This is a genomic window from Arthrobacter sp. ZBG10 (assembly GCF_001238605.1).
GTDB lineage: Bacteria > Actinomycetota > Actinomycetes > Actinomycetales > Micrococcaceae > Arthrobacter.
The window spans coordinates 1-42,678 of the sequence record NZ_LFQH01000097.1 but is presented as its reverse complement, the minus strand read 5'-3'; the positions used below and the strand labels follow the sequence as shown (position 1 = coordinate 42,678).

Genomic DNA, 42,678 nt, shown 5'->3' with positions numbered 1-42,678 from the left:
AGAGACAGCCCATGGCCAGGACGTGCACCTGCCCAGCCACATCTCGGCGTCAACGCTGGTGGACCTCGGCGAGGACCCATCGGCAGTCCTGTCCCGGCTCCGCCGCCCTGTGCCCCGCGAACCGGGCATGTCGGCCCGCAAGGGCACGGCGTTCCACGCCTGGGTGGAGGACTACTTCGGCACCACCGGGATGCTGGACCTGGGGGAGGCCCCCGGCGCGGACGACCACATCGACGCCGCCTACGATCTCGACGCCATGGTGGCCACGTTCAAGGCTTCTCCTTGGGCGGAAAGGTCGCCGGCATTTGTGGAGGTGCCGGTGGAGACCCGGGTAGGGGACGTGGTGGTCCGTGGCCGGATTGATGCCGTCTTCCAGGACGCTGACGGGCGCTGGGACCTGGTGGACTGGAAAACCGGCAGGCGTCCATCAGGTGCCCACCTGCGGGCCAGGGCCGTGCAGCTGGCCGTCTACCGGCTGGCCTGGGCCCGATTGAAGGGTGTCCCGCTGGATGACGTGCGCGCGGCCTTCTTCTACGTGGCTGACAACAACGTGGTGCGGCCCCATGACCTGGCAACGGCAAGGGAACTCGAGGAACTGGTCCAGGCCGCCCTGGCCTAATCAGGGGTGCGCCCGGGGCCCGCTCAGCTGCCGGACTTGGCCGGGCCCTGCCCGGAGGGTTCCGGTTCAGCCTGCTTGGCCTCAACGATCGAGATGGCGGCGGTGGAGGTATCCTCCCCGGTTTCGCCGGGTGAAGTATCCGCTGCGGGCGCCGCGGAGTCCGCAGGAGCCGGGGCCGCCTCAACCGGAGTCTCAGGAACCGGAGTCACAGGAACCGGAGCCACCGGGATCGGCGCCACGTGGACGGCCGGCTGCACGGCTACCGGTACCGGTGTCACGGTAACGGCTTTCCCGGCCGCGGCATGGCCGCCGTCGTCCGTTGCCACGGCATTTCCAGCGACGGCGGCGGGCGGCTCCCCAGGTCCGGCCGGCGAAGCCCCGGCGTCCTGGGCGGCGCTGCCGGAGGCGGGCTGCGGCTCCACGCTGATGGGCTGCCCGCCGTATTCGGCGATATCGCTGGCCAGGGTCTCGAGCATGGATTCGGCCTCGGCCACCATGGCGGTGTCGCCCGCGGCGATGCCCTTGACCAGGTACTGGGCCAGGGCGAACTCGGCGGAAAGGGCCGCCCGGCGGAGCAGGTGCTGGTCAGGGGTGTCCCGCCGTCCGGCTGTGTAGCCGGCCAGGACCGCGGCCACGAAGTCCTGTTCGTTGGAGGCCACCAGCCAGGCAAAGTCGTCGGCAGGGTCGCCGATCCGGAGGTCGGTCCAACCGGTGACGGCGGTGACGCGGGGACCCTCCACCAGCAGGTTGTCCTCGTGCAGGTCACCATGGACCACGCAGGGGTTGAAACGCCACAGGGACACGTCCTCCATGGCGTGTTCCCAGCGGCGGAGCAATGCCGACGGGATCTTGCCCGTGGTGGCGGCCTGGTCCAGCTCGTTGAGCCGGCGCTGGCGGAACTCGTTGGGGGTGTAACTGGGCAGGTCGGCGTTGCTGACCAGCGCGCGGGGCAGGTCGTGGATGGCCGCGAGGGCGGCACCAACTTCCCGGGCCAGGCTGTCCGGCCCGGCGGTGAGGTCTTCAATGCTGCGGTTGTTGCCCGCCAGATGTGAGTAGACAAACGTGGTGAGCGTGCCAAGCCTGACGCTGCCGGCCACCGTGGGCATCAGGAATGGCAGCTCGGCGCGGATGCCGGGGGCGAAGGCGCGCAACACCAGGAACTCGGTTTCCAGCCGGGCGCTTGCTTCGGCATGCCGGGGTGACCGGACCCGCCAGCGCTTGCCCTCGGAATCCAGGAGGAGGGCCGAGTCGAAGTCCGCGGGATCGTCCGGGGCTGCGCTGACGGCCGTGGGGGTCAGCCCGGGGACTGCCGCGGTTGCAATGGCGGCCAGTTCAATCGGTTTTCTTCTCACCGTTCAACGGTAGATTGCCCGCCCGCCCGCGGGCCCATCCGGCGGCGGCGAGTCTTGAGATATGTGGAAATAGTGCGGTCCGCTGGTCCACAGCCGGGCCTCTGGAAATGTCAATTGTCAGTCCCAGTCAGTACGGTGGACCTATGAGCCACGCTGAGTCTGTAATGCCGCTCCACCGGGAGGTGCCGGCGCAGCTGCCGGCCAACCACCTGACGGACGCCCTTCTCCCGGTCCGGCCTGCCCTGGTGGACCGTGGCTCGGTGGGACGGGTCAGGCGCGGCATGGTGGCGGACCTGCTGGCAGGCTCCGGGACGATGGCTGTTGTCCTGTCCCGGCGGCAGGGCCTGATCCACGGCGACGGCCTGTACATGGCCGGGGCCAGGGAGCTCCACGAAGCCCTCGCAGCTGCCGGCCAGGGCCCGGAACTGGTGGTTTACCTGGGCGCTGCCCTTCCGGGCGGGGAGCTTGCCGAAGGCACCGAACTGCTGCTCTTTGTCCTGTCCGAACCTGCAGCGCCCGGCACGGCAGGGATCCCCGAGGACGCCGCCTGGGCCGGTTTCCGTGACGTCGCAGCGGGCCTGAGCAGCCTGCACACAGCCTTGTTTGTCGAAGCCAGCGCCATCACCAACTGGCACGCCCTGCACACGCACTGCCCGCGGTGCGGCACGCCCACAGAGGTCGAAGCCGGCGGCTGGGTCCGGCGGTGCCCTTCGGACCAATCCGAACACTATCCGCGGACGGACCCCGCCATCATCGTGACCGTGGTTGGCCCGGACGGCCGGGTGCTGCTGGGCGGCGGGGGTCCTGCGGAAGCCAAAAACTATTCCACCCTGGCCGGCTTTGTGGAGCCCGGCGAGTCCCTCGAGCAGGCAGTGGTCCGCGAGATCCACGAGGAAGTCGGCGTCCGGGTGGCAGCCTGCCAGTACCTCGGGTCGCAGTCGTGGCCGTTTCCTGCCTCCCTTATGCTTGGATTCACCGCCATCACTGAAGACACCGAGGCAACGCCCGACGGCGTTGAGGTCACCAGGGCGCGCTGGTTCAGCCGAGAAGAACTCCAGGCAGCCGTGCTCGCTGGTGAGATCACCATCTCCAGCAGGCTTTCCATCGCCAGGTCCCTGATCGAACACTGGTACGGCGGACGCATCCAGGACCTCACCGGTTCCTGAGGCCAACCATCCACCGGATTCATCCGGCAGTCGAGACTAAGAACAGCAGAAGTGACTACAGAGAATTTTGACGGCACAGCCTCCCTCGAGGACCGCATCCTTGGCGGCCTGGACGCCGAACAGCGTGAGGTGGCCAGTACCCTCAACGGTCCGCTGTGCGTGCTGGCCGGCGCCGGAACCGGAAAGACCCGCGCCATCACCCACCGCATCGCCTACGGCGTGCACTCAGGCGTCTACTCGCCGCAGCGGCTTCTGGCCGTCACCTTCACCGCGAGGGCTGCCGCGGAAATGCGCAGCCGGCTGCGGGACCTCGGCGCCGGCAATGTCCAGGCCCGCACTTTCCACGCAGCCGCGTTGCGCCAGCTCCAGTTCTTCTGGCCCCAGGCCGTGGGTGGCACCTTGCCCAACCTCCTGGACCATAAAGCCCAGATGCTCGCGGAGGCTGCACGGCGCCTTCGGCTGAGTACTGACAGGGCCTCCATCCGCGACCTTGCCTCGGAAATCGAATGGGCAAAAGTGTCAATGCTCACCCCGGCGAACTACCTGGAGAACGCCCAGGACCGTGGCGCGCCGGGTGGCTTCGACCTGACCGCCGTCGCCCGTGTTTTCCAGTCCTACGAGGACGTGAAAACGGACCGGAACGTCATCGACTTCGAGGATGTCCTGCTCATCACGGTGGGCATCCTGCAGGAGGACGAAAAGGTCGCCGCCACCGTCCGTGAGCAGTACCGGCACTTTGTGGTGGACGAATACCAGGACGTTTCCCCGCTCCAGCAGCGGCTCCTGGAGCTGTGGCTGGGCGGCCGGGACGAGCTTTGTGTGGTGGGTGACGCCAGCCAGACCATCTACTCCTTCACCGGCGCATCGCCGAAGCACCTGCTCGATTTCAAGGCGCGCTATCCGGAAGCCAACGTGGTCAAGCTCATCCGCGACTACCGTTCCACCCCGCAGGTGGTGAAGCTGGCCAACGACCTCCTGGCCGGACGGCGCAGCGGCGGTCCGGTCGCTGACGCCGCTTGGGCGTCGCCGCTGCAGCTTGTGGCGCAGCGGCCCGCGGGCCCGGTCCCCGAGTTCACCGAGTGCTCGGACGACGAAGCCGAGGCCGCCACCGTGGCCCGGAAGATCAAGGCACTGCTCGACGACGGCACCCAGGCCAGCCAGGTGGCTGTCCTTTTCCGAACCAACGGACAGTCCGAAGCCTACGAGCAGGCGCTGGCAGCGGCCGGAATCGGCTACCAGCTGCGCGGCGGCGAACGGTTTTTCGCGCGCAAGGAAGTCCGGGACGCCATCCTGCAGCTGCGGGCAGCCACGCGGGCCGTGGCCGAGGATGACTCGGCGGGCACGCTGGGCCAGGTGGTCCGCGATATCGTGGCCTCCCTCGGCTACACCGAATCAGCTCCCCACAGCGGCGGCGCCCTGCGGGAACGCTGGGAATCCCTGGCAGCGCTGGTGGCGCTGGCCGATGAGCTGCGCGAAGTCCGCGGGCCGGAGTTCAGCCTCGCTGATTTCGTCAACGAACTGCAGGAACGTTCACTTGCCCAGCACGCGCCCACCGTGCAGGGCGTTACCCTGGCCTCCCTGCACGCCGCCAAGGGTTTGGAATGGGACGCCGTCTTCCTGGTGGGGCTCAGTGAAGGCCTGATGCCCATCTCGTTCGCAGATTCACCCGAAGCAGTGGACGAGGAACGGCGCCTCCTCTACGTGGGCATCACGCGGGCCCGCGAGCACCTGTCCCTGTCCTGGTCAACGGCCAGGACACCGGGCGGGCGCGCCAACCGCAAACCGTCGCGGTTTATGGATGGGCTCCGGCCCAACTCGGTGGCCACCTCCAGCCTGCGGGGCAAAGGCCCGGCGCCACGCCGGAAGGCAGCGGCCCCGGCCATGTGCCGGGTTTGCGGCACCATGCTGGGCACCGGCGCGGAACGGAAAGTGGGGCGCTGCAATTCGTGCCCGCCCACCTACGAGGAACAGACCTTCGACGCCTTGCGGAATTGGCGCCGCGACGTGGCGCAGTCGGCGGACGTCCCGGCGTTTGTTGTCTTCACGGATGCAACGCTGACGGCCATCGCCGAGGCCCGGCCTGAATCGTTGGAGGAACTCGCGGAACTCGCCGGAGTGGGGCCCACCAAGCTGGAACGCTACGGCGAGGACGTCCTGCGGGTCCTCATCGAAAGTACCGAACTGTGACAGAGCCGGCAGTCGTTGCGGCGCCGGTCCTTGGCCGGCGGGCGGCAGCCCCGTTGACCACCGCTGATGGTGCCCCCGTGGAGATCCGGCGGTCGGCACGGCGCACCCGCACCGTGGCGGCGTTCTGGGAGAACGGCACGGCGGTAGTGGCCATCCCGGCCCGCTTCACCAAGGCCCAGGAAGCGGAGTGGGCCCACCGGATGCTGGCCAAGCTGCAGCGCCAGGGGGAGCGGCGGACGGCCGCCGGCAGGAAACGTCCCGCTTCCGACGCAGCCCTCGCGGCCCACGCGGCGCAGCTCTCCGGGCAGTACCTCGGCGGACGCGCAGTACCGACGTCGGTGCGCTGGGTCAGCAACCAGAACTCACGCTGGGGTTCGGCGACGCCTGCCCAGGGCTCCATCCGCCTGTCGGACAAGCTCCGGCCCATGCCGCAGTGGGTTATCGACTACGTCCTGCTGCATGAACTGGCCCACCTCCTGGTGGCCAGCCACAATGCCGCTTTCTGGCAACTGCTCACGGCATACCCGGAGACACAACGGGCCAAGGCGTTCCTCGAAGGCGTCTCGTTTGCCACCGGCCGGGGCCTGCCGGAGAGCGGATCCGAGGCCGGCGCGGAACCGCACGGGTGGCCGGCTGACGCCGACTGATTTTTCCGCCGCAACGCCTGATTGACGCGACGGATGCCGAAGGCCCGGCACTGGCGTGCCGGGCCTTCGCGGCGGTTACCCTTTCGGCTGGGGCTCCCCGCTGTCGTCGTCGTCGGTTTTCTCCGGGGCGTCATCGAAGCCACCGCTCAACAGCTTCTGCAGCGCGTCGTCCACTTCGCTGTCGCTGGCTTCCGCGAGTTTCCGGCGGGCGCTGAAGCCTTGAGGATCATCCAGGTCCTCTGACGTGGGCAGCAGGTCAGGGTGGTGCCAGATGGCGTCCCGGCCTTCGATGCCGCGTTCGTCCTTGAGGCTGGCCCACAGGGTGGCGGCGTCACGCAGGCGGCGCGGGCGCAGTTCAAGACCCACCAGCGAGGCGAAGGCATGCTCGGCGGGTCCGCCGGTGGCGCGGCGCCTGCGGACCGTTTCGCGGAGAGCACCCGCCGAGGGCAGGACCTTTTCCGTGGCGGCCGCGGTGAGCTCGTCCACCCACCCTTCCACCAGGGCCAGGGCCGTTTCGAGTTTTTCCAGGGCCTGGTCCTGGGCGGGAGTGCGCTGCGGCATAAACACGCCCTGGGACAGGGCTTCCTGGATGCCTTCGGGATTGCTCGGATCCAGGTCCCGTGCCAGTTCCTCGATGCGGGACGTGTCGATATGGATGCCCCTGGCGTACGCCTCGATGGCGCTGAGCAGATGGCCCCGCAGCCACGGCACCTGGACGAAGAGTCGTGCGTGCGCAGCTTCCCGGACGGCCAGGAACAGCCGGATATCGTTGGCCGGCAGGGAAAGGCCCTCGCCGAAAGCCGCCACATTCGCCGGCAGCAGGGCCATCTCCAGGTCGGCCAGCGGCACGCCGATGTCGGTGGAACTGACCACGTCCGCCGACAGGGCGCCGATGGCCTGCCCCAGCTGCATGCCGAAGATCGCTCCGCCCATGTTTTGCAGCATGGAGGACGCTCCGCCCATCATGGACTTCATCTCTTCGGGCATCTGCTCGGTCATGGCTGCGGACAGCGCGTTGGCAATGCTGTTCGCCACCGGTTCGGTGAGCCGTTTCCACGTTCCCAGGGTGGCCTCCACCCACTCCGCACGGGACCACGCACGGCCAATCAGGCCCGTGGCAGGAAGGTCGGTGACCGGGTCCAGCCAGAGCTCGGCCAGGCGCAGTGCCTCGTCCACTTCCTTCGACTGCTGGGAGGTGACGGACGGGTCTGCGCCGGTGGCGGCCACGCGTCGGGCGTTTTCGTGGGCCAGCTGCCAGTTGACGGGTCCCTCGGACGGTGCACTCATCATGGCCTGGACCTGGGAGAACATCTGGGCCAGGAGGTTGGGGTCGTCCGGCAGGCCGGCAGCTTTGGCCAGCTCGGCGGGGTCGAAGTTTTCCATCCCCTTGCCGCCCATCAGGTTCTGCAGCATTTCGGTCAACGGATCCTTCGGCGTCTCGTCGCCGTTGGAGGAGTTGAGTGGATTGGAGGTCATGATCCCGCCGATCGTCGGTGTGACTGTTGATCAACCTTCACGGTACCCCGGTGGTGCACGGCTGTCTGCCGCCCCGCGGCGCCGTTCGCTGTAGGCAAAGAGCTGTCAACGGCCAGCACCGCGTAATGTTGGTCCGGTGACTACGACCCGTGGCGGACTCCCGCCAGAGGACCATGCCTCCGGGCTGACCCCGCCGCCCGCCACGCCTGAGGCAGCCGGCGGCTGGCCTGCCGAAGGCTTCCCGCCGGATGCCCCTACCGGGCCTACGCCCCGGGACCATAAGGTCTCGGCCATGATGCTCGCCGGCGTGTCCGCGCTGGGACTGGGGATCGCCGTCGCCACCATTCCCGTTCCCTACGTGGTGGAATCACCCGGCCCCACCTACAACACCCTGGGACAGAGCCAGGGCCACCCCGTCATCAGTGTGACCGGCAGGGAAACATTCCCCGCGGCCGGAAACCTGGACCTGACCACCGTCTACGTGGACGGCGGCCCCAACGGGCCGGTCAGCATCCTGGGAGCCTTTTCCGCCTGGCTGGACCGCTCCAAAGCCGTCTACCCCCAGGAACTGCTGTACCCAACGGGTACCTCCAAGGAGGAAGCCCAGGAACAAAGCACTGTGGCAATGACCACCTCGCAGGAAAACGCCATCGCCTCAGCACTGACCGAACTGGGCATCCCCTACGGCCAGCAGCTCCAGGCCGTAGACCTCTCCACCGGGGCCGCCGCGGAAGGCAAGATCCAGCCCTCTGATGTCCTTGTCTCCATCAACGGCAAGGACATCACGTCCCTCGCCGTCATCCAGGAGGACCTCGCGGCAGGCAAGGGTGCCCCCGTGGACGTAGTGGTGGAACGCGACGGGCAGCAGGTCACCCAGACCATCACTCCCAAGGACAACGGCGAGGGCAGGTTCGTCCTGGGTGTGGTGCTCAAGGCACTCTTCACCTTTCCCTTCGACGTCCAGATCTCCCTGGACAAAGTGGGCGGCCCCAGTGCCGGAATGATGTTTGCCTTGGGAATCATCGATACCGTGACGCCCGGTGACCTCACCGGCGGCAAGCACGTGGCCGGAACCGGAACCATCTCACCGGACGGTGCAGTGGGACCCATCGGCGGCATCGGACAGAAACTCATCGGCGCACGGGCCGCCGGAGCCACTGTATTCCTCGCGCCCGCAGGCAACTGCGACGAAGTGGTGGGGCACATCCCCGACGGCCTGCAGGTGGTCCGGGTGGAGAATCTCGCCGGTGCGCGTGCCGCCGTCGAACTGGCCGGCAGCGGCCAGGACACGTCCGGCTTGCCAGCGTGCACAAACAACTAGACTGGGCGCATCTGTCCTCGACAGGAACTAAGCAATACCGCCACTCGTGGCAATTATGACGGACTGATCCAGCGGTTTGGCCGGGACCTGACGTCACTCGCACGCACGCTCGTAAATCTGACGACCAGCTATGAGGTACCAGTTTGTCCCGTCCTGCCAGCACCATGCCCACCGGTAGACCCCCTTCAAGACGCGGCGCACTGACGCCCACCCTGATCGTTGTTGCCCTGGTGGTTGTGGGCTTCATTTTCTTTGCCAATGTCTGGACTGACGTCCTTTGGTACCGCCAACTGGGGTTCTTGGAAGTCTTCCTCACCGAGAACCTGTCACGGATCGGCATCTTCCTGGCCGGCTTTGCACTGATGTTCGCCGGGGTTTTCTTCGCCATCCGCATCGCCTACCGGTCCCGGCCGGTGTACGCCCCGGACTCCGAAGTCAGGGACAACCTCAACAGGTACCAGGCCCAGCTGGAACCCGTCCGTCGCGTCGTCATGATCGGCCTGCCTGTCCTCTTCGCGCTTTTCGCCGGCAGTGCCGCAGCCAGCCAGTGGCAGAAAGTCCTGCTGTTCTTCAACCAGGAGCCGTTCGGCAAGACTGATCCCCAATTCGGCATGGACATCAGCTTCTACCTGATGGTCCTGCCGTTCCTGGGCTTCGTGGTGGGCTTCCTGATCAGTGTTGTGGTCATCGCCGGCATTGCGGGCATCCTGACCCACTACCTGTACGGCAGTATCCGCCTGATGGAACGCGGTGTGTTCACCAGCCGCGCAGCCCAGATCCACATCGCCGTCACCGGTGCCGCCTTCCTGGTCCTCCTGGGCGTCAACTTCTTCCTGGACCGGTTCTCCGCCGTGCAGAGCAACGGCGGACGCTGGGCCGGTGCGCTGTACACCGACGTCAACGCCGTCATCCCCACCAAGGCGATCCTCGCCGTCGCGGCCGTCCTGGTTGCCATCCTCTTTGTGGTGTCCGCGGTGATCGGCCGCTGGCGGCTGCCGGTGATCGGCACGGCCATGCTGGTCATCACATCCATCCTGGCCGGCGGCGTCTACCCGTGGGTCATCCAGCAGTTCCAGGTCCGCCCGTCCGAGGAGACCCTGGAAAAGCCGTACATCCAGCGGAACATCGACAACACCCGGGCCGCCTACGGCCTGGATGCGATCCAGGTGGACCGGTATGACGCCACGAACACGGCGAGCACCGGCGCCCTCGCCCCGGACGCCCAGACCACGGCAAACATCCGGTTGCTGGACCCGAACCTGATTTCGGACGCGTTCTCACAGCTGGAGCAGTACCGCCCGTACTACCAGTTCCCCGAGGCGCTGAACGTTGACCGGTACGAGGTTGACGGCAAGATCCAGGACACCGTGATCGCGGTGCGTGAACTGAACCCGTCGAACGTCGCCAACAATCAGCAGGGCTGGCTCAACCAGCACGTTGTGTACACGCACGGCTACGGCGTGGTTGCTGCCAAGGGCAACAAGTTCACGGTGGATGGCAAGCCCGAGTTCCTGCAGTCCGGAATCCCCTCCACGGGTGTGCTGGGCGATGACTCCACCTACGAGCCGCGCATCTACTTCGGCGAGTCCTCGCCGGACTACTCGATCGTGGGTGCCCCGGACGGAGCGCCGGCGCGTGAGCAGGACCGGCCCTCAGGCCGCGAAGGCGAAGGCGATGCGCAGTACACGTTCGAAGGCAACGGCGGTCCCAACGTGGGCAGCTTCTTCAACAAGATCCTGTACTCCATCAAGTTCCAGTCCTCCGACCTGCTTCTCTCCGACGGCGTGAACGAGGAATCACAGGTCCTTTACGACCGGAACCCCCGCGAACGCGTGGAGAAGGTCGCCCCGTACCTTACCGTCGATGGCAACGCCTACCCGGCAGTGGTGGACGGCAGGGTCAAATGGATCGTGGATGGCTACACCACCAGCCAGTACTACCCGTACTCGCAGCAGGAGCAGCTTTCCGATGCCACCACTGACACCCAGACCACGTCCGGACGCGCCGTGGCCCTGCCCAACAGCTCGGTGAACTACATCCGGAACTCGGTCAAGGCCACTGTTGACGCCTACGACGGCTCCGTCACGCTCTACGCCTGGGATGACCAGGACCCGCTGCTGAAGGCCTGGCAGAAAGTGTTCCCCACCTCGCTCAAGCCGTTCTCCGAAATGTCGGGCGATGTTATGAGCCACGTCCGCTACCCGGAGGACCTGTTCAAGGTCCAGCGCCAGCTCCTGGGCGAGTACCACGTGACGGACCCGTCCACCTTCTACCAGACCAAGGACGTCTGGAGCGTACCGGCGGACCCCACAGTGGATTCGACCAGCGGCGTCAAGCAGCCGCCGTTCTACATGTCACTGCAGATGCCTGACCAGAAGGAACCCGCGTTCCAGCTGACGTCCTCGTTCATACCGCAGATCGTCAACGGCAATGCCCGCAACGTGCTGTACGGCTTCCTTGCAGCGGATTCCGACGCTGGGAACGAGGCCGGGGTGAAGGCTGACAGCTACGGCCAGCTGCGGCTGCTCCAGATCCCGCCGGAGACCCAGGTCCCCGGCCCTGGACAGGCCCAGAACAAGTTCAACTCGGATCCCACGGTCTCCCAGGCGTTGAACCTGCTGCGCCAGGGTGCTTCGGAAGTCCTCAACGGCAACCTGCTCACCCTTCCGGTGGGCGGCGGCATCCTGTACGTCCAGCCCGTCTACCTGAAATCCACTGGTGAGACGTCGTACCCCACACTGCAGCGCGTGCTGGTGGCGTTCGGTGACAAGGTGGGCTTCGCGCCCACCCTGGATGAGGCGCTGAAGCAGCTCTTCGGTGGCGACTCCGGTGCTGCGGCCGGCGACTCGGACAACAACGGCCAGACGCCCGTGGACCCGGCAGCGCCGACCACACCGGGGAACGCCGACGCCAAGGCCGAGCTCAAGGCGGCCCTGGACGAGGCCAACTCCGCCATCCAGGCCGGTCAGGCCGCACTGGCAGCGGGAGACTTCGCAGCCTACGGCGAGGCGCAGAAGCGCATCTCTGCAGCACTGCAGAAAGCCCTCGACGCCGAGGCCAAGGTGCCGGCCAGTGCAGCACCGGAGGCCACGCCGGCTCCGGATGCCTCGGCTGAACCCTCGGCCTCGCCGTCCGCTTCGCCCTCGGCGTCCGCCGGAAATTAGGCAGTAAAGGCATTGCAATGGCGGCGTCCGCTCCTCTACGGGGCGGGCGCCGCCGCTGCGAGACGCACATCACGCCCTCCCGATTTGGCCCCACGTTCACCTCCCGGTAAAGTAGATCTTGCGACGCGGGGTGGAGCAGTTCGGTAGCTCGCTGGGCTCATAACCCAGAGGTCACAGGTTCAAATCCTGTCCCCGCAACTGACGGAAAGTCCGGACACATAGTGTCCGGACTTTCCTGTTTAACAACCAGGTGCAGCCTGGCGGGACAGTGGTCCGGAGGGTCGGAAAAGTAGGGTAGTGTTGATCAAGCGACGCGGGGTGGAGCAGTTCGGTAGCTCGCTGGGCTCATAACCCAGAGGTCACAGGTTCAAATCCTGTCCCCGCAACCATATGAAGAAGACCCCGATCGGCTGACCAGCCGGCCGGGGTCTTCTTTTTCCGTGATGACCGGCACTTCCTAGTATTCTCATTCGCAGGGCCTTCCACGCGGTGGAAATCCGGCCGGTCATTCTCGAAAGGAATGTTGCTCGATGTCCACACCCACGAAGAAGCCAGGCACCGCCGCAGGAAAGCGGTCCAGGATCTATTGGGGCGTCCCCGCGGCGCTTGTGGTACTGGTGCTGCTGGTACTGGCAGCACGGTGGCTCATCGGGCTGCCTGCGGTCGCATCCTTCGTGGCGGACTATCCCGGCCATTCCGAACTTCCGGCCGCTGCGCCGGAAGGTTTTCCGGCGTGGCTGGCGTGGCAGCATTTCCTCAACGGCTTTTTCCTGCTGCTGATCATCCGCACCGGCTGGCAGGTGCGCACCACCACCCGGCCCAGCGGCCACTGGACCAGGAACAACAAGGGTCTGATCAAGACGCGGAATGCGCCCACCAAGATCACCCTGGAGTTGTGGTTCCACCTGACGCTCGACGCCCTGTGGATCCTCAACGGTGTGGTCTTCGCCGTCCTGCTCTTCGCCACCGGACAGTGGATGCGGATCGTGCCCACCAGCTGGGACGTTTTCCCCAACGCGCTGTCCGCCGCGCTGCAGTACGCCGCACTGAACTGGCCCACGGAAAACGGCTGGATCAACTACAACGCCCTGCAACTTCTGGCTTACTTCACCACAGTGTTCATTGCCGCGCCGCTGGCGTTCATCACGGGCCTGCGGATGTCTTCGGCCTGGCCCCGTAAGGCTCCCGCGCTGAACAAGGCGTTCCCCATCGAGTGGGCCCGGGCCGTGCACTTCCCCGTCATGATCTACTTTGTCGCGTTCATCGTGGTCCACGTGTTCCTGGTCCTGGCCACCGGTGCATTGCGGAACCTGAACCATATGTATGCCGTAAGCGACGGCGAGGGATGGCTTGGGTTCTGGCTGTTCCTGGTGTCCGTCGCGGTAATGGTGGCTGCGTGGTTCCTGGCCCGCCCGCTGTTCCTGCGGCCCATCGCGTCCCTTATGGGCAAAGTCAGCCGCTGAGGTCCTGCGGGCCTGAATCAGGCCCGCCCACCTGCCCGCGGCTCAGGCGTCCTTGAGCTTCTGGAAGGCCGCCAGCGCCCGTTCCCGGGACTCCGGCAGTTCCACCAGGGGTGCCGGGTAGCCGGGAGCGTCGGCGGTCCACGGCTCATGGACTGCTTTGCCTTCCACCCCGGCAAGTTCAGGGATGAACTCGCGCAGGTAGTTTCCGGCGGCGTCGAACTTCTTGCTCTGCGTGACGGGGTTGAAAATCCGGTAGTACGGTGAAGCATCCGCTCCGGAACCGGCCACCCACTGCCAGTTCGCCGGGTTGCTGGCCGCGTCGGCGTCCACCAGGGTGTCCCAGAACCACTGCTCACCAATCCGCCAGTCGGCCAGCAGGTTCTTGACCAGGAACGAGGCAGCGGCCATCCTGACCCGGTTATGCATCCAGCCGGACTGCCACAGCTGCCGCATCCCGGCGTCCACAAAGGGGTAGCCGGTGTGCCCCTGCTGCCAGGCGGCGAGCTCCTTTTTGCCCAGCGACTCCCACTCAAACCTGTCGAACTCCGGGCGGTAGTTGCGGGTGGCCAGCTCCGGGTTGGTGTAGAGCAGGTGCCAGCAGAACTCCCGCCAGCCGAGTTCGGAACGGAAGATCCCGACGTCGGCCGGTATCCGGTGCGGGAACCGGCGCCGGATCTCGCGCCAGACGCGGAACGGGCTGACCTCGCCGAAGCGGAGATGGGGCGACAACCGGCTGGTCCCTTCGGTCCCCGGGATGTTCCGGCCGGTACCGTAATCATCGGCCGGGCCGGACAGGAAGTCGGTGAGCCGCTGTGCGGCGCCGTCCTCGCCAGGCGTCCAGGTGGCTGCAAGCCCGCCGCTCCAGTCAGGGGCGTGGGGGAGCAGGTTCCAGCTGCCCAGCGCGTCGCTCGCCGGCACCCCCCGCCCGGACGCCGCCGGAGCGGGCAGTTCAGCGGGTGGGTCCAGTGGGTCCCGGACGTCGTGGGCGGCGAGGCACGCCCGCCAGAATGGTGTGTAGACCTTGTAGGGGCCACCCGCTCCGGTCCGGACCGTCCAGGGCTCGAAGAGGAGGTTCGCCTGGAAGCTGGTGGCTTCGATGCCTGCCTTCTCGGCCCAGGACTTCAGCTCGGCGTCAATGGTACGTTCCGGCAGGCCGTAGCGGCGGTTCCAGAAGAGATGACCGGCCCCGGTCTGGCTGGCCAGCGTCCGGATGATGTCGCCGGCCGGGCCGCGGCGCAGCACCAACCGTGAGCCCTTCTCCTCAAGGTGCGTGGCCAGGGCGGCCAGCGAGTGGTGCAGCCACCAGCGTGCTGCGCCGCCCAGCGGCCGGATTCCTTCCGATTCCTCGTCCAGGACGTAGACCACTGTCAGGGGCAGGCCCAGCCTGGCGGCTTCGGTCAGCGCGGGGTTGTCGTCCAGGCGGAGGTCATCACGCAGCCAGACGAGGGAGGTCTTTTCAGTTGCAGCCATCCCACCACGCTACACAAGCCGGACGCGGCTGAGGCCGGGGCTGGCAGCCCCGGCCTCTCCGGTTGGTTCAGGATGGTCGGTGCAGGGCCTACAGCTTGTCGAAGTCTGCTTCGTCGACAGTGTTGGCGGAGTGAGCGGAACCGGCAGCGCCGATGGCGGGCTTGGCGCCGCCGGACTTAAGGGCAGCCAGGCGGGCTTCGATTTCAACCTGCTCGCCGAGGTCCTCAAGCTGGTTGAACTGGGCGTCCAGGCTGGATTCCGTCAGCTCCTGCTGGCCACGGACCTTGGCTTCTTCGCGGCGGATCTTTTCCTCGAACCGGCCAACCTCGCTGGTGGGGTCCATGAAGTCGATGCTCTTGATCGCGTCGTGGACCTGGGACTGTGCCGCGGCGGTCTTGGACCGTGCCACCAGCTCGTTGCGCTTGCTGGTGAGTTCGTTCAGCTTGCCCTTCATCTGGTCCAGGCCGGTTTTGAGCTTGGCCACGACTTCCTGCTGGGACGAGATGCTGGGCTCGGCGCCCTTCGCTTCACTTTCGGCCGCCATCTGCCGCTGGAGGGCAACCTTTGCCAGGTTGTCGAACTTCTCGGCGTCGGCTGGATTCCCGCCGGAGCGGTACTCGTCGGCCTTCCGCGACGCGGCCAGGGCCTTGTTGCCCCAGTCGCGGGCGTTCTTGACGTCTTCGTTGTAGTCGTCCTCGAGCATGCGAAGGTTGCCGATGGTCTGCGCTACGGCGGACTCAGCCTCGGCGATGTTGTTGGTGTAGTCCCGGACCATCTGGTCCAGCATTTTCTGCGGATCCTCAGCGTTGTCCAGCAAGGAGTTGACGTTAGCCTTTGCCAGCTGCGCGATACGGCCGAAAATGGACTGCTTAACCATGGTGATACCTTTCGTCCTGCTCTGTGATGGCCACTGGGGTCGTGGCCAGTGGTGTACTGCCGTGCGCCGGCCGGGTCGTTCCGGCCGGCACCTCTGTTGGGTGAATGGGAGTCTAGAAGCTACCCGAGTCGCCGCCGCCGAAATCTCCGCCGCCGCCGCCAAAGTCTCCGCCGCCGAAGCCGCCGCCACCGCCGTCGCTGTGGCCGCCGCCCCAACCGCCGCCACCGCCGCCGCCGTTGAGGATGGAGTTGATCAGGATCCCGCCCAGGATGGCGCCGCCCAGGCCGCCACCCCCGCCGCCGCCACCGAACATACCGCCACGGCCGTAGCCCTGGTTGGCGTAGCCGTCGAACTGGTTGACGTCCGACTGTGCCAGCTGGGCTGCCTGCGCTGCGAGGGCGTGCGCCTGCTGGGCGTATGTCAATGCCGTGACCGGGTCGGTCCGTGAGATGGAGAGCGCGTAATCCAGGTTGCGCTGCGATTCGGCCAACCGGGTCCGGGCTTCGGTTCCAACGCCGCCGCGCCGCGCCGTGATGTAGTCGGACGTAGCACTGATCTGGGCCTGCGCCGACATGATGCTTTGCTGCAGGGAGGCCTGCGCGCGTCGAGCCTGGTCCTGCTGGTCCCGGATGCCCGTCAGTGACTGGTCAAGGGACTGGTGGGCCGTCTCAACCCGCTGCAGCGTTGCAATGGGGTCGATTTTTCCGCCCTGAATTTCGGCTTTTACCTGTGCCAGTGCAGCTTCGACAGCCGCCACCGGCCCGGCCAGCTCAGGGTGTGCACCGGACTGGATGATGGCCCGGGCCTGGGCAAGGTCCTGTGAGGTGTCCACCACGGCCGCTTCGAGGCCGTTGTGGGCGTCGTCCAGGCTGGCGGAGACCCGCGAAATGGCATCGATCAGGACATTTGTCTGGTGCAGGCTTTCCTCGGCCGCACGGACGGCTACCGCCGCCATGCTGCTTTCGCCCTCCGCCAGTTTCTGGCCGGCTGTAGCGGTGGCGTTCTGGACAAACGCCAGGCGCTCCTTGGCCTGCAGGATGTTGTCCGACACCTGGGTCAGTGCGGAGTCTGCGTATTTGGACCGCAGCAGGGTCAGCGACTGCTCGGCGCTGGCGATCTTCGCATCCGCCTCGGCTGCGCCGGCATTGACGGCTGCCACGGCCTGCGGAGCATTCTTTTCGAGCTCGCGCAGCGAATCGAAATCTGCCTTCTGTTCCTGGAGGGAGCTCAACGCGGCTTCTGAGCGCCGGATGATCTCGCCCAGCCAGGTGCGCTGCTGCTCCTCAGTGTCAGGGATGTGGTCATCGAGCTGCTGCTGGAGCTTGAAGGACTCGCTCATGTGGGCCTTGGCTTCGTCCAGGGCCTTGGTGAAGTTGCCCACGGCGTTGTCGCCGTACTGGGCCTGTGCGAACCCGAGCTCCTGCTCGCTGGTTTTAATGGCGTCGTCAGCTTCGATCAGCAGGGATCCGCTCTTGCGGCGGAGTTCCTCCACGGTGAGTCCTGCAAGCGGGTCGAGATCGGCGCCCTGCGGACCGTAATTTCCGGTCGAAGCCTGTCCTGCAGTCTTCTTGCGCCGGTTGCGCAGGTACAGGAAAGTACCGGCACCACCCGCGGCAACTACGCCTGCGCCCACGAGTACAGCGGTACCTGCGCCGTTCCCGGAGGACACAGTCCCGGATCCACCACCTGCGGCGTTGCCTATCGCTGAAGCCGTGTCGATGGCAGCCTGGGCATAGTCTTTCTTACCGCCGGCGAGATTGGCCGTGACGGCGTTCTGGGTGATGTTCCCTTGTTCGGCCCGGATGGGGCTCGAGGAATTCGTGGCGAAATTAAACTTTCCATCCACGGTAGCGATGGCCAGGATTGCATCGGCCCGGCCCATCCCCTTCTGCGTGGCAACCGCCTGGGTCCACTCGCTGGGGTTGGTCGGATTCTCGAAAGAATCCACCGTCACCACATACAGGTTGTACTTGTGGTCCTTGAGGAGATCCTGAATGGCTTTCTGGACGTCGCCTTCCCGCGACCCCAGGACCTTGGCATTGTCCACGATGTTGGTTCCCGAGGGAATCGTCACCGGATCCTCAGCCCAGGCCGCCCCGGCCGGAAGCGCCAGCAGACCGGCAAGGCCGATCACGGCGAGTGTACGTTTGATCTTTGACCGCATGTGCAACCCTTCAGCACGCCTGACACCGATTCGGGACGAATCAGTCGTCTCAGAATCCAGCAGCGCCCCCACGCTCGTGTGAAGCCGCAGGTCGCTGTGGCAATTCATCTTGATTCTATGGTGCACCGCGAAGCCCGTCCATGACGGCAAATATGCCACCAGCGAAACGGGGAACCATGGTGGAACTTCGCCGTGGCCGGAACCTTCAGCAAGCTCACAGCAAACATCCGAGCTTGATCCAGCATCGCAGTCCATAGTTAATGCAGACGAGGATTGAAAGGAAGTCCCATGACTGAGAACCAAACCCCCGGACCGGCCCCCGAGGACCCCCGCGGCAACCGCGGAAACCCGTGGCAGCAGGACTCCACGCAGTCCGGCGGAACCCCCGCGGAGGCTCGGCATGAGGACGGCGGCGCCCCCGGCCAGGACCAGACCCAGGAGATCCCCCGGAACCAGACCCAGGAGATCCCCGGCGCACCCCGCCCGGTGTACCCGCAGCACCAGCCGTTCTACGGCCAGCAGCAGCACCAGCCGAACCCGCAGTACGGCGGGCACCAGCAGCACCAAGCCAACCACTACGGCGCGCACGCGGCCGCCGGGGGAGTGGCCACGGCCCCGAACCCCAAGGACGCCCCGCGGCGCAAGGCCGCGTTCGGCGTCGGCACCCTGGTGGCCAGCATCCTGGCCGCCGGGCTGGTGGGTGGCGGTGTTGCCACTGTTGGCTCCGGCGAGCTTTTTGGCAACGGCGGCTCAACCTCCACGGCCAGCAGCAACAGCCAGCCCGGAACCGTGATCGTCAACAACCAGGAAAAGGTCAATGCCATCACCGCCGCGGCGGTGAAGGCATCACCCAGCGTGGTGACCATCAGTGCCGCCAGCGGAAGCGCCGGCGGCACGGGCTCCGGCATCGTCCTGGACGACCAGGGCCACATCCTCACCAACACCCACGTGGTCACCCTCGATGGGCAGAGCGCCAACGCCACCCTTGAGGTCCGCACCAGCGATGGCCGGGTCCTCACGGCCAAGCTCGTGGGCACCGACCCGTTGTCCGACCTTGCGGTGATCCAGGTGGATGCCGGTTCCGGCCTCACCCCGGCCACCCTGGGCGACTCGGGCAAGCTGAACGTGGGCGACACCGCCATCGCCATCGGCTCCCCCCTCGGCCTGACCGGCACGGTCACGGACGGCATCGTCTCCACCCTGAACCGGACCATCAGTGTGGCGTCCTCGGCGGCCCCTGAAGAGGGCGACACCACCCAGGGCGAAGACGGGGGCTTCCAGTTCGCGCCTCCAGGTGGCGGCCAGAGCCAGCAGACCGCGGACAAGGGCTCCATCGCCATCAATGTCATCCAGACGGACGCAGCGATCAACCCCGGCAACTCCGGCGGCGCGCTGGTGAACACCAGCGGCGAGATCATCGGTGTCAACGTGGCGATTGCGTCCGCAGGCTCTGATTCCTCCTCGACCACGGGCGGAAACATCGGTGTCGGCTTCAGTATCCCCATCAACCACGCCAAGCGCGTGGCGCAGGAGATCATCGACACGGGCAAGGCTTCCCACGGCCAGCTGGGAGTCAGCGTCAAGGCAAAGTCGGCGAGCGGGTCCACCACCAGCTCCTCCGGTTTCTCCGTCGGGGCTGACGTCGCCACCGTTGAATCCGACTCCGCCGCCGGCAAGGCCGGCATCAAGGTGGGCGACGTCATCACCAAGTTCAACGACCTCGCCATCGGCGAACCCAACCAGCTGACCGCCGCGGTCCGCGAACAGGCCGCCAACGCCAAAGTGAAAATCACGGTGCTGCGCAACGGTTCAGAACAGACGTTCGACGTCACGCTTGGTGAGGCCGCCAGCTGACCCGGCCCGGCAAACGCAGGAAACCACGACGGCGGGGTCCCCACGAAGGTGGGGGCGCCGCCGTCGTTCGTTGGGAAATTTTCCCGTAACGGCACCGGCTCCGCGTAACGCAAGAAGGAAAGCCTGTCCTTCTATATGGTTAGCTAGGAGCTACCCGGATGCCGGGCATTCCGCGGCCATGACCTTATCCGGCTGGCTGCCCATACGCACGGAAGGCTGCTGTCACTACAGTGGAAGATACATTGAAGATCATTGTCCTGGTCAAGCATGTACCGGACGCCCAGTTCGACCGTCACCTCACCGGGGCCGGCCACACCACGGACCGGGACGAAAGCATCCTGTCCGAGCTGGATGAATACGCCCTCGAAGCGGCCCTGCAGCTTGCCGAGGCACGCGGCGGCAGCAAAGCCGGAAACCAGGTCATCGCCCTGAGCATGGGCCCGGCCGCCGCTGTCAACGCGGTCAAGAAGTCCCTCCAGATCGGCGCCACCGAAGGCGTCCACCTCACGGACACCGCGCTGGCCGGCTCCGACGCCGCCGCCACCTCCCTGGCGCTCGCCGCAGCTGTCCGGCACCTTGGCTCCGATGGGGCCGTCGACCTGGTCATCACGGGCATGGCATCGACCGACGGGGAGACCTCCCTGGTGCCTGCGCAGCTCGCCGAGCGGCTTGGCCTGCCCCAGGTCACCTTCGCGTCGTCGCTGGAGGTTTCAGGCGGACGCCTGACGGCCCGCCGGGACGCCGACACGTCCTCTGAGACGGTGGAGGCACCGCTGCCTGCCGTTGTCTCGGTGACGGACCAGATCAACGAGCCGCGGTACCCCAATTTCAAGGGCATCATCGCCGCCAAGCGCAAAAACATCACCACCTTGTCCCTCGCCGACATCGGTGTGGACGCCTCGCAGGTGGGCCACGCAGGGTCCTGGACCACAGTGGCCAGCGCCGAGGAACGCCCGCCGCGGACAGCCGGCACCATCATCACCGACGAAGGCGACGCCGGCATCAAGCTGGTTGACTTCCTGGCCGCCCAGAAGCTGCTCTAAGAGGGATCACGAACATGGCAAAAGTACTTGTATTCATCGACAACCCCGGCGCTTCGCTCAAAAAGAGCAGCCTTGAGCTCCTGACACTGGCGCGCACCCTGGGTGAGAGCACAGTCGCCGTCAACGGGGACGTGTCCGACGCCGTTGCCGCCACCTTCGCCGAATACGGCGTAGGCACCGTCTTCCACCCGTCAGCCCGGGACCTCAACGATTTCCTGGTGGCCCCCAAGGCCGCGTACCTGTCCGCCGCCGTCGAAAGCGCCGGCGCAGGCATTGTGCTGCTCGACAACTCACCGGAGGGCAAGGAAATTGCCGCCCGCCTGGGCATCCGCCTCAGTGCCGGTGTGATCACGGACGCTGTTGCCGTGGAAGCTGACGGAACGGCCCACAAGTCAGTCCTGGCCGGCTCCTACACCACCGCCTGCAAGGCCAGCACCCCGGTGTCGGTAGTGACCGTCAAGGCCAACAACGTGGTCCCCGAGGCTGCGGCAGCGCCCAGCAGCCCTGAGGCAGTCACGATCGAGGTTCCGGCGGACAGCACAGCGGCTGCAGCACGGATCACCGCCCGTGAGCAGAAGGCCGCCAGCGGCCGGCCGGACCTCACCGATGCCCGGATCGTGGTGGCGGGTGGCCGCGGCCTGGACGGCGACTTCGGTCCCGTGGAAGCCCTGGCCGATGTGCTGGGTGCTGCCGTGGGCGCCTCCCGGGCAGCAACCGACGCCGGCTGGATCAGCCATGATGCGCAGGTGGGACAGACCGGCAAGACCGTGTCCCCGCAGCTGTACATCTCCGCCGGCATCTCGGGGGCCATCCAGCAGAAGGCCGGCATGCAGACCGCCAAGGTCATTGTTGCCATCAACAAGGACGCCGAGTCCCCGGTCTTCGAGATTGCGGACTTCGGCATCATCGGGGACGTCTTCGACGTCCTGCCCCAGGCCACCGAAGAGATCAAGAAGCGTAAGGGCTGATGCAGTGAGTTTTTCCCCGCGCCAGGGACAGAGCCCGTTCAATCCGGAAAAACACCGGATTGAGCGGGTGCTCTGTTTTGCGGCCCATCCTGATGACATCGACTTCGGCGCGGCAGGCACCATCGCCGGCTGGACGGCGGCGGGAGTCCAGGTCAGCTATTGCATCATGACCGACGGCGACGCCGGCGGCTTTGATCCTGCGCACAGGGCGGACATCATCGCCCTGCGGGACGCCGAGCAGCGCCGCGCGGCGGGTCTGGTGGGTGTCGCGGACATCCACTACCTGCACCAGCGGGACGGTTACCTTGAACCCTCGCACGGGGTGATGAAGGAGGTGGTGCGGCTGATCCGGGAGATCAGGCCCGACGTCGTACTGGCCATGCACCCGGAACGCAACTGGGACCGGATCCAGAAGAGCCACCCTGACCACCTGGCGGTGGGGGAGGCGGTGACCCGTGCGGTGTACCCCGCCGTGGAAAACCCGTTCGCGTACCCGGAACTGGCCGAAGCCGGGCTGGACGCCTACAAACTGCCGTGGCTGTGGCTTTATGCTGGTCCTGCCGACAGGGAAAACCACTTTGTTGACGTCACGGAGCAGGTGGACGCCAAGCTCGCGGCGATCCATGTCCATGTCAGCCAGCATCCGGATGTGCAGGCGATGGAGGCTGCAGTTCGCGGGGGTATGCAGGGCAATGCTGCCCGCGGTGGACTGCCGCAGGGCCGCAGCGCCGAAGCCTTCCATGTTGTGGCAGTCAACGGTCCCGGGACCATCGCCGGTTTCTGACCGCCCCGGACATGGGAAGCGCCCCGCCTGTCTCTTCCTTGGAAAAGGCAGGCGGGGCGCTTATGGTTCTACTGCGGTTCAGGCTCCCAGCGGAGCGGCAGCCACCGTGGGCAAGGTGGGGGACGTGGATCCACCCACCGGCTCCACTGTGATGCCCAGGCTGGCGGCGGAGGAAATTCCGCGGACCACAGCGGGCTTGGACAGGGCTTCGGCATCCATCAGGCCCTGGGATACCGGCGCGGAGCCATCCTTGGGGATCAGCCACATCTGGTAGACCTTGCCGGCCGGGGGTGCCGGAACGTCCTTCATCTTGACCACTGCAGCGTCCTGGGCAGACGAAATCTGCAGGGTTGCCGTTCCGCCGCCGCTTACGTCGACGGAGGCTACCCGCAAGTCGCTGGCCCGGACCACCTGGTTGAGCGGATCGTTCTGGTCCGCGAGGTATGCACCCACACCCACGCCGCCCAGGGCGATGGCTGCCGCGGCAGCCACACCCACAAACCAGCGGCGTGCGCCGGAAGGCTTACGGTCAGTTCTGCGCTGCCGGGCCCGGGCCAGTTCGTCGACGGGTGCAGGAGCCGGCGCTGCTGATTCAGTGACCGCCTCCGTGACCGGTGGCACGGCTGGCGCCTGCTCCGTTGTGGTGCTCTGGACAGGCAGCTGCGCCATGATGCGGTCAAAGAGGTCAGCCGGGGGCTCCTCTTCGGCTTTGAAGGTCATGGCCAGCGTTTCGCGGGATTTGCGGACACGTTCCAGGAAGGCGGTTCGCTCGGCCGGGGGTGCGGCCGAAAGGTAGTCTTCGATGAGCTCGCGTTCGGGATCCGTAACGGCGTCCAAGGCATACAATTCAGCGAGGTCCACGGCACGCCCGGATGCGAGGTCCGCGGCAACGGTGTCGCCGAAGGACCCTGAGCGGCTGGTGCGTCCATCGTTCATGTCTGCCATCTCAACTCACCCCCAAACAGGTCTTTAGTCGGATCAGTCCGTCGCGGATGCGGGACTTGATGGTGGGAACCGCCGCGTTGAGGCGCTCTGCGACTTCCCGGTAGGTCAGGCCGCCGTAGTAGGCCAGGCGGACGGATTCCTGCTGCGTTTCCGTCAGCGTTTCCAAACACCTGACAACTGCTTCGGCCTCAAGCCGGCTGCCCACTTCATCTGAGACGCTGTCGTGGGCAATGTCCTGGCTGCTGGCACCGTATTTGGCTTCCCTGTCAGTGGATGACTGCGAGGACCGTACCTTGTCCACTGCGCGGCGGTGCGAAATGGTCATCAGCCAGGAGAGCGGGCTCCCGGCCTGCGGATCAAATTTGGAGGCGTTCTGCCACACCTGAAGGAACACTTCCTGCGTGGTGTCCTCGCTGAGTTCCGGGTCGATCAGGACCCGGCGGGCCATGCCGAAGACCCGGCGCGAGGTGAGCTGGTAAAACTCCGCAAAGGCCGGTTGGCTGCCCTGGGCAATGCCGGCAAGCAGCACGGCGAGGCGGCGGCTTAGATCAGCCGGCGAATCTGTCACCGCTGCCGGGGCCTCGGTATTTGGCGCGTTGGGAGTTTCCATTACTTCCAAGCATAAGTCTCCGGGCGGTGAAACCTGCGCACCGCAGCCCGGCTGCCGGGCCCTGGTCCTGGAACCTGCGTCTAGAAGTGTCACCTGCCGCTCCTCATGTGCCGTGGAATGTTCTCAGGTGTAATTCGGCGCTGCAGGTCAGGCGGATGGGCGGGGCACGGTAATTGTTTCAATCCGCCGGGGGGACGTGGCCCGGGGCGTCATGGCCGCACCAGGCTGCTCAGATTCGGGCGCCGGCGAAACCGTTTTGCCGCCAGGCTTCGTAGACGGCGATCGAGGCTGCATTTGCGAGGTTGAGCGAGCGCAGGGCGGGGAGCATGGGCAGCCGGACAGTGGCGGTCACGTGCGGATCTGATTTCAGCGCCGCGGGCAGCCCCACGGACTCCTGCCCGAACATCAGGACGTCCCCGGGCTGGTAGGCGATGTCGGTGTAGCTGGCCGTTCCATCCGAGGTGAACGCGTACACGCGCTCCGGCTCAAGGTGTTGCCACGCTGCGTTGATGTCCGGGTGGACCGTCACCACTGCAAGGTCGTGGTAATCCAGTCCGGCGCGGCGGAGTTTGGCGTCGGAAAAGTCGAACCCGAGCGGTTCCACCAGGTGCAGCTCGGCGCCGGTGATGGCGGCCAGCCTGATGGCGTTGCCGGTATTGCCGGGGATTTCGGGGGAGTGGAAGAGGATGCGGAACACGGATCAATCCTAGCCAAGGCTCAGTGCATGCCGCGCAGCAGCCTGGCGAGCACTGACACGTTGACGGTGTTTGGCGCCGGCCCCGAGGCCAGGAACTCCTTGAGGCCCCGGACCATTCCCGCGGCGTTGACGATCTGCACGCTGTCCAAACCGCCTGCGGAGCGGCGATGGTGGTCGATGACTGGTTCGTGCAGGTTGCCCCCGGGACTGTGGACCACCGTCCATCCGGTCACGTTGAGTTCGGGGAAGATGTCCTGCATGGCCCGCACCACGTGGCCCAGCTGCGGCGGGGCAATGGAGCGCCCGCCGTGGTTCAGTGTCTGGCCGTCCCAGGCGTAAGCGCCCTTGGGCAGCAGCATGGAACCGATCAGGGCCAGCCGGTAGCCGGAGAAAAGGACATGGTCGATGTGGCTGTTGTCGGCAGGGGACTGCAGGCCGTTGATGAGCCGGGCCGCCGGAATGGCAGGCAGGACCTGGCGGCTCAGCAGCTGGACTGTGCGCATCTCCCGCTGGATCCGGGCTTCCGCGCCGAAGATCCCGCGCTTGCGGGGCATGCCGTGGACCTGTTGGCTGGCTTCCGTCAGGGAGAGCAGCGGAACGCCGTTGCCCGCACCGAACGGCGGGACGTAGACGGGCGGGTCACCGGCCGTATTCCTGGCGGTGGCAGGCCGGTGGACAGTGGCCGAGGCCCGGCTGCCTGCAGGCGGCGCATCAAAATGCGCTTCGGAGCTCCCGGTGTCAGTCCCGGTGGTTCCGGCCGCATAGGAACGGTCGTAGGCCTTGCGGCGCTGGGGGTCGATCAGCGTTTCGTAGGCCGAGGTCACGCGGCGGAACGCTGCAGCGTCACCGCCCTGGTCCGGATGGGCGGTCCTGGCGGCGCGACGGTACGCCACTTTGATTTCCTTCTCGGTGGCGGTGACGGCCACCTGGAGGACCTGGTAATGGGAGCTGCTGCTCTCGGTCAAACACTCATCCTTTGCATTGTGGCCAATCACCCGGGAGGCGGACCGGCCTGCCCAGTTTAGCCAGCGTGATCGCTTCCCAGGCAGTACGGACCGGTGCCGGCAGGACTGGTCCTTTCTTTGTCAACGCCCATGGAGGCCCCGCTGGTTCCCTGTGCCCGGCGGCCAGGACGGAGTTTAGACTCGACTTGCGCGCCTGGACCGGCAGCGCAGGAAGCATTGGGGTTGGAGATGGTTTTGCGGACGACGACGGCGGGCAGGGGCCGGAACGCCGTGCAACGGGCGGCGCAACTGGCGGCAGCCGCGCTCGCCGTGGCGTTGCTGGGTGCCTGCAGCGTTGACGTGCGCGACCCTGCCGCACCGGCCCCGGTCAGCAACAGCGCTGCGCCGGCGACGCCCACCATAACTCCTGGTCACGACGCTGATGCGGTGGCAGCGCAGGACATGCCGTTCTCTGCCGGCGGGGTCTTGGCCCCTGGGGTCCCCGTAGGGATCGGAGATTCCTTGGCAGAGGTTCCCGGCTGGAAGCTCGCCAAGGCCAACGTGGCGGGTGAAAGCCAATACGCCAAGGCGGATGGCTGCGTGGCTGCCGCCAAAGTCCGAACCGACCAGGGGCCCCTGGTGCGGCAGGACGACCGCGACTCAACGGTTGCTCTTTTCCAGTACCTGGACCCAACCATCCTTCCCGAATACCTGAAGCCGGGATCGTTGCGGTGGGGCGGCGACAATGACGCGCCGCCAAGATCGGTCGAGGTCCTGGTCCTCACAGAAGCCGCGGCCGTCGGCGGACGGGCCACCGCTGTCCTGGCCCGCCTGTTCGGGACCGCGGGTTCATCCATCTACGTGTCCGTGTCGTGTCCGGATGCAGGTTCCCTGGCCGCTGCCCGTTCGGAAGTGGAACGGTTCCTGCCGGTTTTGCCGCCCGCCAACTAGTGGCCCGCATGTGCGGTGGGACCGGTGGGGGGATGGAAAGGCCCAGCGATAGAATGGGCAGGTGCCTGCCTACCTTGACCATGCCGCCACCACGCCGCTTTCGGCCGGGGCCCTGGCCGCCATGACCCGCGAACTCGCCCGCACGGGAAACCCGTCGTCATTGCACGGGGCCGGGCGGCGGGCCCGCCGCGTGGTCGAGGACGCCCGGGAAACCGTTGCGGCTGCCGCGGGTGCCCATCCGTCGGAAGTGATCTTTACGTCCGGCGGCACGGAGGCGGACAACCTCGCGGTGAAGGGCCTGTATTGGGCCCGGGTAGCAGCCGACCCCACCCGCCGGCGCATCCTCTGCTCCGCCGTCGAACACCATGCAGTACTGGACACGGTGGAATGGCTGGAACGCCACGAGGGTGCCCAGGTCACGTGGTTGCCGGTGGATGCCGCAGGCGTCCTGGACCTCGAAGTCCTGGCGGCCGAAATCGCGCGCGACCCCAAAAGCGTCGCGCTGGTGACAGTGATGTGGGCCAACAATGAAGTGGGTACGGTCCAGCCCATCAGCCGCATTGTGGAAATCGCCAGCGCCAGTGGCATTCCGGTCCACTCCGATGCGGTCCAGGCGTTTGGTTCCGTGCAGGTGGACTTCAAGGCATCCGGCCTGGCCGCGATGTCCGTTTCCGGCCACAAAATCGGCGGACCCGTGGGGGTGGGGGCCCTTCTGTTGGGCAGGGCGGTTACCCTGACCCCGGTCCAGCACGGCGGGGGCCAGGAACGCAACGTCCGTTCGGGCACCCTGGATACCCCGTCCATTGCGGCCTTCGCAGCGGCAGCCGAGGGCGCCGCTGCCGCGCTCGGACCGGATGCGCTGCGGATCGCGGAACTCCGGGACCGGTTGGTGGCCGGCGTCCTTGACCGCGTCCCTTCCGCCGTCCTTCGCGGTGCCCCGGCGCCGGACCGCCTGCCGGGCAACGCGCACTTTACGTTTCCCGGCTGTGAAGGCGACTCCCTCCTGTTCCTCCTGGATCTGGCCGGAGTGGAGTCCTCAACGGGTTCGGCCTGTACAGCGGGCGTCCCCCGGCCCTCGCACGTATTGCTCGCCATGGGGCTGGACGAGGAGACTGCCCGCGGCGCGCAGCGCTTCACGCTGGGGCACAGTTCCACTGAGGCCGACGTCGACGCGTTGCTCACTGCGTTGCCCGAGGCTTACGCCCGTGCACGGCAGGCAGGAATGGCCGGGCATGAGTCGTCGATCCAGACAGCGGGAACGGTGGCCCGGCAGGGAACCGGCGCCGGGTTTGCATAGGCCCGTAGAATAGATAGGCGAGGATCGTTTCCGGGGACCAGCCTGGCCGGTCCGCACCTTCCGGTGGAAGCGCCGGAACCATCAACCAGAAAGCCAGCATGCGAGTTCTAGCAGCCATGAGCGGCGGCGTTGATTCCGCCGTTGCCGCAGCCCGTGCCGTCGAAGCCGGGCACGACGTCGTCGGCGTCCACCTGGCGCTGTCCCGGATGCCCGGCACCTTGCGCACCGGCAGCCGAGGCTGCTGCACCATCGAGGACTCCCGCGACGCGTGGCGTGCCTGCGACGTGCTGGGTATCCCGTATTACGTGTGGGATTTCTCCGAGCGGTTCAAAGAGGATGTGGTCCAGGACTTCATCGACGAATACGCCGCGGGCCGTACCCCCAACCCCTGCATGCGGTGCAACGAGCGGATCAAGTTCGCCGCCCTGCTGGAAAAAGCCATTGCGCTCGGCTTTGACGCCGTCTGCACCGGGCACTATGCCAAGGTGATCGAGGACGCCGACGGAAACCGGGAACTGCACCGGGCCGCTGACTGGGCCAAGGACCAAAGCTACGTCCTCGGCGTGCTCACCCACGAGCAGCTCAAGCACTCCATGTTCCCGTTGGCCGAAACGCCATCCAAGGCCGAGGTCCGGGCCGAGGCTGAGCGCCGCGGACTCTCCGTCGCCAACAAGCCGGACAGCCACGACATCTGCTTCATTCCCGACGGCGATACAGCCGGCTGGCTGGCCGAGAAGATCGACATGTCCACCGGGGACATCGTGGACGAAACCGGGACCAAAGTAGGCGAGCACCCCGGCGCCAATGCCTTCACCGTCGGACAGCGCCGCGGGCTGAAGCTGGGCACCCCGGCCGCCGACGGAAAACCGCGCTTTGTCCTGGAGATCCGGCCCAAGGAAAACAAGGTTGTGGTGGGCCCGGAAGCCCTCCTGGCCATCGACGAGATCCGCGGCATCAAGGTGTCCTGGGCCGGTCTGCCCATCAGCGAAGTTGGAACGGGCGCCGGCTTTGACTGCTACGCCCAGGTCCGTGCGCACGGCGACCCCGTGCCGGCGCAGGCCTGGATGGAACCCGATGCTGACGCCTCGGCACCGGGCCAGCTGGTGGTCCGCCTCGGCACGCCGCTCCGCGGAGTCGCCCCCGGCCAGACGGTGGTCCTCTACCAGGGCAGCCGGGTCCTGGGCCAGGCCACCATTGACGCTGCCCGCTCGCTGCAGCGGGCGGAGCTCTAAGCCACCCACGCTGATGCGCCGTCCCGTGAGGGGCGGCGCATTTTGCTGTGCCCTGGCCCAGGCACTGGACCAGGCCTGTTCCGGACTCCGCCGGGCCGCTTCAGGGGTTGTCGGCGCCGCGCAGAAGTGAGAGTCGCTGATCAATCGTGTAAATTTTGTGTCTCAACTCACAAATCACCCGTTGCGGCGGGTGGGTCGGTGGTTGAATCAACGCATCAGCACAGCGCACCTCCCGCTTAGGCGAAGTGACCCCTTAGCGGGCGGCAGGCGCGTACTCATCGAACAGAAAGTTCACAGATGATGAAGAGCAACAAGGCCCTGAACGGCGCGATCGCGCTGGCAGGCATTTCCGCCCTGGCACTGACGGCCTGCACGGGCCCCTCGGGCGGTGGCGGAACCTCAACCGAAGGCTCCAGCAGCAGCACCATCACCTTTGGCACCACGGACAAGGTTGTCACCCTGGATCCGGCAGGGTCCTACGACGCAGGCTCCTTCCTGGTGATGAACCAGATTTACCCGTTCTTGCTCAACGCGAAGCCCGGCAGCGCCGACGCCGTCCCCGACATCGCCGAATCGGCCTCCTTCACGGCACCCACCGACTACACCGTCAAGCTCAAATCCGGCCTGAAGTTTGCCAACGGCCATGAGCTGACGTCCTCGGACGTGAAGTTCTCCGTGGAGCGGATCATCGCCATCAATGACCCCAACGGTCCAGCATCACTCTTTGCCAACCTGGACTCGGTCGAGGCCACGGACGATGCCACCGTGGTGTTTAAGCTCAAGGCCGCCAACGACCAGGTGTTTGCCGGCGTCCTGGCATCCAACACCGGCCCGATCATCGACGAGGAAGTGTTTCCCAAGGACAAGGTCATGTCTGACGATGACATCGTCGCTGCCAAACCTTTCGCCGGCCCGTACACCATCGAGAGCTACAAGAAGAATGAGCTCATCAGCCTCAAGCCGAACGCCGACTACAAGGGCCTGCTCGGTGCGCCGGCCAATGGCGGAGCCAACATCAAGTACTACGCGGACGCCAATAACCTCAAGCTGGATGTGCAGCAAGGCAACATCGACGTTGCCGGCCGCTCGCTGACGGCAACGGATGTGGCCGACCTGGAGGGCGACTCCAAGGTCAAGGTCCACAAGGGACCCGGCGGGGAACTGCGCTACATCGTCTTCAACTTCGACACCATGCCGTTCGGCGCCAAAACCGCGGAGGCCGATCCGGCCAAGGCGCTGGCAGTCCGCCAGGCCATGGCCAACATCGTGGACCGGGATGCGATTGCCACCCAGGTCTACAAGGGCACCTACCTGCCTGCATACTCCGTGGTTCCCGATGGCTTCCTTGGTGCTGAACAGCCCATGAAGGAACTTTACGGCGACAACGGCAAGCCCAGCCTGGACAAAGCCAAGAAGGCACTCTCAGACGCGGGCGTGAGCGGGCCCGTCAACATCAAGCTGCAATACAACCCTGACCACTACGGCAGCTCCTCCGGAGATGAGTACGCCATGATCAAGGAACAGCTGGAAAAGTCGGGCCTGTTCACCGTGGACCTGCAGTCCACCGAATGGGTCACCTACTCGAAGGACCGGACTGCTGACGCGTACCCGGTTTACCAGTTGGGCTGGTTCCCGGACTACTCGGACCCTGACAACTACCTCACCCCGTTCTTCGTACCCAACAACTTCCTCAAGAACCACTACGAGAACGCCGACGTCGCTGCCCTGATCCAGAAGCAGCTCACAACTGTTGATAAGGACGAACGCGTCAAGATCCTCGGCGAGACCCAGGAAGCGGTTGCCAAGGACCTCTCCACCCTGCCCCTGCTCCAGGGCGCGCAGGTGCTGGTCTCCGGAGCGGACGTCAAGGGAGTCGAGACCACCCTGGACGCTTCCTTCAAGACGCGCCTCGGCGTCATCTCCAAGTAAGTCCATCCGGCCCTGACGGGCAACGGGGCGGAACACCTGTAGGTGTCCCGCCCCGTTGACGGGCCCGGCCGGCGTTTGGGGACGCTTGGCGCGGGCACCACATTCTTAGGTGATCCATTGACAACACTGATCGACGCCCCGCCCCCGGAAACGGACGGTGCACTACAGGCCGCCAAAAAGTCCTCCGGCGGAGGGCTTGGCCAATATATCCTGATCCGATTCCTCTTGATCTTTCCAACCATCTTCATCCTGGTGACCATGGTGTTTTTCCTGATGCGGATCACCGGCGATCCCATCACCGCAGCCCTGGGCGGGCGCCTGCCCCCCGAACAGCTGCAGGAACGGATCCAGGCGGCGGGCTATGACCGGCCGATCTTTGTCCAGTACTTCGAGTACCTGGGGCAACTGGTCACCGGCAACTTCGGAACCACCCTCTCCGATAACCGCAAAGTGACCGAAGTGCTGACAACGTACGGTGCCGCCACCCTTGAACTGAGCATTAATGCCTTGATCGTTGCGCTGCTGATCGGCATCCCCCTTGGCATGGTGGCTGCCCACCGGCGTGACCACCTGCCCGATGCCGTCCTGCGGATCTTTGCCATCCTTTGCTATGCCACCCCGGTCTTTTTCGCCGGGCTGCTGCTGAAACTGACGTTTTCCGTGTGGCTGGGCTGGCTTCCCGTCGCCGGCCGGGCCAAAACCTCCAACGAGCTGGCACTGACAGCCCTTCAGGCTCCCAGCGGAATCTACTGGCTGGACGCCCTCCGCAGCGGCAACATGGCAGCGCTGGGGGATGTGATGGCCCACGCGGTACTCCCCGCGTTGGCCCTGGGCCTGCTGACCGCCGGCATCTTCCTGCGGCTGGTCAGGACAAACGTGATTGGCACCCTGGGCCGGGACTATGTGGAAGCGGGTCGCTCCCGCGGTGTCAGCGAGTATCGGCTGGTCACTAAACACGCCTATAAACCGGCGCTGATTCCGATCATTACGGTGATGGGGCTGCAGATCGCCGTGATGCTGGGCGGAGCGGTCCTGACCGAAAAGACCTTCGAATGGAAGGGCCTTGGTTTCCAGCTGGCAACCTACCTGACCGCCCGGGACTTTGTGGCGGTCCAGGGCATCGTGGTGCTGCTGGCAGTAATTGTGGCCCTGACAAACTTCATCGTGGACATCATCGCCGCGTTGATCGACCCGCGTGTGAGGTACTGATCATGAGCAGCACACCCCAGGGTGCAGAAGCCCCCGTTCCCGTGGCCAACCCCCGCGCAGGCCTGTTCCGGCGGTTGCCGGTTGTCTCGCACCTGAGCCGCAGCGTTGGGCTGCAGCGCGGGATGCTGGTGATCGGGTTGGTCCTGACAGGAACCTTTTTGTTGGCTGCGGCGCTGGCTCCTTTGCTGGCACCCTTCGGCTTCGCCCAGCTCTCCGACGCGGACGGCAGCTTCCCCAGCCAGCAGCCCCCCGGCGGCAAGCACCTCTGGGGCACCACTGTGGGTGGCTATGACGTCCTCTCCAGGGTTCTCTGGGGAACCCAGACCGCTTTGCTGGTGATCGTGGTGGCCGTGGCGCTGTCCATTTTCGCCGGCGTCGCGCTGGGCCTTGTCAGCGGCTACCTTGGCGGCTGGCTGGACCGGATACTGGTGGTGGTGGCCGACGCCGTATATGCGTTCCCATCGCTGCTGGTAGCCATCGTCATGGCCATTGTGATCAGCGGTGGACAGTCCAGCCTCTTCGGCGGCATCATGGCCGCGGCCACCTCCATCACCGTGGTGTTCATCCCGCAATATTTCCGGGTCATCAGGGCGGAAACCATCAGGCTGAAATCGGAGCCCTTCGTGGAATCAGCGAAGGTGGTTGGTGCGTCCAACCTGCGCATCATCACCCGGCATATTTACCGGAATGCCACCCGAACGCTGCCGCTGATCTTCACGCTCAACGCCTCCGAAGCCATCCTGACCCTTGCCGCCCTGGGGTTCCTCGGCTTCGGTATCGAACCCAGTTCCGCAGCTGAGTGGGGCTTCGACTTGAACAAGGCGCTCGCCGATACAACGTCGGGCATCTGGTGGACGGGGGTGTTCCCGGGCCTGGCCATAGTCTGGACCGTTTTGGGCCTGACATTGGTAGGTGAAAGCATCAACGACCTCAACGATCCCCGCCTTCGCGGCCGCAAGCGGGCCCGCGCCGCCGTGGTCCCGGCACCCGCCGAGAAAGGAAGCAAGGCATGAGCACCTCATCGCCCTCAACGCCCGGCCTGCCAGCACCGGTCCTGGCAATCAATAACCTGAGCGTCACCTTCGCCACCGACGGCGGGGACGTGCACGCGGTCAGGGGCGTCAGCCTCGACGTCCGCCCCGGCGAAGTACTCGCCATCGTCGGCGAATCAGGGTCCGGCAAAACCGTTACCGCCAAAACCATTTTGGGCCTGTTGCCCGAAACCGCCACTTCCTCAGGAACTGTCCTCATTAACGGTGCAGACGTCATCAGCGTCAGCCCGGGACGGTTGCGGCAGATCCGCGGCCGTGACGTGGCAATGGTGTTCCAGGAACCGTCCACGGCCCTGAACCCGGTCTTCACGGTGGGCTGGCAGATCGCCGAGGGCCTTCGCGCCCACGCAGACAAGGAGAGCGGCAGGAAGCTCTCATCCCGGGAAGCCAAGGAGCGGGCCATCGAAGCCCTCCGCAAGGTGGGCATCCCCGACCCGGAAAAGCGCGTCAACTACTACCCGCACCAGTTCTCCGGCGGGCAGAAGCAGCGTGTGGTCATTGCAGCCGCCCTGGCACTGAATCCAGGGCTGATTGTGGCGGACGAACCCACCACCGCCCTGGACGTCACAGTCCAGGCCGAAATCCTGGCACTGCTGCGGGACCTCCGCGATAAGTACGGCACCTCGATTGTCCTCATCACCCACAACATGGGAGTGGTGGCTGACCTCGCTGACCGGGTGGTGGTGATGTACCGGGGCGACATCGTCGAGGAGGCGTCCGCCCGGACGCTTTTCGCCGAACCGCGCCAGGACTACACAAAAGACCTCCTGGCCGCGGTGCCGCACCTCGGGCGCGATTCGGCGTCGGCCACACTGAGCACCCGGGCTCATCAGGGTGCCGAAGTCCTGGTCGAAGCCAAAGACCTGGTCATCGAATACCCAGGGAGGCTGGGCGCCCCGGCGTTCCGCGCCGTGGACGGTGTGTCCCTTACCTTGTCCAAGGGGGAGGTGTTCGGGCTGGTGGGGGAGTCAGGGTCCGGGAAGACCACCATCGGCCGGGCCATCGCAGGGCTGAACCGCACCACCGGCGGCAGCCTCAAGGTGCTGGGCTTTGAGATGCTGGGAATGAAAGAACGCGCCTTCAAACCGCTCCGGAAGGACATCGGCTTTGTGTTCCAGGACCCGGCCGCGTCCTTCAACCCCCAGCTGACCATCGGCGACTGCATCGCCGAACCCATGCTGATCCATACCAAGCCGAGCCCGGCGCAGGCCCGTCAACGCGTTGCCGGGCTGCTTGAATCAGTCCAGCTGCCGGCGTCGTACGCGGGAAGGTACCCGCACGAACTCTCCGGCGGGCAACGCCAACGCGCTTCCCTGGCACGCGCCCTCAGCCTGAACCCGAGGCTGCTGATCGCAGATGAGCCGACGTCTGCACTTGACGTATCGGTGCAGGCGAAAGTCCTGGAGCTGTTCAGGGACATCCAGGAGGAGTTTGGTTTCGGCTGCCTTTTCATCAGCCATGACCTCGCCGTGGTGGACATCCTCTCCCAGTGGGTGGGAGTTCTGTACAAGGGGAAACTGGTGGAACAAGGCATCGGCAGCCAGGTGATGGGCAACCCCGGCCACGACTACACCAAGCGGCTGGTCGCATCCCTGCCGGTGCCGGACCCTGATGAGCAGGCACGACGGCGGGAAGAGCACCGGGCGCTGCTGGGCATCTGAGCAGCGGGACCGCTGGGCGCGGCAGGCGCCGGGCTTAACACGCCCGGTGCCTGCCGTTGCTGCCCATAGACTTGACCCATGACGCAGCACAACCCCGGCACCCCTGACCCCGACGACTTCGACCCCGCAGCCAGTTCCCTGGCCGGGCAAGTGGACAACTCGGTGATGGCCGAACTGCTGTCCATCCGCTCAAGCATCGATAACATCGACGCGACCCTGGTGTACCTCCTGGCCGAGCGCTTCAAGGCGACCCAGAAGGTGGGCTTCCTCAAAGCCAACCACCGCCTTCCGGCCGGTGACCCGGGGCGGGAAGCCGCCCAGATCGCCAGGCTCCGGCGGTTGGCCGAAGACGCCCACCTTGACCCCGCCTTCGCCGAGAAATTCCTCAATTTCATCATCGGCGAGGTGATCCGGCACCACGAAGCCATCGCGGAGGGCCATCAGGCCGCCGCCCTGGATACCCAGGCCGCCACCACCGCATGAGGGTTGAACCGCAGGACCAAGGCGCCACAGCCGCGCCGGTGCAGGCGCCGCCCCTGGAAGTGACGGCCACCGCCCTGGGCCCATGGCCCGGCGACGATCCACTGGAGGCCACGCGGATCATCAGGGGTGAACTGGGCAGCCCGCACCTGCCCTTCCTCGCGGAACTGCCGGACCGTGGCGTGGGCTCGGACGCCCTTGGCCGCACCGCCACGCTCCTCGAAGAACTGGCAGTGGACGTCCAGCCATTCGGTTGGCGGCTGGTGGACCGGCCCGGCAAGGACTACCGGCGGGCCGTGTCCGCGCTGTCCACCGACATTAATATCCTGGCCGACGTGGTGGGCGCCGAGGACACCTCAGCGGCCGAAATTAAGGTCCAGCTTGTGGGGCCGATGAGCCTCGCGGCCGGCCTGCACCTCCATAACGGCGAACGGGCCCTGCTCGACTACGGTGCCCGCCGTGACTTGGCAGCCTCGCTCGCCGCTGGAGTGGGCGCTTACCTGGCCAGGGTATCCGCGGCAGTTCCCGGCGCCCGGCTGGTGGTCCAGGTGGATGAGCCCGACATCGCTGCCGTCCTGGCCGGAAGCATCCCAACCTCCAGTGGGTACCGCACCCTGCGGGCCGTCGCCGCCTCCGAGGCCCGCGAGTCCTGGCGCGTGGTCCTGGATTCGCTGCGCCTGGCCGGTGCTGCAGAAATCGTGGTCTCAGTTCCGGAGATCGAGGCTCCGTTTGACCAAATCCTTGCCGCCGGAGCTGACGGGATCGCGGTGCCGATGAAGGCGTTGACCAACCGGCAGTGGGAACAACTGGCCGGTGCGGTGGAGGCCGGCAAACGGCTGTGGGCCGGTGTCCTGGATCCGTCAGCGGAGCTGCCGCGGACAGCGGAGTGCGTGGAACGGGTGTGGCGCCCCTGGCGGCAGCTTGGCCTGCCGGCAGCCGCGCTGGCAGGGGTCCGGGTGACGCCGTCCGCCGGTGCGCAGGCACGGACCCCAGCCCAGGCCACGGCCGTGCTGGGCAGGCTTACCCAGGTTGCGGACGGGCTCAACCAGCTGACGTGAGCGGCGCGACCGGTCAGGTCCGGTTTTCCCAGCGGTCCGGCTGCGCGTAGCGGGGCAGGAAACTTTGGGCCGAGCTGCCGCCGGCGTAAGGCCGCAACCGGTAGTCGAAACTGCCGGCGTACACCAGCACCACCCCGATTTGGGGCTGGATCACCTTGACCTGGATCCGGTGCCTGCCGTCCGTGCCGGCCGCCGGATCCCACCACTGCTGTGCATAGGCCTTGGCGTCCAGGGCCGCGGGCAGGGGAATCCGCAAAGCTCCGAGGAAAAGCCGGGACGCCTCGGAGATCCCGCGGAGCTTGCCGTCCGGGGTGACGCTGAGGTTCAGGTCAGTGACCATCCGCCGGTACCTGCCCACGTAGTCCACCAGCCTGGCGCCTGCCGCGCCGTCCCTTTCGGCGCTGGTGGTGTCCTGGAAAATCCGGGTCCGCCCGGGGAACCTGATTTCACGCCGTGCGGTCAGGCTGGAGCGGCCGAACGGATCCTGGTGGGCATGGTTTTCGATCCGGAACGGGATGTCCTCGCCGTACTCGGGGAAAAACGCCTCCTCGCCGCCGGTCATCCGCAGCAGCGGCCGCAGCCAGTCCTGGCGGCACCCCACCACATCGAAGGTTCCTTCCCCCACGCCGTATTGGCCTGATCCAGGGACCAAGGAAAAGTACTCCTGCAGCTCGGGCTGCAGCCTGTCGAAAGCAGACCCAAGGGCCTGTTTGTAAATGGGGACGTTCATGGCGTGCCTCCTGCCGGGACGAACAGCTGTGGCTTCACAATCTACCGGCCGCCTTGAGCCGGATGTACATGTCGGCCAGGGCGGGCGGCAACTGGTGCGGTTCAGCGTCCACCACCTCCACCCCGTAGCGGCGCAGTTCGGCGCTGACGGCAGCCCGCTGAAGCAGGGTCCGTTCGGCTGCGGCGGCCCGGAAGACGCTGCTGGCGTCCCCACGATCGCGGAGCATGGTTTCGAGCTGGGGGTCCCTGACGGCGGCAACCACCACAACGTGGCGGCCGGCCAGTTGGGCGGCCACCGGAATGAGGCCTTCCTCCGGGGCTCCGCCGTCGAGTGAGGTCAGCAGGACCACCAGGGAGCGGTGGGCCGACACCGCCCGGACCTCGGCCGGGACCGCCGGCCAGTCCATTTCGATGAGCTCGGCATCCAGGGGGGCCATGGCCTGCACCATCCGGCCCAGGAGGTTGCCCTGGCCGGCGGAACCGGCACGCGCCCGGATTCTCCTGTCGAAGGCCAGGAAGTCCACCCGGTCCCCGCCGCGCTCTGCCAGGACCCCCAACAGCAACGCGGCTTCCATCCCCGTGTCCAGCCTGGTTTCGTCGCCGATCCTGGCGGCTGAGGTCCGGGAGACGTCCAGGACCATCACCACCCGCCGGTCGCGTTCGGGCCGCCAGGTGCGGACCACCACGGCGGAGCGGCGGGCGGTGGCGCGCCAATCGATGGATCGGACGTCGTCTCCGCGCACGTAATCGCGGAGGGAATCGAACTCCGTGCCCCCGCCGCGGATCTGCACCGCTGCCTTCCCGTCGAGTTCACGCAGCTTCCGCAGCTTCGACGGAAGGTGGCGTCGGGAATGGAAGGGAGGCAGGACCCGCAGCGAGCCCGGAGAGGTGATGGTCACCTGGCCTGCTGCAAGCCCGAGTGGTCCGAAGGCCCGGACAGTGATGTGCGGGGTCCGGAGGTCTCCGCGGCGCACCGGGTGCAGCCTCACGGTGACGCGGCGTCCCTCGCCGGGCGGGACATCGATGCGCTGGACGGGGTTCTCGGCCCCTGCGGACGGCTGCCAGCCGTCGCGGATGGAGCCGCGGAGGCGGCGCCGTCCGTTGTTCCGGATGGTGAGGGTGGCCTCGACGCTGCCATGCAGGGTGACGCTGCCGGGCTTGGGCCGGAGCACTTCAATGGAGCGGAGCGACGCTGCCAGCAGCACGTCGGCGACCAGCAACGCAGCCAGCACGCCCACTGTCGTCAGGACCGTGGCCCGTCCGGGAAGCAGCAGGACGGGCACCAGGCCAAGCAGGACCAGGAGGACAAAGCGCCCGGAAACGGCCATCAGCGCGGTACAGGAACGGATGCCAGGATGCTGCCCAGCACATCGTCCACCCGTACGCCGTCCATCTGCGCTTCGGGCTGGAGCGACACCCGGTGCCGGAGGCACGGCAGCGCCAGGGATTTCACGTCGTCAGGGGTGACGAAGCTCCTGCCAGAAAGCCACGCCCATGCCCGGGACGTATTCAGTAAAGCGGTGGCGCCACGGGGAGAGACGCCGAGCTGGAAGGACGGGGCCGTGCGGGTGGCCCGCACCAGGTCCACGATGTAGCCAATGATTTCCGGTTCCACGGCAACGGCTGCCATGGCTTCGCGGGCCAGCGCGAGGTCCCCGGCACCGGCCACTGCCCGGATACCTGCTGCGGCCAGGTCCTGCGGGTTGAACCCGGCGGCGTGGCGGCGGATGACTTCAACCTCGTCGTGGCGTTCCGGCAGCTGCATGGTGAGCTTAAGGAGGAACCTGTCCAACTGAGCTTCCGGCAACGGATAGGTCCCTTCATATTCGACAGGGTTCTGCGTGGCGGCCACCATAAACGGGGCCGGCAGCCTGCGGGACACCCCGTCCACCGAGACCTGCCGCTCTTCCATGGCCTCCAGCAGGGATGCCTGCGTTTTGGGTGGCGTCCTGTTGATTTCGTCAGCCAACAGGATGTTCGTAAAAACCGGTCCTTCGCGGAACGTGAAGTCTGCCGTCCGGGAGTCGTACACCAGCGAACCGGTGACGTCTCCGGGCATCAGGTCCGGGGTGAACTGGACTCGTTTGGTGTCCAGGCTCAACGCCGCGGACAAGGCACGAACCAGCAGCGTTTTGGCCACGCCCGGGACACCTTCAAGAAGCACATGTCCTTGTGAGAGCAGGCCCACGAGGAGTCCGGTGACCGTGGCGTCCTGGCCCACCACGGCCTTCGCCACCTCGCGGCGCACATCCTGCAGCGCCTGACGGGCCGCGTCGTGCTCCGTTGATTCAAGGACCCGGGGCCCGCTGCTGTAGTCGCTCATGTATTCCTGACCTCTTTCTCGAGTTGGTCCAGTTCCTGCGCCCAGGCCACCAACCGGGCCTCGGTGCCGGGGTGTTCGTTAATTAGTGTTCGGATACGGTCAGCAGGCCGGCCCAGGAGGCGCGCCAGGGCCTCGATTGCCTGCGCATCGGTGGCCTCCGGTCCCAGCCTGAGCTTTCCGGACAGCCGGACCAGTGTTCCGGCGCGTAGGTTGTCGCGTGCCTGCCCAAGGGCGCGGGCATCGTGGTAAAGCCGCGCGCGCCCTTCCGCGGTTTCCACCGCTTTGACCACCACCGGCAGCGGTTCAAACACCAGCGGCCCATTCCGGCGGCCACGCCACACGATGGCGGCCAGGGCGACAATCAGCAGCCAGGGACCCAGGTACGGCACCCACTTGGGTCGAAGCTCCGCCAGGGAGGTTGGGGCCCCGGATGGTTCCAGGTCCGCCAGGGAAGGCAGGTACCAGACGAGGTCTTCAGAGGTGCCGAGGGTGCGCAGGGCCAGGGCGGCATTACCGTGCTCGGCCAGGTGCCTGTTTCCCAGGATCGTGGTGCTGCCCAGGACGGTCAACCGCTCATCGTCGCTGACGGCAAGCATTCCCCCGGCGGCACCTTGCGGCCGGTAGCAGGTGGTGCCGCCGTCGTAGGTGAAGCCAGCGTCTCCGGACACCGGACCGGCCGCCACGGCGTCCGGCAGTGGGCATCCGGGTTCCAGGACCGGCATCCCGTCCGGTACCACTCCCGCCTGGCGGATGTTTGGGGTCGTGGCGTCCTCGGGTGCCCCGGACCCTGTCAGGGCAGAAAGGGTGGCAAGCCGGGGAGTGACCACGACTATCCGTACCGCCGAGTCTGCCAGTTCACTAAGCTGTTCGCCGGAAAGGAAGCCACTGCGGTCATAGAGCAGGAGGGTGGGGTAGTCGCTGTTCGCCAATGCCTCCATGGCGGTTTCGAAATCACCGGCCTGGTGGACCTCGACACCGTGTCGGCCAAGGATTTCGCCGACAGCCCGGCTTCCGTTGGGACCGGCGTTTGCGAGCGACAGGGTTTCACTGTCCCCCTTGGGGGCAAGCTGGTTCCAAATGCCAAGGGCCAGTCCCACGGCGACGACACTTGACAGGATCGCCAGGCCGCGGTGCCTGCGCACCCAGCCTGATTTCCGGGTAGCCAGGGCCGGGTCCGAAGGAGGTTTGTCCGTGGCCTCGGTGGCTTCCTGTGGAGCGGCGCTCACGGCAGCGCCGCGCTGCGCTCGGTGCCGGCGGGGGCAGGGCGTGCGGTTTCGAGCGCTGCATCCAGGCTTGCCAGGTCCCGGTAGTCGGCGGCCTCAGCGGGCGTATTGCCGTAGCGGACGGCGTCGAAAGTCCTTGCCGCCTGGTCCAGGCGCAAGGTTTCGGCGCCGAACGCCGCGGACAGCCCGCGCGCTGCCTCGTCGGCAGTGCGGCCGGGTTCAGGGTCCAGGATGGTCCGGTACTCAGCTGACCGGACCATGGCCCGGAACAGGTCGACGACGGCGTCCCCCCACTTTTGTTCGGCGGCGGACTTTGCGGCCCGCTCCCGGAAGTCCCCGGCAGTAAGCTGGCTTGCGCTTTCGAACACTGGGTTGGCCTTACGGTGCTTCGCGTTCAAGCGGGGCCTGGCCACGATAATCGCCGCGGCGATGATGGCAGCTATAACGATCCCGATGACGGGGCTGGGGACCGGTGCGCCTTCGGCCGGCTGTCCTCCGATGGAGTTCAACCAGTCCAGGACTGTTTCCCACGCGTCGGCAAGCCACGATGGTGCGGCATCCCGGTATTCAGGCCTGGCCAGTTCCTCACTGGCCCACCGCCGGGCCTCGTCAGCACCTGGCAGCAGCGGGGGTTCAGCGGACATCCGGCCAGGTTCCGGGTGTTGCGCCGGCCGCGGGAGCCTGGCCGGGAGCACCTGCAGGCAGGCCCCGGCCGGGGATCCCGTCGGGATCGTCGCCGGACTCCAGGAGCCGCAGCAGCGAAATATCCAGGCCGTCCTTGCGCATCCGCAGGTCAAGGTAGAGCAACGCCATCACAGATGTCTGGAACGCGTAACCAAGGGCGCCAACCATGATGCCCACAATGGCCGTAAGAACCAGTCCAACGATGGCCAACCCGGCAGAACCGCCGGTTCCGCCGTCGGGCGAGACGGTGCTGCCAAGGAACTGGACCAAAAGGCTGATGGGTATGGTCACGACCTGGCTGATGACCGAAATAAGGATTCCCACCACCAGGGTGATTCCCAGGATCCGCCACCAGTTGGCGCGGGTCAGGCCCCACGACCTGCGGATGGCGGCCATGGCACCCAGTTCCTCAATGACCACGGCAGCCGGTGCCACCAGCACCTTGATGGTCAACCAGATGTACAGGACGAACATCCCGAACATAACAGGCAGCAGGATCAACAGGCCGGTCGCGTCCATGGTGCTGATCACCAGCGCAGCCACGCCTACGGGGATCAGGACAGCGACTACGCCGGCGCCGAGGTACACCAGCGCCAGCCTGACGAGCGCTCCGGTACGGGACCTGGCCAGTTGCCACATCTGGCGGAAGCCCGTGCGGCGGTCCAGGATCCCACGGGCCACCGGGACCACCATGGCGCCCTGCAGGATCGTGGCCACCAAAACGGACAAAACCGCGGCAACAGCGATCCCGCCCACAAACCCAAACCCCAGGGCGGCGAAGTCCGCTGCGGTGGCGTTGTCCGCCCACCCCGGATTGAAAAGGGTTCCGGCGGCGGCGCCTGCGGTCAGGAGCGCCGTAAGGATGTAGATCAACGATTGCGCGAGGAGGCCGGCGCCGAGCATGGCCTTGGCGTTACGACGGATGGTCTGGAAGGAACCGTCCATGATTTCCCCGAAGAGCAATGGACGCAACGGGACAGTGCCGGGTTTCGGCGGTGCCATGTAGCGGGGCTGGCCGTAAGGTGCGCCGCCGGCCGGACCTCCCTGCCAGGCCGGGGGAGGGGGACCCCATGACGGGCGTTGGCCCCATGGTTGTTGG

35 protein-coding genes and 2 tRNA genes are annotated in these 42,678 nt (G+C 66.4%); 22 read left to right on the top strand and 15 right to left on the bottom strand.

Going from position 1 to position 42,678, the window contains the following annotated elements:
- On the top strand, positions 1 to 619 hold a 619-nt coding region (locus ACU18_RS18235), incomplete at its 5' end, for a RecB family exonuclease (protein ID WP_197273623.1).
- A 23-nt stretch (positions 620 to 642) separates the two neighbouring features.
- Here ACU18_RS18235 and ACU18_RS18230 read toward each other — a convergent pair.
- The gene (locus ACU18_RS18230) at positions 643 to 1,971 is read right to left on the bottom strand and encodes a macrolide 2'-phosphotransferase (RefSeq protein ID WP_050687892.1); all 1,329 of its coding nucleotides are present in this window, start codon (positions 1,969 to 1,971) and stop codon (positions 643 to 645) included.
- 143 nt (positions 1,972 to 2,114) lie between these two features.
- Here ACU18_RS18230 and nudC point away from each other — a divergent pair, with 143 nt between their 5' ends.
- From nudC to ACU18_RS18215, 3 genes are read left to right on the top strand one after another with little or no spacing between them, the layout of a single operon-like run.
- Complete coding sequence (gene nudC / locus ACU18_RS18225; RefSeq protein WP_050687891.1) at positions 2,115 to 3,137, top strand: NAD(+) diphosphatase; 1,023 nt, start codon at positions 2,115 to 2,117, stop codon at positions 3,135 to 3,137.
- Positions 3,138 to 3,188: 51 nt separating this feature from the next.
- Positions 3,189 to 5,324, top strand: a complete 2,136-nt coding sequence (locus ACU18_RS18220) for an ATP-dependent DNA helicase UvrD2 (protein ID WP_050687890.1) — start codon at positions 3,189 to 3,191, stop codon at positions 5,322 to 5,324.
- On the top strand, positions 5,321 to 5,971 hold the full coding sequence (locus tag ACU18_RS18215; protein ID WP_050687889.1) for a M48 family metallopeptidase: 651 nt from the start codon (positions 5,321 to 5,323) through the stop codon (positions 5,969 to 5,971). Before ACU18_RS18220 ends, ACU18_RS18215 begins: the two co-directional genes overlap by 4 nt.
- Before the next feature lie 75 nt (positions 5,972 to 6,046).
- On the opposite strand, the gene ACU18_RS18210 is transcribed toward ACU18_RS18215, so the two are convergent.
- Positions 6,047 to 7,447, bottom strand: coding sequence for a zinc-dependent metalloprotease (locus tag ACU18_RS18210; RefSeq protein ID WP_050687888.1), 1,401 nt, complete (start codon positions 7,445 to 7,447; stop codon positions 6,047 to 6,049).
- Positions 7,448 to 7,583: 136 nt separating this feature from the next.
- Between ACU18_RS18210 and ACU18_RS18205 the strand changes: the two genes are divergently transcribed.
- The 5 genes from ACU18_RS18205 (at position 7,584) to ACU18_RS18185 (ending at position 13,395) form a co-directional block, all read left to right on the top strand.
- The gene (locus tag ACU18_RS18205; RefSeq protein ID WP_442853725.1) at positions 7,584 to 8,768 is read left to right on the top strand and encodes a YlbL family protein; all 1,185 of its coding nucleotides are present in this window, start codon (positions 7,584 to 7,586) and stop codon (positions 8,766 to 8,768) included.
- A 164-nt stretch (positions 8,769 to 8,932) separates the two neighbouring features.
- Positions 8,933 to 11,932 (top strand): UPF0182 family membrane protein, encoded by a 3,000-nt coding sequence (locus tag ACU18_RS18200; RefSeq protein ID WP_050687886.1) that lies wholly within the window; start codon positions 8,933 to 8,935, stop codon positions 11,930 to 11,932.
- A 124-nt stretch (positions 11,933 to 12,056) separates the two neighbouring features.
- A tRNA-Met gene (locus tag ACU18_RS18195) sits at positions 12,057 to 12,130 on the top strand.
- A 114-nt stretch (positions 12,131 to 12,244) separates the two neighbouring features.
- Positions 12,245 to 12,321: transfer RNA gene (locus tag ACU18_RS18190), tRNA-Met, on the top strand.
- Positions 12,322 to 12,462: 141 nt separating this feature from the next.
- Positions 12,463 to 13,395, top strand: coding sequence for a cytochrome b/b6 domain-containing protein (locus ACU18_RS18185; protein ID WP_050687885.1), 933 nt, complete (start codon positions 12,463 to 12,465; stop codon positions 13,393 to 13,395).
- 42 nt (positions 13,396 to 13,437) lie between these two features.
- Here ACU18_RS18185 and ACU18_RS18180 read toward each other — a convergent pair whose 3' ends face one another.
- The 3 genes from ACU18_RS18180 to ACU18_RS18170 all read right to left on the bottom strand — a co-directional run bounded on the left by ACU18_RS18180 (position 13,438) and on the right by ACU18_RS18170 (position 17,906).
- Positions 13,438 to 14,865, bottom strand: coding sequence for a cryptochrome/photolyase family protein (locus ACU18_RS18180; RefSeq protein WP_050687884.1), 1,428 nt, complete (start codon positions 14,863 to 14,865; stop codon positions 13,438 to 13,440).
- An 88-nt stretch (positions 14,866 to 14,953) separates the two neighbouring features.
- The gene (locus ACU18_RS18175) at positions 14,954 to 15,742 is read right to left on the bottom strand and encodes a PspA/IM30 family protein (RefSeq protein ID WP_050687883.1); all 789 of its coding nucleotides are present in this window, start codon (positions 15,740 to 15,742) and stop codon (positions 14,954 to 14,956) included.
- Positions 15,743 to 15,854: 112 nt separating this feature from the next.
- Positions 15,855 to 17,906, bottom strand: a complete 2,052-nt coding sequence (locus tag ACU18_RS18170) for a TPM domain-containing protein (protein ID WP_197273622.1) — start codon at positions 17,904 to 17,906, stop codon at positions 15,855 to 15,857.
- Positions 17,907 to 18,194: 288 nt separating this feature from the next.
- On the opposite strand from ACU18_RS18170, the gene ACU18_RS18165 reads away from it, so the two are divergent.
- From ACU18_RS18165 to ACU18_RS18150, 4 genes are all read left to right on the top strand, one after another.
- Positions 18,195 to 19,760, top strand: coding sequence for a S1C family serine protease (locus ACU18_RS18165; protein ID WP_050687881.1), 1,566 nt, complete (start codon positions 18,195 to 18,197; stop codon positions 19,758 to 19,760).
- Positions 19,761 to 20,002: 242 nt separating this feature from the next.
- Positions 20,003 to 20,803, top strand: coding sequence for an electron transfer flavoprotein subunit beta/FixA family protein (locus ACU18_RS18160; RefSeq protein WP_050687880.1), 801 nt, complete (start codon positions 20,003 to 20,005; stop codon positions 20,801 to 20,803).
- A 14-nt stretch (positions 20,804 to 20,817) separates the two neighbouring features.
- On the top strand, positions 20,818 to 21,771 hold the full coding sequence (locus tag ACU18_RS18155; protein ID WP_050687879.1) for an electron transfer flavoprotein subunit alpha/FixB family protein: 954 nt from the start codon (positions 20,818 to 20,820) through the stop codon (positions 21,769 to 21,771).
- A gap of 4 nt (positions 21,772 to 21,775) precedes the next feature.
- Positions 21,776 to 22,555 (top strand): PIG-L deacetylase family protein, encoded by a 780-nt coding sequence (locus ACU18_RS18150; protein WP_050687878.1) that lies wholly within the window; start codon positions 21,776 to 21,778, stop codon positions 22,553 to 22,555.
- 78 nt (positions 22,556 to 22,633) lie between these two features.
- Here ACU18_RS18150 and ACU18_RS18145 read toward each other — a convergent pair whose 3' ends face one another.
- The 4 genes from ACU18_RS18145 to ACU18_RS18130 form a co-directional block, all read right to left on the bottom strand.
- Positions 22,634 to 23,491 (bottom strand): anti-sigma factor, encoded by an 858-nt coding sequence (locus ACU18_RS18145; protein ID WP_157407833.1) that lies wholly within the window; start codon positions 23,489 to 23,491, stop codon positions 22,634 to 22,636.
- Between the two features lie 10 nt (positions 23,492 to 23,501).
- Positions 23,502 to 24,110 carry a sigma-70 family RNA polymerase sigma factor gene (locus tag ACU18_RS18140; protein WP_050687876.1) on the bottom strand — a complete coding sequence of 203 codons (609 nt, stop codon included), beginning with the start codon at positions 24,108 to 24,110 and terminating at the stop codon, positions 23,502 to 23,504.
- Positions 24,111 to 24,339: 229 nt separating this feature from the next.
- Positions 24,340 to 24,807, bottom strand: coding sequence for a tRNA (cytidine(34)-2'-O)-methyltransferase (locus tag ACU18_RS18135; RefSeq protein WP_050687875.1), 468 nt, complete (start codon positions 24,805 to 24,807; stop codon positions 24,340 to 24,342).
- A 20-nt stretch (positions 24,808 to 24,827) separates the two neighbouring features.
- On the bottom strand, positions 24,828 to 25,772 hold the full coding sequence (locus tag ACU18_RS18130; RefSeq protein ID WP_050687874.1) for a J domain-containing protein: 945 nt from the start codon (positions 25,770 to 25,772) through the stop codon (positions 24,828 to 24,830).
- A gap of 228 nt (positions 25,773 to 26,000) precedes the next feature.
- On the opposite strand from ACU18_RS18130, the gene ACU18_RS18125 reads away from it, so the two are divergent.
- The 9 genes from ACU18_RS18125 (at position 26,001) to ACU18_RS18085 (ending at position 36,620) form a co-directional block, all read left to right on the top strand.
- Entirely contained in the window at positions 26,001 to 26,702 is a 702-nt protein-coding gene (locus tag ACU18_RS18125) for a hypothetical protein (protein ID WP_050687873.1), read from the top strand.
- Positions 26,703 to 26,763: 61 nt separating this feature from the next.
- Positions 26,764 to 27,999 (top strand): cysteine desulfurase family protein, encoded by a 1,236-nt coding sequence (locus ACU18_RS18120; RefSeq protein ID WP_050687872.1) that lies wholly within the window; start codon positions 26,764 to 26,766, stop codon positions 27,997 to 27,999.
- Between the two features lie 98 nt (positions 28,000 to 28,097).
- Positions 28,098 to 29,231, top strand: coding sequence for a tRNA 2-thiouridine(34) synthase MnmA (gene mnmA, locus ACU18_RS18115; RefSeq protein WP_050687871.1), 1,134 nt, complete (start codon positions 28,098 to 28,100; stop codon positions 29,229 to 29,231).
- 297 nt (positions 29,232 to 29,528) lie between these two features.
- Complete coding sequence (locus ACU18_RS18110; protein ID WP_050687870.1) at positions 29,529 to 31,160, top strand: ABC transporter substrate-binding protein; 1,632 nt, start codon at positions 29,529 to 29,531, stop codon at positions 31,158 to 31,160.
- A 117-nt stretch (positions 31,161 to 31,277) separates the two neighbouring features.
- A complete protein-coding gene (locus ACU18_RS18105) occupies positions 31,278 to 32,369 on the top strand; it encodes an ABC transporter permease (RefSeq protein WP_050687869.1) in 1,092 nt (363 codons plus the stop codon).
- Positions 32,370 to 32,371: 2 nt separating this feature from the next.
- Positions 32,372 to 33,382, top strand: a complete 1,011-nt coding sequence (locus tag ACU18_RS18100) for an ABC transporter permease (protein WP_050687868.1) — start codon at positions 32,372 to 32,374, stop codon at positions 33,380 to 33,382.
- Positions 33,379 to 35,082 (top strand): ABC transporter ATP-binding protein, encoded by a 1,704-nt coding sequence (locus ACU18_RS18095; protein WP_050687867.1) that lies wholly within the window; start codon positions 33,379 to 33,381, stop codon positions 35,080 to 35,082. Before ACU18_RS18100 ends, ACU18_RS18095 begins: the two co-directional genes overlap by 4 nt.
- Before the next feature lie 78 nt (positions 35,083 to 35,160).
- The gene (locus ACU18_RS18090; protein ID WP_050687866.1) at positions 35,161 to 35,565 is read left to right on the top strand and encodes a chorismate mutase; all 405 of its coding nucleotides are present in this window, start codon (positions 35,161 to 35,163) and stop codon (positions 35,563 to 35,565) included.
- Entirely contained in the window at positions 35,562 to 36,620 is a 1,059-nt protein-coding gene (locus ACU18_RS18085) for a hypothetical protein (protein ID WP_157407831.1), read from the top strand. Before ACU18_RS18090 ends, ACU18_RS18085 begins: the two co-directional genes overlap by 4 nt.
- 13 nt (positions 36,621 to 36,633) lie before the next feature.
- Here ACU18_RS18085 and ACU18_RS18080 read toward each other — a convergent pair whose 3' ends face one another.
- From ACU18_RS18080 to ACU18_RS18055, 6 genes are read right to left on the bottom strand one after another with little or no spacing between them, the layout of a single operon-like run.
- A complete protein-coding gene (locus ACU18_RS18080) occupies positions 36,634 to 37,350 on the bottom strand; it encodes a DUF4166 domain-containing protein (RefSeq protein ID WP_050687865.1) in 717 nt (238 codons plus the stop codon).
- Positions 37,351 to 37,384: 34 nt separating this feature from the next.
- Positions 37,385 to 38,677, bottom strand: coding sequence for a DUF58 domain-containing protein (locus ACU18_RS18075; protein ID WP_050687864.1), 1,293 nt, complete (start codon positions 38,675 to 38,677; stop codon positions 37,385 to 37,387).
- Positions 38,677 to 39,672, bottom strand: a complete 996-nt coding sequence (locus ACU18_RS18070; RefSeq protein WP_050687863.1) for an AAA family ATPase — start codon at positions 39,670 to 39,672, stop codon at positions 38,677 to 38,679. Before ACU18_RS18070 ends, ACU18_RS18075 begins: the two co-directional genes overlap by 1 nt.
- A complete protein-coding gene (locus ACU18_RS18065) occupies positions 39,669 to 40,898 on the bottom strand; it encodes a DUF4350 domain-containing protein (protein ID WP_231686134.1) in 1,230 nt (409 codons plus the stop codon). The genes ACU18_RS18070 and ACU18_RS18065 overlap by 4 nt, the downstream gene beginning before the upstream one ends.
- A complete protein-coding gene (locus ACU18_RS18060) occupies positions 40,895 to 41,539 on the bottom strand; it encodes a DUF4129 domain-containing protein (protein WP_050687862.1) in 645 nt (214 codons plus the stop codon). The genes ACU18_RS18065 and ACU18_RS18060 overlap by 4 nt, the downstream gene beginning before the upstream one ends.
- Positions 41,529 to 42,581 carry a DUF7847 domain-containing protein gene (locus ACU18_RS18055; protein ID WP_050687861.1) on the bottom strand — a complete coding sequence of 351 codons (1,053 nt, stop codon included), beginning with the start codon at positions 42,579 to 42,581 and terminating at the stop codon, positions 41,529 to 41,531. The genes ACU18_RS18060 and ACU18_RS18055 overlap by 11 nt, the downstream gene beginning before the upstream one ends.
- Between the last annotated feature and the right edge of the window lie 97 nt (positions 42,582 to 42,678).

Excerpts from the sequence above, each read along its gene's own strand:
- ACU18_RS18075 (WP_050687864.1), bottom strand. The coding sequence starts at position 38,677 with ATGGCCGTTTCCGGGCGCTTTGTCCTCCTGGTCCTGCTTGGCCTGGTG.
- ACU18_RS18155 (WP_050687879.1), top strand. The coding sequence starts at position 20,818 with ATGGCAAAAGTACTTGTATTCATCGACAACCCCGGCGCTTCGCTCAAA.
- ACU18_RS18070 (WP_050687863.1), bottom strand. The coding sequence starts at position 39,672 with ATGAGCGACTACAGCAGCGGGCCCCGGGTCCTTGAATCAACGGAGCAC.
- ACU18_RS18210 (WP_050687888.1), bottom strand. The coding sequence starts at position 7,447 with ATGACCTCCAATCCACTCAACTCCTCCAACGGCGACGAGACGCCGAAG.
- ACU18_RS18180 (WP_050687884.1), bottom strand. The coding sequence starts at position 14,865 with ATGGCTGCAACTGAAAAGACCTCCCTCGTCTGGCTGCGTGATGACCTC.
- nudC (WP_050687891.1), top strand. The coding sequence starts at position 2,115 with ATGAGCCACGCTGAGTCTGTAATGCCGCTCCACCGGGAGGTGCCGGCG.
- ACU18_RS18085 (WP_157407831.1), top strand. The coding sequence starts at position 35,562 with ATGAGGGTTGAACCGCAGGACCAAGGCGCCACAGCCGCGCCGGTGCAG.
- ACU18_RS18145 (WP_157407833.1), bottom strand. The coding sequence starts at position 23,491 with ATGAACGATGGACGCACCAGCCGCTCAGGGTCCTTCGGCGACACCGTT.
- mnmA (WP_050687871.1), top strand. The coding sequence starts at position 28,098 with ATGCGAGTTCTAGCAGCCATGAGCGGCGGCGTTGATTCCGCCGTTGCC.
- ACU18_RS18080 (WP_050687865.1), bottom strand. The coding sequence starts at position 37,350 with ATGAACGTCCCCATTTACAAACAGGCCCTTGGGTCTGCTTTCGACAGG.
- ACU18_RS18060 (WP_050687862.1), bottom strand. The coding sequence starts at position 41,539 with ATGTCCGCTGAACCCCCGCTGCTGCCAGGTGCTGACGAGGCCCGGCGG.
- ACU18_RS18165 (WP_050687881.1), top strand. The coding sequence starts at position 18,195 with ATGACTGAGAACCAAACCCCCGGACCGGCCCCCGAGGACCCCCGCGGC.
- ACU18_RS18100 (WP_050687868.1), top strand. The coding sequence starts at position 32,372 with ATGAGCAGCACACCCCAGGGTGCAGAAGCCCCCGTTCCCGTGGCCAAC.
- ACU18_RS18175 (WP_050687883.1), bottom strand. The coding sequence starts at position 15,742 with ATGGTTAAGCAGTCCATTTTCGGCCGTATCGCGCAGCTGGCAAAGGCT.
- ACU18_RS18170 (WP_197273622.1), bottom strand. The coding sequence starts at position 17,906 with ATGCGGTCAAAGATCAAACGTACACTCGCCGTGATCGGCCTTGCCGGT.
- ACU18_RS18110 (WP_050687870.1), top strand. The coding sequence starts at position 29,529 with ATGATGAAGAGCAACAAGGCCCTGAACGGCGCGATCGCGCTGGCAGGC.
- ACU18_RS18095 (WP_050687867.1), top strand. The coding sequence starts at position 33,379 with ATGAGCACCTCATCGCCCTCAACGCCCGGCCTGCCAGCACCGGTCCTG.
- ACU18_RS18090 (WP_050687866.1), top strand. The coding sequence starts at position 35,161 with ATGACGCAGCACAACCCCGGCACCCCTGACCCCGACGACTTCGACCCC.
- ACU18_RS18055 (WP_050687861.1), bottom strand. The coding sequence starts at position 42,581 with ATGGCACCGCCGAAACCCGGCACTGTCCCGTTGCGTCCATTGCTCTTC.
- ACU18_RS18140 (WP_050687876.1), bottom strand. The coding sequence starts at position 24,110 with ATGGAAACTCCCAACGCGCCAAATACCGAGGCCCCGGCAGCGGTGACA.
- ACU18_RS18185 (WP_050687885.1), top strand. The coding sequence starts at position 12,463 with ATGTCCACACCCACGAAGAAGCCAGGCACCGCCGCAGGAAAGCGGTCC.
- ACU18_RS18125 (WP_050687873.1), top strand. The coding sequence starts at position 26,001 with ATGGTTTTGCGGACGACGACGGCGGGCAGGGGCCGGAACGCCGTGCAA.
- ACU18_RS18200 (WP_050687886.1), top strand. The coding sequence starts at position 8,933 with ATGCCCACCGGTAGACCCCCTTCAAGACGCGGCGCACTGACGCCCACC.